At 63.5% G+C, this 53,994-nt stretch carries 57 protein-coding genes, 2 tRNA genes and 1 pseudogene (1 of these 60 running past the window's edge); 37 read left to right on the top strand and 23 right to left on the bottom strand.

Going from position 1 to position 53,994, the window contains the following annotated elements; translation table 11 throughout:
• Positions 1-102 precede the first annotated feature (102 nt).
• Positions 103-633 carry a hypothetical protein gene (locus V1280_RS12805; protein WP_334523921.1) on the top strand — a complete coding sequence of 177 codons (531 nt, stop codon included), beginning with the start codon at positions 103-105 and terminating at the stop codon, positions 631-633.
• Here V1280_RS12805 and V1280_RS12800 read toward each other — a convergent pair.
• The 3 genes from V1280_RS12800 to V1280_RS12790 are packed head-to-tail and all read right to left on the bottom strand — an operon-like array spanning position 595 to position 3,182.
• A complete protein-coding gene (locus V1280_RS12800) occupies positions 595-987 on the bottom strand; it encodes a carboxymuconolactone decarboxylase family protein (protein ID WP_028142897.1) in 393 nt (130 codons plus the stop codon). The genes V1280_RS12805 and V1280_RS12800 overlap by 39 nt on opposite strands.
• 20 nt (positions 988-1,007) lie before the next feature.
• Complete coding sequence (gene pcaD, locus V1280_RS12795; protein WP_334523916.1) at positions 1,008-1,790, bottom strand: 3-oxoadipate enol-lactonase; 783 nt, start codon at positions 1,788-1,790, stop codon at positions 1,008-1,010.
• Between the two features lie 36 nt (positions 1,791-1,826).
• A complete protein-coding gene (locus V1280_RS12790; RefSeq protein WP_334523913.1) occupies positions 1,827-3,182 on the bottom strand; it encodes a 3-carboxy-cis,cis-muconate cycloisomerase in 1,356 nt (451 codons plus the stop codon).
• A 171-nt stretch (positions 3,183-3,353) separates the two neighbouring features.
• On the opposite strand from V1280_RS12790, the gene V1280_RS12785 reads away from it, so the two are divergent.
• From V1280_RS12785 to V1280_RS12745, 9 genes are all read left to right on the top strand, one after another.
• A complete protein-coding gene (locus V1280_RS12785; RefSeq protein WP_334523910.1) occupies positions 3,354-3,800 on the top strand; it encodes an SRPBCC family protein in 447 nt (148 codons plus the stop codon).
• A 138-nt stretch (positions 3,801-3,938) separates the two neighbouring features.
• Positions 3,939-4,424, top strand: a complete 486-nt coding sequence (locus V1280_RS12780) for a (2Fe-2S)-binding protein (protein WP_237865742.1) — start codon at positions 3,939-3,941, stop codon at positions 4,422-4,424.
• Between the two features lie 33 nt (positions 4,425-4,457).
• Positions 4,458-5,264, top strand: a complete 807-nt coding sequence (locus V1280_RS12775; RefSeq protein ID WP_334523902.1) for an FAD binding domain-containing protein — start codon at positions 4,458-4,460, stop codon at positions 5,262-5,264.
• Positions 5,265-5,325: 61 nt separating this feature from the next.
• Entirely contained in the window at positions 5,326-6,231 is a 906-nt protein-coding gene (locus V1280_RS12770; protein ID WP_148751516.1) for an AAA family ATPase, read from the top strand.
• 124 nt (positions 6,232-6,355) lie between these two features.
• Complete coding sequence (locus tag V1280_RS12765; RefSeq protein WP_334523897.1) at positions 6,356-7,558, top strand: vWA domain-containing protein; 1,203 nt, start codon at positions 6,356-6,358, stop codon at positions 7,556-7,558.
• A gap of 12 nt (positions 7,559-7,570) precedes the next feature.
• On the top strand, positions 7,571-7,894 hold the full coding sequence (locus V1280_RS12760; RefSeq protein WP_008564652.1) for an XdhC family protein: 324 nt from the start codon (positions 7,571-7,573) through the stop codon (positions 7,892-7,894).
• Between the two features lie 2 nt (positions 7,895-7,896).
• Positions 7,897-8,598, top strand: a complete 702-nt coding sequence (locus V1280_RS12755) for an XdhC family protein (protein WP_334523894.1) — start codon at positions 7,897-7,899, stop codon at positions 8,596-8,598.
• Positions 8,595-10,199 (top strand): molybdopterin-binding/glycosyltransferase family 2 protein, encoded by a 1,605-nt coding sequence (locus tag V1280_RS12750; protein ID WP_334523891.1) that lies wholly within the window; start codon positions 8,595-8,597, stop codon positions 10,197-10,199. Before V1280_RS12755 ends, V1280_RS12750 begins: the two co-directional genes overlap by 4 nt.
• A 213-nt stretch (positions 10,200-10,412) precedes the next feature.
• Positions 10,413-10,802, top strand: a complete 390-nt coding sequence (locus V1280_RS12745; protein WP_334523888.1) for a DUF4189 domain-containing protein — start codon at positions 10,413-10,415, stop codon at positions 10,800-10,802.
• Between the two features lie 16 nt (positions 10,803-10,818).
• Here the strand turns inward: V1280_RS12745 and V1280_RS12740 are convergent, their stop codons facing one another.
• On the bottom strand, positions 10,819-12,654 hold the full coding sequence (locus V1280_RS12740; protein ID WP_334523885.1) for a CYTH and CHAD domain-containing protein: 1,836 nt from the start codon (positions 12,652-12,654) through the stop codon (positions 10,819-10,821).
• 201 nt (positions 12,655-12,855) lie between these two features.
• Between V1280_RS12740 and V1280_RS12735 the strand changes: the two genes are divergently transcribed.
• A complete protein-coding gene (locus V1280_RS12735; protein ID WP_334523882.1) occupies positions 12,856-13,266 on the top strand; it encodes a DUF2000 family protein in 411 nt (136 codons plus the stop codon).
• Positions 13,267-13,325: 59 nt separating this feature from the next.
• On the opposite strand, the gene V1280_RS12730 is transcribed toward V1280_RS12735, so the two are convergent.
• The 3 genes from V1280_RS12730 to V1280_RS12720 are packed head-to-tail and all read right to left on the bottom strand — an operon-like array spanning position 13,326 to position 14,547.
• Positions 13,326-13,739: a GFA family protein gene (locus V1280_RS12730; RefSeq protein ID WP_334523879.1), complete on the bottom strand. Its 414-nt coding sequence runs from the start codon at positions 13,737-13,739 to the stop codon at positions 13,326-13,328.
• A gap of 11 nt (positions 13,740-13,750) precedes the next feature.
• Positions 13,751-14,215 (bottom strand): SRPBCC family protein, encoded by a 465-nt coding sequence (locus V1280_RS12725; RefSeq protein WP_334523876.1) that lies wholly within the window; start codon positions 14,213-14,215, stop codon positions 13,751-13,753.
• Positions 14,212-14,547, bottom strand: a complete 336-nt coding sequence (locus tag V1280_RS12720; RefSeq protein WP_334523873.1) for an ArsR/SmtB family transcription factor — start codon at positions 14,545-14,547, stop codon at positions 14,212-14,214. Before V1280_RS12720 ends, V1280_RS12725 begins: the two co-directional genes overlap by 4 nt.
• Positions 14,548-14,653: 106 nt before the next feature.
• Here V1280_RS12720 and V1280_RS12715 point away from each other — a divergent pair, with 106 nt between their 5' ends.
• From V1280_RS12715 to V1280_RS12670, 10 genes are all read left to right on the top strand, one after another.
• Complete coding sequence (locus V1280_RS12715) at positions 14,654-15,340, top strand: TetR/AcrR family transcriptional regulator (RefSeq protein WP_334523870.1); 687 nt, start codon at positions 14,654-14,656, stop codon at positions 15,338-15,340.
• Positions 15,337-16,125 carry an HlyD family secretion protein gene (locus tag V1280_RS12710; protein WP_334523867.1) on the top strand — a complete coding sequence of 263 codons (789 nt, stop codon included), beginning with the start codon at positions 15,337-15,339 and terminating at the stop codon, positions 16,123-16,125. Before V1280_RS12715 ends, V1280_RS12710 begins: the two co-directional genes overlap by 4 nt.
• Positions 16,122-17,054, top strand: coding sequence for an ABC transporter ATP-binding protein (locus tag V1280_RS12705; RefSeq protein ID WP_334523864.1), 933 nt, complete (start codon positions 16,122-16,124; stop codon positions 17,052-17,054). The genes V1280_RS12710 and V1280_RS12705 overlap by 4 nt, the downstream gene beginning before the upstream one ends.
• Positions 17,051-18,214, top strand: coding sequence for an ABC transporter permease (locus V1280_RS12700; protein ID WP_334523861.1), 1,164 nt, complete (start codon positions 17,051-17,053; stop codon positions 18,212-18,214). Before V1280_RS12705 ends, V1280_RS12700 begins: the two co-directional genes overlap by 4 nt.
• Positions 18,215-18,244: 30 nt before the next feature.
• Positions 18,245-19,552, top strand: a complete 1,308-nt coding sequence (locus V1280_RS12695; RefSeq protein ID WP_334523858.1) for an adenylate/guanylate cyclase domain-containing protein — start codon at positions 18,245-18,247, stop codon at positions 19,550-19,552.
• 116 nt (positions 19,553-19,668) lie between these two features.
• Positions 19,669-19,869, top strand: coding sequence for a hypothetical protein (locus V1280_RS12690; RefSeq protein WP_334523856.1), 201 nt, complete (start codon positions 19,669-19,671; stop codon positions 19,867-19,869).
• Between the two features lie 126 nt (positions 19,870-19,995).
• On the top strand, positions 19,996-20,727 hold the full coding sequence (locus V1280_RS12685; RefSeq protein ID WP_334523853.1) for a GntR family transcriptional regulator: 732 nt from the start codon (positions 19,996-19,998) through the stop codon (positions 20,725-20,727).
• 48 nt (positions 20,728-20,775) lie between these two features.
• Positions 20,776-22,020, top strand: a complete 1,245-nt coding sequence (locus V1280_RS12680) for an MFS transporter (RefSeq protein ID WP_334523850.1) — start codon at positions 20,776-20,778, stop codon at positions 22,018-22,020.
• A gap of 22 nt (positions 22,021-22,042) precedes the next feature.
• A complete protein-coding gene (locus tag V1280_RS12675) occupies positions 22,043-22,936 on the top strand; it encodes an amidohydrolase family protein (protein ID WP_334523847.1) in 894 nt (297 codons plus the stop codon).
• A gap of 122 nt (positions 22,937-23,058) precedes the next feature.
• Positions 23,059-23,973 carry a PhzF family phenazine biosynthesis protein gene (locus V1280_RS12670; RefSeq protein WP_334523844.1) on the top strand — a complete coding sequence of 305 codons (915 nt, stop codon included), beginning with the start codon at positions 23,059-23,061 and terminating at the stop codon, positions 23,971-23,973.
• Positions 23,974-24,087: 114 nt separating this feature from the next.
• On the opposite strand, the gene V1280_RS12665 is transcribed toward V1280_RS12670, so the two are convergent.
• The gene (locus V1280_RS12665) at positions 24,088-24,549 is read right to left on the bottom strand and encodes a DUF488 domain-containing protein (protein WP_334523841.1); all 462 of its coding nucleotides are present in this window, start codon (positions 24,547-24,549) and stop codon (positions 24,088-24,090) included.
• Between the two features lie 9 nt (positions 24,550-24,558).
• Positions 24,559-25,380: a DUF72 domain-containing protein gene (locus V1280_RS12660; RefSeq protein ID WP_334523838.1), complete on the bottom strand. Its 822-nt coding sequence runs from the start codon at positions 25,378-25,380 to the stop codon at positions 24,559-24,561.
• Between the two features lie 118 nt (positions 25,381-25,498).
• Between V1280_RS12660 and V1280_RS12655 the strand changes: the two genes are divergently transcribed.
• From V1280_RS12655 to V1280_RS12640, 4 genes are all read left to right on the top strand, one after another.
• Complete coding sequence (locus V1280_RS12655; protein WP_334523835.1) at positions 25,499-25,879, top strand: hypothetical protein; 381 nt, start codon at positions 25,499-25,501, stop codon at positions 25,877-25,879.
• 154 nt (positions 25,880-26,033) lie between these two features.
• The gene (locus tag V1280_RS12650; protein WP_334523832.1) at positions 26,034-26,234 is read left to right on the top strand and encodes a hypothetical protein; all 201 of its coding nucleotides are present in this window, start codon (positions 26,034-26,036) and stop codon (positions 26,232-26,234) included.
• A gap of 240 nt (positions 26,235-26,474) precedes the next feature.
• Positions 26,475-27,602 (top strand): glycosyltransferase family 2 protein, encoded by a 1,128-nt coding sequence (locus tag V1280_RS12645; protein WP_334523829.1) that lies wholly within the window; start codon positions 26,475-26,477, stop codon positions 27,600-27,602.
• A 27-nt stretch (positions 27,603-27,629) separates the two neighbouring features.
• Complete coding sequence (locus V1280_RS12640) at positions 27,630-29,135, top strand: glycosyltransferase family 39 protein (RefSeq protein WP_334523826.1); 1,506 nt, start codon at positions 27,630-27,632, stop codon at positions 29,133-29,135.
• A 72-nt stretch (positions 29,136-29,207) separates the two neighbouring features.
• Here the strand turns inward: V1280_RS12640 and V1280_RS12635 are convergent, their stop codons facing one another.
• Positions 29,208-30,236: an NAD-dependent epimerase/dehydratase family protein gene (locus V1280_RS12635; RefSeq protein ID WP_334523823.1), complete on the bottom strand. Its 1,029-nt coding sequence runs from the start codon at positions 30,234-30,236 to the stop codon at positions 29,208-29,210.
• Between the two features lie 74 nt (positions 30,237-30,310).
• On the bottom strand, positions 30,311-31,465 hold the full coding sequence (locus V1280_RS12630; RefSeq protein ID WP_334523820.1) for a DegT/DnrJ/EryC1/StrS family aminotransferase: 1,155 nt from the start codon (positions 31,463-31,465) through the stop codon (positions 30,311-30,313).
• A gap of 180 nt (positions 31,466-31,645) precedes the next feature.
• On the opposite strand from V1280_RS12630, the gene V1280_RS12625 reads away from it, so the two are divergent.
• Both V1280_RS12625 and V1280_RS12620 read left to right on the top strand, forming a co-directional pair.
• The gene (locus V1280_RS12625) at positions 31,646-32,425 is read left to right on the top strand and encodes a glycosyltransferase family 25 protein (protein WP_334523817.1); all 780 of its coding nucleotides are present in this window, start codon (positions 31,646-31,648) and stop codon (positions 32,423-32,425) included.
• Between the two features lie 153 nt (positions 32,426-32,578).
• A complete protein-coding gene (locus V1280_RS12620; protein WP_334523815.1) occupies positions 32,579-33,286 on the top strand; it encodes a WbqC family protein in 708 nt (235 codons plus the stop codon).
• Positions 33,287-33,449: 163 nt separating this feature from the next.
• Here V1280_RS12620 and V1280_RS12615 read toward each other — a convergent pair whose 3' ends face one another.
• From V1280_RS12615 to V1280_RS12600, 4 genes are all read right to left on the bottom strand, one after another.
• Positions 33,450-34,217 (bottom strand): class I SAM-dependent methyltransferase, encoded by a 768-nt coding sequence (locus V1280_RS12615; protein ID WP_334523813.1) that lies wholly within the window; start codon positions 34,215-34,217, stop codon positions 33,450-33,452.
• A 109-nt stretch (positions 34,218-34,326) separates the two neighbouring features.
• Positions 34,327-35,007: a metallophosphoesterase family protein gene (locus tag V1280_RS12610; RefSeq protein ID WP_334523810.1), complete on the bottom strand. Its 681-nt coding sequence runs from the start codon at positions 35,005-35,007 to the stop codon at positions 34,327-34,329.
• Complete coding sequence (locus V1280_RS12605; RefSeq protein ID WP_334523807.1) at positions 34,985-36,802, bottom strand: NAD-dependent epimerase/dehydratase family protein; 1,818 nt, start codon at positions 36,800-36,802, stop codon at positions 34,985-34,987. Before V1280_RS12605 ends, V1280_RS12610 begins: the two co-directional genes overlap by 23 nt.
• Entirely contained in the window at positions 36,799-37,524 is a 726-nt protein-coding gene (locus tag V1280_RS12600; RefSeq protein WP_334523804.1) for a class I SAM-dependent methyltransferase, read from the bottom strand. The genes V1280_RS12605 and V1280_RS12600 overlap by 4 nt, the downstream gene beginning before the upstream one ends.
• A 223-nt stretch (positions 37,525-37,747) precedes the next feature.
• Here V1280_RS12600 and V1280_RS12595 point away from each other — a divergent pair, with 223 nt between their 5' ends.
• Positions 37,748-39,745: a glycosyltransferase gene (locus V1280_RS12595; RefSeq protein ID WP_334523801.1), complete on the top strand. Its 1,998-nt coding sequence runs from the start codon at positions 37,748-37,750 to the stop codon at positions 39,743-39,745.
• A gap of 19 nt (positions 39,746-39,764) precedes the next feature.
• Here the strand turns inward: V1280_RS12595 and V1280_RS12590 are convergent, their stop codons facing one another.
• Both V1280_RS12590 and V1280_RS12585 read right to left on the bottom strand, forming a co-directional pair.
• On the bottom strand, positions 39,765-41,651 hold the full coding sequence (locus V1280_RS12590; protein ID WP_334523798.1) for a CHASE2 domain-containing protein: 1,887 nt from the start codon (positions 41,649-41,651) through the stop codon (positions 39,765-39,767).
• 107 nt (positions 41,652-41,758) lie between these two features.
• Positions 41,759-42,286 (bottom strand): FecR domain-containing protein, encoded by a 528-nt coding sequence (locus V1280_RS12585; RefSeq protein WP_334523795.1) that lies wholly within the window; start codon positions 42,284-42,286, stop codon positions 41,759-41,761.
• Positions 42,287-42,931: 645 nt separating this feature from the next.
• Here V1280_RS12585 and V1280_RS12580 point away from each other — a divergent pair.
• The gene (locus V1280_RS12580) at positions 42,932-44,008 is read left to right on the top strand and encodes a DUF2778 domain-containing protein (protein ID WP_334523792.1); all 1,077 of its coding nucleotides are present in this window, start codon (positions 42,932-42,934) and stop codon (positions 44,006-44,008) included.
• 74 nt (positions 44,009-44,082) lie between these two features.
• Here V1280_RS12580 and V1280_RS12575 read toward each other — a convergent pair whose 3' ends face one another.
• The 3 genes from V1280_RS12575 to V1280_RS12565 form a co-directional block, all read right to left on the bottom strand.
• Positions 44,083-44,907, bottom strand: a complete 825-nt coding sequence (locus V1280_RS12575) for an SDR family NAD(P)-dependent oxidoreductase (RefSeq protein WP_334523789.1) — start codon at positions 44,905-44,907, stop codon at positions 44,083-44,085.
• A gap of 76 nt (positions 44,908-44,983) precedes the next feature.
• The gene (locus V1280_RS12570) at positions 44,984-45,622 is read right to left on the bottom strand and encodes a glutathione binding-like protein (protein WP_334523786.1); all 639 of its coding nucleotides are present in this window, start codon (positions 45,620-45,622) and stop codon (positions 44,984-44,986) included.
• 12 nt (positions 45,623-45,634) lie between these two features.
• Positions 45,635-46,228: a cysteine hydrolase family protein gene (locus V1280_RS12565; RefSeq protein ID WP_334523784.1), complete on the bottom strand. Its 594-nt coding sequence runs from the start codon at positions 46,226-46,228 to the stop codon at positions 45,635-45,637.
• 128 nt (positions 46,229-46,356) lie between these two features.
• Between V1280_RS12565 and V1280_RS12560 the strand changes: the two genes are divergently transcribed.
• The 5 genes from V1280_RS12560 to lepB all read left to right on the top strand — a co-directional run bounded on the left by V1280_RS12560 (position 46,357) and on the right by lepB (position 49,936).
• Complete coding sequence (locus V1280_RS12560; protein WP_334538283.1) at positions 46,357-47,190, top strand: LysR family transcriptional regulator; 834 nt, start codon at positions 46,357-46,359, stop codon at positions 47,188-47,190.
• A 192-nt stretch (positions 47,191-47,382) separates the two neighbouring features.
• Positions 47,383-47,454: transfer RNA gene (locus V1280_RS12555), tRNA-Ser, on the top strand.
• A 4-nt stretch (positions 47,455-47,458) separates the two neighbouring features.
• Positions 47,459-47,523, top strand: a tRNA-Asn gene (locus V1280_RS12550).
• A gap of 335 nt (positions 47,524-47,858) precedes the next feature.
• Positions 47,859-49,022 carry a slipin family protein gene (locus V1280_RS12545; protein WP_334523782.1) on the top strand — a complete coding sequence of 388 codons (1,164 nt, stop codon included), beginning with the start codon at positions 47,859-47,861 and terminating at the stop codon, positions 49,020-49,022.
• A 164-nt stretch (positions 49,023-49,186) separates the two neighbouring features.
• Positions 49,187-49,936: a signal peptidase I gene (gene lepB, locus V1280_RS12540; protein WP_334523780.1), complete on the top strand. Its 750-nt coding sequence runs from the start codon at positions 49,187-49,189 to the stop codon at positions 49,934-49,936.
• Positions 49,937-50,007: 71 nt separating this feature from the next.
• On the opposite strand, the pseudogene V1280_RS12535 reads toward lepB, so the two are convergent.
• From V1280_RS12535 to V1280_RS12525, 3 genes and pseudogenes are all read right to left on the bottom strand, one after another.
• Positions 50,008-50,294, bottom strand: a pseudogene (locus tag V1280_RS12535) (GIY-YIG nuclease family protein).
• 157 nt (positions 50,295-50,451) lie between these two features.
• Positions 50,452-52,092: a chaperonin GroEL gene (gene groL, locus V1280_RS12530; protein ID WP_334523778.1), complete on the bottom strand. Its 1,641-nt coding sequence runs from the start codon at positions 52,090-52,092 to the stop codon at positions 50,452-50,454.
• A 44-nt stretch (positions 52,093-52,136) separates the two neighbouring features.
• Positions 52,137-52,451: a co-chaperone GroES gene (locus V1280_RS12525; RefSeq protein ID WP_027518760.1), complete on the bottom strand. Its 315-nt coding sequence runs from the start codon at positions 52,449-52,451 to the stop codon at positions 52,137-52,139.
• Between the two features lie 387 nt (positions 52,452-52,838).
• Between V1280_RS12525 and V1280_RS12520 the strand changes: the two genes are divergently transcribed.
• From V1280_RS12520 to V1280_RS12510, 3 genes are all read left to right on the top strand, one after another.
• Positions 52,839-53,126, top strand: a complete 288-nt coding sequence (locus V1280_RS12520; protein ID WP_334523769.1) for an usg protein — start codon at positions 52,839-52,841, stop codon at positions 53,124-53,126.
• Between the two features lie 166 nt (positions 53,127-53,292).
• Positions 53,293-53,832 (top strand): cupin domain-containing protein, encoded by a 540-nt coding sequence (locus tag V1280_RS12515; RefSeq protein ID WP_334523766.1) that lies wholly within the window; start codon positions 53,293-53,295, stop codon positions 53,830-53,832.
• 121 nt (positions 53,833-53,953) lie between these two features.
• Positions 53,954-53,994 carry the start of a rhomboid family intramembrane serine protease gene (locus V1280_RS12510; protein WP_334523763.1) on the top strand. Its footprint extends 1,339 nt past the window's final position, so the window shows 41 of its 1,380 coding nt (coding positions 1-41); it begins with the start codon at positions 53,954-53,956; the stop codon falls past the right edge of the window.

The following is a 53,994-nucleotide window of genomic DNA, read 5'->3' as shown; positions in this document are numbered from 1 at the left end:
TAAGGTAAACAAAGGGTTTAAATTGCCGCCACAGTCCGATGCGAGTTAGCTCCCGGCAAAGCCTTCCCTCGAAGGCGGGTAGCAGGCGAAGCGGGAAGCGGCATGTTCAGGAATTGGCGGATCGGCTCGGTCAACGGCGCGCTGGTGGCGGCTTATTTCATTCCGGCCTGGACGATGGTCGCCTTCAACATCATGGTGGCGCCGGTGCACGGCCTCTATGAGCGGCCGAGCGTTGCCGTGGCGCTGTTCCTCAGCGACCAGCTTCAGATGTCCGGCCTGAGCACGGTGCGCGCCGCCTGGCTGCTGGCGCTCGGGCGGCTGACCGTGGTGGCGTTCTTCGCGATCTATCTTGCGCTGCTCGCCATTCCGCGCACCCGCAAGAGCGGGGCCAGCGACGAGGCGCTCGGCATTGCGCTCGCGATCGGCAGCCTGATCTCGTTTGCGAGCATGGTGATGGCCTCGAAGGTCGGCGAGATGGCCGCGCTTCGGCTGCACGCCACCGAGCTTCTGCTGCTGCTCGGTGCCGCGGTCGTGCTGGTGATCGAGCGGCCGGCGGCTGCGCCGAAGACCGTCGACGTCGCAGACACAGCGCCGCTAGGTCTTGAGCAGGCCGAGCTCCTGCACAATCGCTGAGGCTTCCTTGACGGCGTGGTTCGCCGCCGGAACGCCGCAATAGATCGCCTGCTGCAGCAAGATTTCCTTGATGTCGTCGGGGGTGAAGCCGCCCTCGGCAAGCGCCGCGCGCACGTGCAAGCGGAATTCGTCCCATTGCCCAAGCGCGACCATGGTGCCGATCACCAGAACCCGCCGCGTGCGCTCGTCGAAATGCGGCCGCGTCCAGATCTCGCCCCAGGCGTAGCGGGTGATCATGTCCTGGAAGTCGGTGTTGAAGGCGTTGCGGTTGGCGATCGACTTGTCGACCCAGGCATTGCCCAGCACTTTTCGGCGCACGTTCATGCCGGCATCGCGGCGCTTCTGATCGTCCATGTTGTTTCTCCGGATAGCGACTAGCGCTGCGTCAGGAATCCCACCACCGCGTCGGTAAACGCGTGCGGCTGCTCGACATTGGAAATGTGGGCGGCGTCGATGATGGTCATGCTCGCGCCGGGAATATTCGAGCGGATCAGCTCGCCCGCGGAGATCGGGGTTGCCTGGTCGTGGCGGCCGGCGATCACCAGCGTCGGGCTCTTGATGTCAGGCAGCAGCGCGCGCTGGTCGAGGGTCGACAGCGCCTCGCAGCAGGCCAGATAGCCCTCGACCGGGGTCGCGAGCAGCATCGCCTTCATCCTGGCGGTGATGTCAGGCTCGCGCTCGCGGAAATCCTGGGTGAGCCAGCCGGCGATCACGGCGTCGGCGACCGCGGCGATGCCGCCCTTCTTCACCGCGTCGATGCGCTCCAGCCATCTGGTCGGCTCGGCGTAATAGCAGGAGGTGTTGGCGAGGATGAGCTTGCCGAAGCGCTCCGGCGCATTCGCGCCCAGCCATTGCCCGACCATTCCGCCCATTGACAGGCCGCACCAATGCACCTTCTCGATGTTGAGATCGTCGAGGATCGCAAGCACGTCGCGGCCGAAACGTTCCATCGTATAGGGCGCGGGGGCTACGCTTGACTTACCGTGGCCGCGGCGGTCGTAGCGGATGACGCGGAACACCTGCGTCAGCGCCTTCATCTGCGGCTCCCACATCTGCAGCGTACAGCCGAGCGAGTTGGAGAGCATCAAGGTCGGTCCGCCGTCGCGGCCCTCGACGGAGACGTTGATCAGGCAACCGTCGGCATCGATCATGGGCATGCGGCGTCTCCGTTTTATGTCCGCTCCAAGGCTGCTCTATTCGCGGTCGAGGCTGTCGAGCAGCCGGTCAATCAAGGCCTGCGACGCCCCCTGATAGGCCATCGGCTCAAATAATGCCGCTATTTTCTCGGGCGTCAGATGCGCAGTGACCTGCGAATCGGCGGCGAGAATTTCGCGCAGATGTTTCTTCTCGGCAACCGCGCGCTTGCTGGCGGCCTCGATCAGATGGTGGGCGTCGCTCTTGCCGATCTTGTCGGCCAGCGCAAAGGTGACGGCTTCCGCCATGATCAGCCCGTGCGTCGCATCGAGATTGCTGCGCATGCGCGCGGCATCGACGTCCAGCCCTTCGGCGATGTCGACGATGGCCGCAAGTGCGCCCGAGGTGACCAGCATCAATTGGGGCAGCGTCGGCCATTCCGCGTGCCAGGGGCCGGCGCTGCGCTCGTGGTCCTGCACCTGGGCCGCAAAAATCGTCGCGGCGAGTTGCGGCGCCATGGTCGCGCAGCCAAGCGCGCTTGCGGCCGCGACCGGGTTGCGCTTGTGCGGCATGGTCGAGGACCCGCCGCGGCCCTCGCCGGCGGGCTCGAAGGCTTCACCGACATCGGTCTGCATCATCAGCGAGACGTCGCGCGCGATCTTGCCGCAGGTGCCGGCGAGAATCGCGAAGCTTGAGGCGGCCTCCGCGATGCGGTCGCGATGGGTATGCCAGGGCGCTTCGGGCAGCGGCAGGTTCAGCTCCTGCGCCAGCCGTTCGGCGACCGCGAGCCCGTTGTCGCCGAGAGCTGCGAGCGTGCCGGCGGCGCCGCCGAATTGGAGCGCAAGGCCCTCGCGGCGGAGCCGCCGCAGGCGGCCGCGGGCGCGGGCGAGGCTCGAGGCATATTCGGCAGCCTTCAGCCCGAACGGCATCGGCAGCGCGTGCTGAAGCCAGGTTCGTGCCACCATCGCGGTGTTGCGATGGGCGCGGGCAAGTGTCGCAAAGCCCTTGATGGCGCGGCTGAGATCGGCGTCCAGCGCATCGATTGCCGCGCGAAGCGTGAGCATGGTCGCGGTGTCGATGACGTCCTGGCTGGTCGCGCCCCAATGCACGTAACGCGCAGCCTCGCTGTCGGCCTTGCCGACATTGGCGGTCAGCGCCTTGACCAGGGGGATCGCGAGATTGCCCGACCGGGTCGCGGCCTCGGCCAGCACAGCCATGTCGAAGGTGTCGGCCTTGCAGGCAGCTTCGATCGGGCCCACTGCGGATGCGGGAATCACACCCGCGGCGGCCTCGGCCCGGGCCAGGGTTGCCTCGAAATCGAGCATGTTTTGCAGGGTGGACCGGTCGTCGCAGACGGCGCGCATGGCAGCGCTCGACAGCATCGGCGCAAGCAGGGGGGAGAGGGCTGTGCTCATGTTGCGCCGGACCTAATCACCATGCTCCGGCTCTGCCAATCCCTGACCGACCGCACAAGGCATTTTGCAGGTGCGAATATGCATTGCACGTGACCGGGGGCTGCCCTTTCCTTTGCGGCCTCCGTGCGTTACTTGAGCATCCCCACCTTTTGCGATCCCGGGAGGCACCCCATGGCCATGACAATGAACGGCGAAGTCCAGCTTGCGGCGCCGCGCGAGGCCGTGTGGGAGAAGCTCAATGACCCCGCGGTGCTGAAGGCCTGCATCCCCGGCTGCGAGGAGCTGGAGAAGACCGACGACGGCGGTTTTCGCGCAACGGCGAAAATGAAGGTCGGCCCGGTCTCGGCGCGCTTCAAGGGCAAGGTGACGCTGAGCGATCTCGACCCGCCGAACGGCTACAAGATCTCGGGCGAAGGCGAGGGTGGCGTGGCCGGCTTTGCCAAGGGTGGCGCCGTGGTGAAGCTTGCGGAGAAGGACGGCGGCACGCTGCTGTCCTACGAGGTCGAGGCGCAGATCGGCGGCAAGTTGGCGCAGCTCGGGCAGCGGCTGATCAACGGCACCGCCAAGAAGCTCGCTGATGAGTTTTTCGCGAATTTCGCCAAGGCGGTACAGGCCTGAACGTCCTCGCTTTCGTCATGGCACCTTGCGCCCGGGGCAATATTGCCCCCGGCCATAATGGCCCATATGATGGGTTGGAATAATTATAAAAAAGAACCGCTTCGACGGGACCCGTCGGGGCGCTGATAGAGAGTGCTTATGGCAAAAATCTCCCTTATCGTGAACGGCAATCCTGTTACCGGCAATGTCGACCCGCGTACGCTCCTCGTGCAGTTCCTGCGCGAGAATCTGCGGCTGACCGGCACCCATGTCGGCTGCGACACCTCGCAGTGCGGCGCCTGCGTCGTGCATCTCGACGGCAAGGCCGTGAAATCCTGCACCACCCTGGCCGTGATGGCTGATGGCCACGAGGTCAAGACCATCGAGGGGCTGGCGGCCGATGGCGCGCCGCTGCATCCGATGCAGGAGGCCTTCCGTGAGCACCATGGCCTGCAGTGCGGCTTCTGCACGCCCGGCATGATCATGACCGCGATCGACATCGTGCATCGCAAGGGCAATGAGCTCGACGACCACACCATCCGCGAGGAGCTGGAAGGCAATCTCTGCCGTTGCACCGGCTACCAGAACATCGTCGCCTCGATCGCCGCCGGCGCGAAGGCGATGGCGAAATCCGATCTCGCGTAACCCGCGCACGCATCCCGCGATCAGGACATCCCCATGTACGAATTCAAATACCATCGCCCCGGGACCGTGCGGCAGGCTGCCAACCTCCTGGTGAAGAACGAAGACGCCAAGCTGGTCGCAGGCGGTCACACGCTGATTCCCGTCATGAAGCAGCGGCTCGCAAGCCCCCCGCATCTGGTCGACCTCTCCCATATCGAGGGGCTCAACATGATCGAGATGAAGGGCCGTTCGTTGGTGATCGGCGCCACCGCCAAGCATGCCGAGGTCGCGACCTCGGCCATCGTCGGCGAGGCGATCCCGGCACTGGCCAATCTCGCCAGCCAGATCGGTGATCCCGCCGTGCGCCACCGCGGCACTATCGGCGGCTCGCTCGCCAACAACGATCCGACCGCGGATTATCCGGCCGCAGTCCTCGCACTCGGCGCGACCATCGTCACCAACAAGCGCCGCCTCAAGGCCGAGGAGTATTTCCAGGGCCTGTTCACGACTGCGCTGGAAGCCGACGAGATCATCACCAAGGTGATGTTCCCGCTGCCGAAGAAGGCGGCCTACATCAAGTTCCGCAACCAGGCCTCGCGCTATGCGCTGGTCGGCGTGTTCGTGGCACGGCGCCCGTCGGACGTGCGGGTTGCCGTGACCGGTGCGGGCTCGGACGGCGTGTTCCGCGTCGAGGCCTTCGAGGAAGCGCTGAAGAAGCGGTTCGCGTCGAAAGTGCTCGATGGCATCGAGGTGCCGGCGGAAGGGCTGAACAGCGACATCCACGGCAGCGCCGAATACCGCGCGCATCTCATCGGCGTGCTGACGCGGCGCGCCCTCGATGCCGCCAATGCCAAGGAATGATGGGCCTCATCAACTGGCCCAATACTTGCCCCGTTGAGGGCGCAAACGAGACTGGCCTTTCATGACTTCAGCGACCTTGCCGGCATCGGTCGATGCGATGCTCGAACTTTTGACCTCGCGCGGCTATCTCGCCGAGCGGTCGCTGGCGACGGTGACGTATCTCTCGCTGCGTATGGGGCGGCCGCTGTTTCTCGAAGGCGAGGCCGGCGTCGGCAAGACCGAGATCGCAAAGGTGCTGTCGGCGGCGCTGGGGCGGAAGCTGATCCGCCTGCAGTGCTACGAGGGCCTCGACGTCTCCTCCGCGGTCTATGAGTGGAACAGCGCCGCGCAGATGATCGCGATCCGGATGGCGGAAGCGGCCGGCGATACCGACCGCGATCAGCTCTCGAGCGACATCTTTGCCGACCGCTACATGATCAAGCGGCCGCTGCTTCAGGCGCTGGAGCCCGACGTCGCCGGCCCGCCGGTGTTGCTGATCGACGAGCTCGACCGCGCCGACGAGGCGTTCGAAGCCTATCTTCTGGAAATCCTCAGCGACTTCCAGGTGACGATCCCCGAATTCGGCACCGTGAAGGCGCCGCATCCGCCGATCGTCATCATCACCTCCAATCGCACCCGCGAGATTCACGACGCCCTGAAGCGGCGCTGTCTCTATCACTGGGTCGATTATCCCGCCGCCGACCGCGAGCTCGCGATCGTCAAGTCGCGCGTGCCCGGCATCTCGGCTAAGCTGTCGCAGCAGGTCGTGCGCTTCGTGCAGGCGCTGCGCAACCAGGACTTCTACAAGTCGCCTGGTGTCGCCGAGACCATCGACTGGGCCACCGCTCTGTCCGAGCTCGATGCCCGGTCGCTGACCCCGCAAGTGGTCGGTGACACGCTGGGCGCGCTGCTCAAGTATCAGGACGACATCACCCGCATGCAGGGCGACACCCTGCAGAAGGTGCTGAAGGAAGCGACGAGCGATTAGCTCGTCATTCCGGGGCGCGCGTAGCGCGAACCCGGAATCCATTGTGCAGCGGTGACGGCGGATGAATGGATTCCGGGTTCGATGCTGCGCATCGCCCCGGAATGACTAGAAGATTGATACGACCATGGCCATCAACCACCTCGCGCCTGAGCAGACCGAACAGTTCGCCGACAATATCGTCGGCTTTGCGCGTGCGCTGCGTGCGACCGGCATGCCGGTCGGGCCGGGCGCGGTGATCGATGCCATGAACGCGCTTCAGGTGATCGACATCGGCAGTCGCGCCGACGTCTTCACGACGCTGGAATCGATCTTCGTCATGCGCCACGAGCATGCGCTGATCTTCAAGCAGGCCTTCAACCTGTTCTTCCGCGCCTCGGAAGAGTGGAAGCACATGCTGGATTCGGTGCCGCTGCCGGATGGCGCCAAGAAGAAGCCGCCGGCCGCCTCGCGTCGAGTGCAGGAAGCGATGTCGCAGCCGCGGATGACGGAGACGCCGCAGCACCAGGAGCAGGATCTGCGCCTGTCGGTCTCCGACAAGGAAATCCTTCAGAAGAAGGATTTTGCGCAGATGAGCGCAGCCGAGATTGCCGAGGCGCTTCGTGCCATCCAGATGATGCGGCTGCCGCAGGCGGAGCTGCTGACGCGCCGGCATCAACCCGATCCGCGCGGCCTGCGGCTCGACATGCGCCGCACGCTGCGCGCGTCCTTGCGTACCGGCGGCGACATCATCGACATCCATCGCCTCGGGCGGATCGAGAAGCCGGCCCCGATTGTGGCGCTGCTCGATATCTCGGGATCGATGAGCGAGTACACCCGCCTGTTCCTGCATTTCCTCCACGCCGTCGGGGATGCGCGAAAACGCGTCTCGGTGTTCCTGTTCGGCACGCGGCTTACCAATGTGACACGCGCGCTACGCCAGCGCGACCCCGACGAGGCGCTGGCGAGCTGCTCGGCGGCGGTCGAGGACTGGGCCGGCGGCACGCGGATTGCGACCTCGCTGCACAACTTCAACAAATTGTGGGCGCGGCGGGTGCTGAGTCAGGGCGCCATCGTGCTGCTGATTTCCGACGGGCTGGAGCGGGAGGCCGATTCCAAGCTCGCCTTCGAGATGGACCGCCTGCACCGCTCCTGCCGGAGGCTGATCTGGCTGAACCCGCTTCTGCGGTTCGGCGGCTTCGAGGCCAAGGCCCAGGGTATCAAAATGATGCTCCCGCACGTTGACGAATTTCGTCCCGTGCATAATTTGAGCTCTATCCAGGAGCTGATCACCACGCTGTCCCGGCCGCTGCCGCCGCATCACCGCAGCCTGATCCGCCCCGCAGCCTGAGAGGCAAAGCCTATGCTCGATCGCGACGAGGATATTCTGAAGGCGGCGGAGGACTGGCAGAAGGCCGGCCGTGGCGTCGCGCTGGCAACCGTGGTCGAGACCTGGGGCTCGGCCCCGCGCCCGGCAGGCTCGAGCCTCGTCATCAACGACGAGGGTACGTTCCTGGGCTCGGTCTCCGGCGGTTGCGTCGAGGGCGCCGTGGTCACCGAGGCCATGGACGTGATCGAGAGCGGCAAGCCCAAAATGCTGGAGTTCGGCGTCGCCGACGAGACCGCCTGGAATGTCGGTCTGTCCTGCGGCGGCACCATCCGCGTCTTCGTCGAGAAGGTCGGCTAGCCGTGAAGCTCGCAATCCTGCACGAACTCAATGCCGAGCGCGCCGCGCGCCGGCCGGTCATTCTGGTGACCGACACCGAGAGCGGCGAGCAGCGCCTGGTGAAGGCTGCGGATTTCGCCAAGGATCCGCTACGCGCCGAGCTCGACAAGCAGCTGCGCATGGGCAAGAGCGCCAACGTCGAGGCCGGCGGCAAGAAGCTGTTCTTCAACGTCTACGCGCCGACCGCAAAGCTCGTCATCATCGGCGCGGTCCATATCAGCCAGGCGCTCGCGCCGCTGGCACGCTCGCTCGGCTATGACGTCACCGTGGTTGACCCGCGCACGGCGTTTGCGAGCGCCGAGCGCTTCCCCGATATTCCCCTGGTCGCGGAGTGGCCGGACACGGCGCTGCCGCCGCTCAATGTCGACGCCTACACCGCCTTCGTCGCAGTGACGCACGATCCGAAGATCGACGATCCCGCGCTGCTGCACGCCTTCGAGCGCAACTGCTTCTATATCGGCGCGCTCGGTTCGCGGAAGACGCATGCCAAGCGCGGCGACCGGCTGCGGGCGCAGGGCGCCAGGCACACCGACATTGCGCGCATTCACGCGCCCATTGGGCTTGCGATCGGCGCGGTCTCGCCGTCCGAAATCGCGGTGTCGATCATGGCCGAGATCACGGCGGTGCTTCGGCTACCGCCAAAAGAAAAAGAAGAAGCGGCATGAAATTCGGCCCGGCGAGCCCCAAGGATGCGATCGGCGGGGTGACCGTCCACACCCTGCGCCAGGGTCCGCTGGTGCTGAAGAAAGGCACGACGATCGGGCCCGCCGAGGTCGAGGCGCTGACGCGCGCCGGGATCAAGGACGTCGTGGTGGTGCGGATGGAGGAGGGCGACGTCTCCGAGGACGTCGCGGCTGCCAGCATTGCGCTTGCGATCGGCGGCGAGGGCATTCATGTCGAGCGCGCCTTCACCGGCCGCGCCAATCTGTTTGCCGCCCGCCCGGGTCTGCTGGTGATCGACCGTGCCGCGGTTGACCGCATCAACAATATCGACGAGGCCATCACCTTTGCCACGCTCGCCGCCTACAAGCCGGTGGTCGAAGGCGAGATGGTCGGTACCGTCAAGATCATCCCATTCGGCGTTGAAGGCAATTTGCGCGATGCCGCGGTGAAGGCCGCCGGCAAGGACGTGCTGAAAATCGCGCCCTACGTGATCAAGCGCGTCGGCGTGGTCTCGACGCTGCTGCCGGGGCTGTCGTCCAAGGTGGTCGACAAGACGCTGCGCGTCACCGCCGAGCGCCTCGCGCCGGCCGGCGCCAGCATCATCGCGGAGCGTCGCGTGCAGCATGACGAGCGCGCGCTGTCGGCGGCGATCAGGGAATTGCTCGCCCTCGGCGCCGAGCTCGTGATCGTGTTCGGCGCCTCGGCGATTGCCGACCGCCGCGATGTCATCCCGGCGGCCGTGACCGAGATCGGCGGCGAGATCGAGCATTTCGGCATGCCGGTTGATCCCGGCAATCTGCTGCTGATCGCGCGCGCCGGCAGCGTGCCGGTGCTGGGTGCGCCGGGCTGCGCGCGTTCGCCGGTCGAGAACGGTTTTGACTGGGTGCTGATGCGGCTGCTCGCCGGCATCAAGGTGACGCGCGCGGAGTTGATGGGCATGGGCGTCGGCGGCCTCCTGATGGAGATCGTCACGCGGCCGCAGCCGCGCGCCAAGCCGGAGATCGAGGGCAACAGCCAGGTCGCGGCCATCGTGCTCGCGGCCGGACGCTCCACCCGCATGGGCGGACCGAACAAGCTGCTCGCCGATCTCGACGGCAAGAAGCTGGTGCGGATCGCGACCGAGCAGGCGCTGGCCTCCAAGGCCTCCGAGGTGATCGTCGTCACCGGCCATCAGACCGAGCTGGTCGAGCAGGCGCTCAAGGGTCTGAAGGTGCGTTTCGTCAAGAATCCGGATTTCGCAGGCGGCATCGCGAGCTCGGTCAAGGCCGGCATCGCGGCCGTCTCCGAGGCGAGCGATGGCGCCGTGGTTTGCCTCGGTGACATGCCGCTGATCGATGCCGGCCTGATCGACCGTCTCATCGACGGCTTTGCGCCGGATCGCGGCAATCTCATCGTCGTGCCCGTCAGCGACGGCCGCCGCGGCAATCCCGTGCTGTGGGCGCGCCGCTTCTTCAAGGAGCTGATGACGCTCGACGGCGACATCGGTGCCCGGCACCTGATCGCGAGGCATACGGAAGCAGTCGCCGAAGTAACCGTCGACGGCGAGGGCGCCTTCCTCGACATCGACACGCCGCAGGCGCTGGAAGCAGCAAGACGCGGATGACGGTGCCGTAGTTGACGGTGCCGTAGGGTGGGCAAAGGCGCATCGCGCCGTGCCCACCAATTTTCGATAGTCGGTGATAGATGGTGCGCACGCTTCGCTTTGCCCACCCTACGGCACCTCCTAATCCTTCCGATTTCAACCCCTCGTTCACCATCTGGAAACGGTCCCGCGCTTAGAGTCCTCTCCACCTGCCTTGGGGGGAGGGGCTTTTCCATGGTTTCGAACGTCGTCGCGCCCCGCTGCGCGATGTTTTTCTTTGCGCTGTCGGTTTGTGTCGCCGGCGCCCGTCATATGACCGAGGCCCATGCGGCCGGCGCGTTTGCCGTCGGCAAGTGCGGCGCCTACGGCCAGGCCTATGATTATGGTGCCGAGCACGAAGCCCGCGCTGCGGCGCAGAGGCAGTGCAAGGGCGATTGCACGACCGTGACGATGAAGCGCGCCTGTGCGGCGATGTCGGTCGACATGGCCAACCCCTGCGGCGCCTATGGCTATGCCGTGAAGCCGAAGATCTCGGCCACGCTTAATGCCGCGACGCGCGAATGCTACAAATTTGGCGGCAAGGAATGCGTGATCCGCGCCTGGGCCTGCGACGCCAAAGGCTAAGCGCAGCCATCAAGGGCTAGCGCAGCCATCCCGCGTTGGTCTGCACCAGTTTTGCCGGTTGCTCCGGCGCATCCACCGACCAGGGCGCCTTGGCCCCGGTGAATTCCGACCAGGCTTTGAGCAGGCGCGCTTCGATGCCGACCATGGCATGGGCCTGCCAGCCGGCGATCGCCGCCGCCGCCATGCCGCTGCCGGTCGAGCCCGCATCGACATCAGCGAGCAGCGACGTCGTCGTCGCCATGTCGTTGTAGACACCGAGCTCCTGCTGGAGGTCGGCGAGCCTGCGCGAGAAGCGCCGCGCCGATTTGCGTTGCCCGCAGAGCGGGAGCAGGAAGTCGGCGACGTAGCGCAGCTTCTTCGCGGCGAGACGGACGCGGTGCCGCTCCTCCGTCGGCAGCGATTTGAAGCGACGGCCGCGTTTCAGCACCTTCGCGTGCTGCGCCGACAGGATGTTTCGTGCAAAATGGATCGCCGGCTCCGCCAGTTGCGCCAGACCTTCGGGAGCAACATCGCTGCGCCAGCCGCGTGCTTCGATCCAGGCGCCGAGCCCGATCACGAAATACTGACAGCGTCGGTCGGCGAGGGCGAGGCGGGCCTTGTCGTAGCAGGTCGCGCGACGTTCGTCGGCGAGATCACCCAGCGTGTCGAATCCGGCAACCGATGGGCAGCCATCGGCGACAGTCCGCAACGTCTCCTGCCGAAACACGTCCCAGTCACGCGCGCCGGAGAGACTCGCCGCAAGCCACTTCGCCTCGGCGCGCATCAGCTCGAGCTTGTTCAGCGACACCACCGACCGCATCAGGTCGAGTGCGGATCGCAGGCGCCGTAGCGCGACACGAAGCTGATGCATCCCCTCGGGATCGCGGCCATCCTCGGCCGCCGGCAACGACTGCAGCAGATGCAACAGACAGGAGCGCAGGATCTCGGAAAAGGCCTCGTCGAGTGACGTGGAGGAATCGAGACGAAGCTTTGGCGGCTTCGGTGCCCGCGGCGGCGTATCGGCCGCGAGGTCAAAGCCGCGCGCTGATTTGGTCCGGATCGAAGGTTTCACCGAACCATGCTCGGCGAGCCGCAACGCGAGCTCCCAGATGGCGGACGGGCTGCCGCTCTTGAGCTCCAGTTCGATCTCGCTCACCGGCAGCGAGCGATTGCCGGATGTCAGATGTCCCTGATCGAAGGCGACCTCGATGGTGCCGGACGGCAAGTCGACGAGGCGCTGATGCCGGTGAATGTCGCTGCTGAAGACGGCTTCGATCGCGTGACGTTCGAGATCGGTGCGCAGCTTGTCTGAAACCAGCGGCAGGGCCAGTGCGATATCCGGCGCCATCGACGGGACGGTTGCCTCCCACTCGCCACGGCGCAGCGGATCGTTGCCGGATTCCGCTTTCACCGTTTGCGTGAATCGCGCGCCGCTTTGGCGAACCCTGAAGCTGAACCCGTCGCGCCGGAGCGCGCGCTTGGGCGTGTCATAATACACAGCCTTGAGATGCTTGCGCGTGCCCTTGTTGCGCGCATTCGTCGCGATGATCGGCGCATCGTTGAAAGCCGCCAGACGATCGGAAGCCACGAGCAGCTTGAGTTCGATTTCGGTCGCGCGCGGCACGGCATCGCGAGAAGGCGGGGTTTCCGGCGCAGTCGCCTCTGCACGAGCTTCATCGGCGGGGAGGCCAGCTTGCAAAGACTCGTCGTGCGAAGATGCGTTGTCAGGATACGTGGAACCGGGCGCCTCACCAGCGGCGGGAACGACGAAGCCGCTAGATTTCTTCCCGTCCTCGGGGATCGGATGTCCGTTGGCCTTCGCAAGCCGTTGTACGGGTTCGAGGGCTCGCTTGATGGCGCCGGTTTCGGACATGCACGCTTTATGACAGTTCGGTGACAGAGCGCCGACATATACCCGAGTTGACTCGCGAGGAGAAGCGCAGCCCGTCGCATCTCCATTGAAAATTTACGCGCTGTGATCGATGGGTCAATCCGGGTTACGTTCATGTCCGCCGCCAATTGCGCGGGGAATCTTCTTTCTTTCCCGACGCTTGGATGTGAGTTGGGAGAAATCATGCAGTTCGACACCAAGATCGCCGTTGTCATTCGCAACGATCTCCAGGTCTGGCAGAAGCTCAACGTCGCATCGTTCCTGACGAGCGGCGTCGCCGCCGCCTTTCCGGAATGCATCGGCGATGCCTATGAGGACGGCTCGGCGACGAAATATCTTGCGCTGATCGGCCAGCCGATCCTGATCTATGGTGCCGATGGTCCGGCCTTGTCGCGTGCACTCGATCGTGCACTCACGCGCGACGTCACGACGGCGGTCTACACCGAGGACATGTTCAAGACCACGCATGATGCCGCCAATCGCGAGGTGGTGAAGGCGGTTGTGCGCACTGACCTCAATCTCGTCGGCATCGCGATGCGCGCCGATCGCAAGGTGATCGACAAGATCGTCGACGGGTTGAAGTTTCATAGTTGAAAGAGGTGCTGATTGTTTTCACCTCTCCCGCAAGCGGGAGAGGGAGCGCACCAAGCATCTTAACTGGGCGGCATCGTCTCGAATTTGGTCAGGCTGGAATCGAGATGATCCCAGTGGTACGCGCGCGCCGCGTAAGTGACGACTTGCGGCTTGTAGCGGGCGGGCTCGTCGAGGCTCGCGGCGCGGATGGTGAAGATGTTGGGCATCGCTTTGAAGGTCATGTAGACGGCGACGCCGCACTCGGGGCAGAAGGCGCGCGTCTTCACGTTGCCGCTGTCGCCGACCATGTCCCATGTCTTGGCGTCGCCCGTCACCGTGACGCCGGCGCGCGCGAAGGTGGCATAGGAGCCGTGACCGGTGCCGCTTTCACGCTGGCAGTCCCGGCACTGGCAATGGTTGGCGAACAGAGGCTCGCCGGCGATCGAATAGCGGATCGCGCCGCAGGCGCAGCCGCCGGTAAAGGGCTTGTCCATGGTGATAACTCCTAACTCTCTTCGCCGCTGATCTCGTCGAGCTGCCGGACGACCTTCTTCCAGCCGCCGCTCATGATGGTGTAGGCACTCTCGTTCCTGGGCAGCACGAAGCCCGCATGAATCAGCTGGATCCGCGTGCCGGCTTCGACCGGGGTGAGGGACCACGTCACGACAGTGTCGAGCGGCGCGCCGTAACCAATGTTGCGCTCATCGCCGCCCTTCCAGGCGTAGACGAGGCGTCGGTTCGGTATGACCTCCAGAACGCGGCAATGGATGACGCCGTCCCAGTTGCCACCCGGCTTGGTCTGGTACGTGAAAGTATTGCCGACGACGGCCTCGAAACCGGTCGGTGGCATCAGCCAGCGCTCAATCAACTGGGCGCTGGTCAGCGCTTTCCAGATCGTCTCGGGCGCGTGAGGGAAGACATCGTCCAGCACGATGTCTTGGGTCTCGGCTTTCAACGCGGCTGCACTCACGGGTCGATCTCCTTCAAGAGGTCACGCAGGTTCTCGAAGCGCTCGCGCCAGAAGACGCCGTAATGATCCATCCAGGTGACCAGCGGTTTGAGGCCTTGGGGCGCGGCGCGGTAATAGACGTTGCGGCCCTCGGCGCGCTCGGCGACGAGGCCCGCCTGCTTCAATGATTTCAGATGCTGCGAGATCGCGCCCTGCGTCACGCCGCTGCCGCGCGTCAGCTCGGCGACGCTGATCTCCGTGCTCTCGAACACGCGCTCGAACACCGCACGGCGGGTCGGATCGGCGAGGGCGCGCATCACGGCGGTGACGGGATTGGGGGCGGTTTCGATCATGTCGATTAATTAGCAATGGCTAATTCATTAGTCAATGCTAATTCGTATCCACGAGGCGATCTAAGTCGCAATTGACTATGACTGACTAGTCAGTCATAAATTGAGAATGACAAAGACGCCCACCAAAGCGGCTGCGGCCAAGGCAGCAACTCACAAGCCTGAAGCCGGCGTGGAAGCCGCTGCTCCGGCATCAAGCCGCGCCACGCGCGCGGCCGAGCGGCGCGCGGCGATCGTGGAGGCGGCGATGGAGGAGTTCATTGCGCGCGGCTTTGCCGCGACGCGGCTCGATGACATTGCCAAGCGCGCCGGCGTCGCCAAGGGCACGATCTACCTGCATTTCAAGGACAAGGAATCGATGTTCGAGGAGCTGGTGCGCACTGTGATCGTGCCGGTGGTGGCGCGGCTCAATACATTGCCGCCGCTGACGGGCTCGGTGCGCGATCTGATCGAAGCCTTTGCGAGCAATTTCCTGAAAGAGGTGATCGGCACAAAGCGCGGAGATCTCGTGCGCCTGATCGTGGCCGAGGGGCCGCGCTTTCCGGCCGTCGCCGATTTCTACTACCGCGAGGTCGTCTCGCGCGGGATGGCCGGCATGCGCGCGCTGATCGAGCTCGCCATCGCCCGCGGCGAAATCCGTGAGAAGGACCTCGCGCGCTATCCGCAGATCCTGGTCGCGCCGGCGATGATCGCGGTGATCTGGCAGAGCCTGTTTGCGCGGCACGCGCCGCTCGACGCGCAGGACATGCTGCGCGTCCATCTCGATTTGATCTTTGGCGAACGGAGGACGACATGAGGTCGTCGCACGCGCTTTTTTCATTCGCATTGGCCGCCGTGCTCGCAACAGGCCTTGCCGGCTGCAACGAGAAACGCGATCCCGGCTTCCAGGGCTGGGTCGAGGCCGACATGATCTATGTCAGCCCGGACGAGGCCGGCCGAGTCACCAAGCTGGATATCCGTGAAGGCGATGCGGTGAAGGTCGGCGACACCCTTTATGACGTCGACGACGATCTTCAGCTCGCCGATCTCAACCAGAACAAGGCGACGCTGGCCAATGCGCAGCAGGTCTTCGATCGTGCGGATTCCCTGCGCAAGACCGGCTCCGGCACGCAGGCGGCGCTCGATTCCGCGGTCTCGGATTTGCGGGTTGCGCAGGCGCGGGTGGTGACCTCGCAAACCCGTCTGGCGCGACGCAAGGGTTTTGCGCCGGTCGCCGGCACCATCCAGCAGATCTATTTCCGCGAGGGCGAGATGGTGGCGGCGCAGCGGCCGGTGCTCTCGATCATGCCGCCCGGCAACATGAAGCTGCGCTTCTTCGTGCCGGAAACGGAGTTGCCGAAACTTTCAATCGGTGACGAGGTGCGGATCGCTTGCGACAATTGCGCCGCCGATCTCACCGCAAAGATCTACTTCATCGCGACCAACGCCGAATACACCCCGCCGGTGATCTACAGCCTCGATGAGCGCAACAAGCTCGTCTACCTGATCCAGGCGCGGCCGTCGCGGCCGGATGCCTTGCGCGTCGGTCAGCCCATCAGTGTCTATCTCAACCCCAAAACCCCGGTGGCGGACAAGCGATGAACGCCGGCAGTGACATCGCGATCGACGTCAGGGGCCTCACAAAATCGTTCGGCGGCCGTGAGGTCGTGCACGATCTGTCGATGCAGGTGAAGCGCGGCTCGATCTACGGCTTTCTCGGGCCGAACGGCTCAGGCAAGACCACGACCATCCGCATCCTCTGCGGCCTGCTGACGCCCGACAGCGGCGAGGGCACCTGCCTCGGCTACGACATCCTGAAGGACGCGGAAAAGATCAAGCGCCAGGTCGGCTACATGACGCAGCGCTTCAGTCTCTATCAAGACCTGTCCGTGCGCGAGAATCTCGAATTCGTCGCGCGGCTCTATGGCATGCGCGATGCGCGGGGTGCAGCGCGCGACATGATCAAGCGGCTCGGGCTCTCGGGCCGCGAGGAGCAGCTCGCCGGCGAGCTCTCCGGCGGCTGGAAGCAACGGCTTGCGTTAGGGGCCTGCACGCTGCCCAGTCCAAAGCTGTTGCTGCTCGACGAGCCGACCGCCGGTGTCGATCCCAAGGCGCGGCGCGATTTCTGGAACGAGATCCATGCGCTCGCGGCCGAAGGGCTCACCGTGCTGGTTTCGACGCATTACATGGACGAGGCCGAGCGCTGCCACGAGATCGCTTACATCGCCTACGGCCATTTGCTGACGCACGGCACGGTGGAGGAGGTGATCGCGGGATCTGCGCTCACGACCTACACCGTAACGGGCGAGGATTTGAACGACCTCACGGCCGCGCTCACCGGCAAACCCGGAATCGACATGGTCGCACCGTTCGGCACATCGCTGCATGTTTCGGGGCGCGACGTTGCCGCGTTAGAGGCCAGCATCGCGCCGTGGCGCGACAAGAGCGATCTGCATTGGCACAAATCGGCGCCCTCGCTGGAAGACGTCTTCATCGAGCTGATGGGCCGCTCAAAGGATAATTTCCAATGAGCACCGTCGATCATCCGGCTCCCGCGCACGAAATCCGCGAGCGCTTTGGCTTCTGGAAGCGCTCCTATGCGATGCTGATCAAGGAGTTCATCCAGCTCAAGCGCGACCGGGTGTCGTTCGCAATGATCGTGATGCTGCCGGTGATGCAGCTTCTGCTGTTCGGCTATGCCATCAACACCACGCCGCACAATCTGCCGAGCGCGGTGCTGCTCCAGGAGGATTCCGATCTTGCCCGCTCGGTCCTGAAGGCGCTGGAGAACACGGCCTATTACCGCTTCATCTACGAGGTGCACGACGTCGACGAATTCGACAACCTCCTCAAATCCGGCAAGGTGCTGTTCGGCGTCGAGATCCCGCGCGGCTTCGAGCGGGCGGTGCGGCGCGGCGACAAGCCGGCGCTGCTGGTCGCTGCCGATGCCACCGATCCCGTTGCGGCGAGTGCCGCGCTCGGCTCGCTCGGCATGATCGTGCAGACTGCGCTGGCGCACGATCTCTATATCGGCAATCCCCCGGAAATGCCGTTCGAGATCCGCGCGCACGCCCGCTACAATCCGGCCGCGAACTCCAGCCTCAACATCGTGCCGGGCCTGGTCGGCACCATCCTCACCATGACCATGCTGATCTTCACCGCGCTCTCGGTGACGCGCGAGGTCGAGCGCGGCACCATGGAGGCCCTGTTGTCGATGCCGATCAAGCCGGTCGAGGTGATGTTCGGCAAGATCATCCCTTACGTGCTGGTCGGATTCGTCCAGGCCTTCCTGATCATCGGCATCGGCGTGTTCCTGTTCGGCGTGCCCGTGCTCGGCAATCTGTTCCTGCTGGCGCTGCTGTCGACGCTGTTCATCACCACCAATCTGTCGATCGGCTACACGATCTCGACGCTGGTGCAGAACCAGCTCCAGGCCATGCAGATGTCGATGATGTTCTTCCTGCCGAGCATCCTGCTGTCCGGCTTCATGTTCCCGTTCGCGGGCATGCCGGCCTGGGCGCAATATGTCGGCGAAGGCCTGCCGCTGACGCATTACATCCGCATCGTCCGCGCCATCATGCTGAAGGGCGCCTCCATGCCGAATCTGCGTTTCGACGCGGCCGCGCTCGCCGTCCTGATGCTGGTCGCCATGACCATCGCGGTGACGCGCTTCCGCCGCACGCTGGATTGAGGCAGACTGCCCCGGAATCGAGGGGGTGGAATGGTCAGCTTGGTCAGCGGAAAAGTCCGGCAGAAAGCCGTCTTGTCGGAGGAGTTCGAGCGGGAGCTGACGCGCGAAGTGCTGCGCACCGAGCTGCTCCGTGTGCGGGCACTGATCATCACTGGCTGCGTGATGATCTTGTTCCTCACCTCAACCTACCTGATCGACCCTGCCATCGTGAACCGGATCTGGCGCGGGACGGGAGGCCTCGTCCGCGAATACACCCTCTTGGCGGGCTTCATCCTCTTCGAGGTCTGGGTCCACAGCCAGATCAGGCGAAACCTCGAGCTCGATCGCGACTTGCCGGTGATCCGGCGTTATATCGGCGCACTCATCGAAACATCGCTGCCGACGATCATCCTGATCCTGCAAATTCGCAGCATGGGCGCGAGCCAGGCGCTCGGTTTCGTGTTGCCGCTGGCCTATTTCATCTTCATCATTCTTTCGACGCTCCGGCTCGATTTCTGGCTGTCGACCTTCACCGGATTTGTGGCCGCGGCCGAACTCCTGGCCGTCGCGCTGTATTACAATTCGGCGAACGACGCCGGCGAACCGCTGAACTACTTTCACGCGGTACGCAGTACTATCATCCTGATCTGCGGCGTGCTCGCGGGCGCTGTCGGCGCGCGGTTGCGACGGCAATTTGCTGCGAGCATTGCGGCCACCACCGCGCGCGACCGGGTGACCAATTTGTTCGGCCAGCACGTCTCGCCGCAGGTGGTGGAGCGGCTGATGGCGGAGGGGACGAGTGCGGCCGGCGACCTCCGCCGCGTCGCCGTGATGTTCGTCGATTTCCGCGGCTTCACCGCCGGCGCGCAGTCGCGAACCCCGCAGGAGGTCGTCGACCGGCTCGACGGCGCCTTCGCGGTGCTGGTCGACATTCTCGACCGCCAGGGCGGCATTGTGAACAAGTTTTTGGGTGACGGCTTTCTCGCGCTGTTCGGTGCGCCGCTGGAGGCGTCCGATGCAGCGCATCGCGCGGTCGCCGCCGGCCGCGAGATGCTGACCGCGATGGACCACATCAATGCGCAGACGAGCTGGCCGCTGCGTATCGGCATCGGCATCCATTTTGGCGAGGTCGTCGCCGGCAATATCGGCTCGCCCCGGCGCAAGGAATACACCGTGATCGGCAACACCGTGAACTTCGCCTCGCGGCTGGAGGCGCTCAACAAAGAGTTCGGCTCGCAGCTCCTGATCTCCGCGTCCGTGCGCGAGGCGCTCGGCGACGACGGCGAGGATGCGGTTGCGCTCGGCGAGGTCACGGTGCGCGGTTACGAGCAGCCGGTCGCGGTATTTCAATTGGGGTGAGGGGCGCTGCTCGCGTTTGTTTGAACGTGCGGCTGAAATATCTCACGGGGCATTCCGCTCTTGCACTCAGGACGTCGAAAAACCTTCGTCGTCCGTTTGTCACGCGGAGAAAATCCATGACCCGACTGACCTTCATCTCGGCCGCCCTGATCGCCGCTTCCGTCTATCAAACCCAGGCTGCAGCCGCACGCGACAACGCTTCCGTGCGCCGCGCCGCAACCCACGCGACGGCCGATTGCGTCAGGGCTCCCGCAGTGGGCGCCTATGCCACGGCGCCCTACAAGGAGCCGCCCTGCATGCCCAAGACCATGAACTGACGATTGCGAAGGCGAGGCTGGGTTGGCGAAGTCCGCAACCCGGCCTCGCGCTCGCTGCGGCTCTCCGGCTGTGCGGTATCTCAGTAGTGCTTGACTCCCTTCTCATCTAGTCATCTATATGACTATATGAATTCAGCTCCGCGCGACGACCGCCTGCCACGCTACCAGCGCCTGCGCGACGACCTCGCCGCGCGGATCAACCGCAACGAATGGCGGCCGGGTGAGCCAATTCCGTCGGAGGCCGAGCTTGGCGCCCATTACGGCGTCGCCATCGGCACCGTGCGCAAGGCAATCGACCAGCTCGTCGCGGACACCGTGCTGGAGCGGCAGCAGGGCCGCGGCACCTTCGTGCGCCGCGCGCGCTTCAACTCCTCGCTGTTCCGCTTCTTCCGCTTCCAGTCCGAAAACGGCGAGCGCCGGGTACCGAAGAGCCGCATCATCCGGCGCAAGAGCGTGCCGGCGACATCCGCCGTCGCGTCCGCGTTGCGTATTCCGCTCGGCGAGCCCGTCATCAGCCTGTCGCGCCTGCGGCTGATCGACGACGTGCCGCTGCTCGCCGAAGAGATCTGGCTCCAGCAATCGCGTTTCGCAAAGATCCTCGAGATCGACACGGCCGAGTTCGGCGACCTGCTGTATCCGCTCTACGAGGAGCGGTGCGGCGAGGTCGTGGTCTCCGCCGAGGAAATCTTGACGGTCGAGACCGCCAACGAGATGCAGGCTCGGCTGCTGCGCCTCGAGGCCCACGCGCCTCTGATCGTGATCGAGCGCCTCGCGCTCGATCTGGAGCGACGGCCGATCGAATGGCGCCGCTCGCGGGGGCCGGCGGACCGGTTCCGCTACCACGCCGAGATCCGGTGACCGCGGCTTTCAACGACATCAAGCAATAAACAATTCAAGGGGGAAACAATGTCAAACTGGTACAGCGAATGCTCGCCGCTTGAGAAGCGGACGTTCTGGGCAAGCTTTGGCGGCTGGGCGCTGGATGCGCTCGACGTCCAGATGTTCGGCCTCGCCATCCCCGCACTGATCGCGGCCTTCGGCATCAGCAAGGCCGATGCCGGCCTGCTCGGCTCGGTCACGCTGTTCTTCGGCGCGTTCGGCGGCTGGCTCGGCGGCGCGCTCGGTGATCGCTATGGCCGCGTCAAGGCGCTTCAGATCACGGTGCTGACCTTTGCGCTCGCGACCTTCGCCTGCGCATTCGCAATGAGCTACACCCAGCTCCTGGTGCTCAAGGCCATCCAGGGCCTCGGCTTCGGCGCGGAATGGGCCGTTGGCGCGGTGCTGATGGCCGAGATCATCCGTCCCGAGCATCGCGGCAAGGCGCTTGGTTCGGTGCAGAGCGCCTGGGCAATCGGATGGGGTGCGGCGGTGCTGTTGTCGGCGCTGGTGTTCACCTATGCGCCGGCGGACGTCGCCTGGCGCATCCTGTTTGCGATCGGGCTGTTGCCGGCACTGCTCATCATCTACATCCGGCGGGGACTGAAAGAACCGGTGCGTGCCGTGGCAGCCGACGCCAAGGCGCCGTTCTTCGCCACGCTCTCCGGCATCTTCCAGCGCGACGTGCTGCGCTCGACCATGGTCGGCGGCCTGTTCGGCATCGGCGCCCATGGCGGCTATGCCGCGCTGACGACGTTCCTGCCGACTTATCTGCGCGAGGTGCGGCACCTGTCGGTGCTTGGCTCCAGCTTCTATCTTGCGGTCATCATCGTCGCGTTCTTCTGCGGCTGCGTCGCAAGCGGCATCATCAGCGACCGCATCGGCCGCAGGGCCAATGTCGCACTGTTCGCGAGCGCCTGCATCGCCACCGTGCTGATCTACATCTTTGCGCCGCTGACCGATGGCGAGATGCTGGTGCTCGGCTTTCCGCTCGGCTTCTTCTCGGCCGGTATTCCCGCCAGCATGGCGGCGCTGTTCAGCGAGCTTTATCCCGCGGGCGTGCGTGGCACCGGCGTCGGCTTCTGCTACAATTTCGGCCGCGTCGTCTCCGCTGCGTTTCCCTTCCTGGTCGGCTTCCTCAGTGATCACATCGGTCTCGGGCCCGCGATCGGCATCGATGCGGCCTTCGCTTATTCGCTGGTTCTGATCGCGGTGCTGCTCCTGCCCGAAACCCGCGGCAAGGTGTTCGAGCAGACCGTGGCAACGCACGCCTGACGAAGTATGAGGAGTAACGACCATGACATTACCTCAGCGCGGCCTGACGCGCCGCCAGTTTGGTGCGGGCCTCGCATCGCTCGCCACAATGGTCGCGACCACAGCCAGGAGTGAGGCGGCCTTGCCTGTTATCGACACCCACGCCCATGTCTTTCATCGCGAGCTCAAGCTCGCGCCGGGCCGGCGTTATGCGCCCGATTACGACGCGCCGCTGTCGCTTTATCTCGAGCAGCTCGACCACAACGGCATGACCAATGGCGTGCTGGTGCAGCCGAGCTTCCTCGGCACCGACAATTCCTATCTGGTCGACTGCCTGAAGCAGACCAACGGCCGCCTGCGCGGCATTGCCGTCGTCGATCCAGCTGTCTCTGCGGACGAGCTGCGCACGCTCGACAAAGCCGGCATCGTCGGCATCCGCCTCAATCTCGTCGGCCAGCCCTTGCCCGATCTCGCGGCGAGCGAATGGAAGGGATTGCTCGCGAGCGTGAAGGCGATGGGCTGGCAGGTCGAGATCCAGCGCAACGCCTCCGATCTCGCTGTGCTCGCGCCGCAGCTGCTCGATCTCGGCGTCACCGTCGTGCTCGATCACTACGCGCTGCCTGATCCGAAACTTGGCGTCGCCGATCCCGGCTTTCAGTCCGTGCTGAAGTTAGGGGCGACGAAGAACGTCTGGGTCAAGATCTCGGCGCCGTACCGCAACGGTGCTGCGGGCGAGAGTTTTGCCAAGGAGGCCTATCCGCTGCTCCGCAGTGCCTACGGCCTCGATCGTCTGCTGTGGGGCAGCGACTGGCCGCACACGCAGTTCGAAGCGACTCAAACGTACGCGAAGAACCGAAAATTCCGCGACACGCTGATCGTCGATGAGCGCGAGCGCGCGCAAGTGCTGGCATCGCCGCGACCTCTGTTTCGCTTCTGATCTCTCTTCCGCGATTGCTCCGATTGCTCCGAATTTTGGGGCATGACGGGCGATGTTGAGTGGCTTGTAGAGTGCTGCGCGAGGCGGCCGGTTTGTTGCCGCCATTTGCGTGAGGATTTTACATGCAGCGCCGCTACATCACCGTCGACGTGTTCACCGACCGCGCCTTCGGCGGCAACCAGCTCGCCGTGGTGCTCGACGCGGGCGGACTCTCCACGCAGCAGATGCAGGCGATCGCGACCGAGTTCAACTATTCCGAGACGACCTTCGTGCTACCGCCGCGCGACAAGGCCAACGACGCCGAGGTGCGCATCTTCACGCCTGTGAGGGAGATGCCGTTCGCCGGCCATCCGAATGTCGGTACCTCCTTCGTGCTGGCGAGCCTCGCGAAAGAGCCGAAGCCGCGATTGCTGTTCGAGGAGATCGCCGGGTTGGTCCCGGTCGATATCGTGCGGGAGCAAGGAAGGGTGATCAGCACCGAGCTCACCGCGCCGCAGCCGCTGTCGCGACTGGCGGAGGTTTCCGCCGCCGACGTTGCGGCCTGCATCTCGCTGACGGCTGATGACATCAGGACCGATCACCACGCGCCGCAGGTCGTCGGCGTCGGAACGCCGTTCCTGGTGGCGGAGCTGCATTCGCGCGATGCGCTCAAGCGGGCGCGGCCCGACGCGGCTGCGTTCGGCAGGATATTGCCGCGCGACGATGCCCGCTCGGTGTGGTTCTATACGCGCGACGTGCCCGCATCAGAGGCGCCCTGCGAGCGGCAGGCGCGCATGTTCATGCGCGGCGCCGGCGGTCTCGCCGAGGATCCCGCCACTGGCAGCGCCACGGTCGCGGCCGCCGCGCTGTTCGCCGATCTCGATCCCACGCGCGACGGCGAGTTGAAGCTCACGGTCGGCCAGGGTTTCGACATGGGCCGGCCGAGCCTGTTGCTGACGCGCGTGCGCAAGCGGGACGGCAAGATCGTATCAGCGCATGTCGGTGGCAGTTGCGTACAGATGATGGAGGGGACGTTCAAGCTGGCGGGGGAGGGGTGAGGTGTCATTCCGGGGCGCGCGTAGCGCGAGCCCGGAATCTATCGGGCCGCAGTGACGGTGGAGGAATGGATTCCGGGTTCGCGCCAAGAGGCGCGCCCCGGAATGACAGTGTAGCTACACCTGCCGCCCCGCAAGATTCCTCACTGCCACCCCGTCGCGCTCCTCGATGATCTCCGCGATCATCTGGCGGTGGCAATGGGTGTGGTCGCGCTCGTAGCAGAGCAGGCAGACCGGGCCGGCCTTCTTCACCAGCGCCGAGAGCTCGTCCATCGCTTCCCTGGCCTCAGGCGCCTTCAAGTGCTTTGAGAAGATCTTTTCCAGCACGTCGTATTGTCCGCTGCGCGCGGCGAGGCGGCCTTCCTTGGGCGTGCCCAGCGCTGCGAGGTGGACATAGGCGATGCCGCGCTCATCCAAGCCTGCGGCAAGCTGCTTCTTGGAAAAGCCCGGCCGCCGCGACGACGTCACCGCGCGCACGTCGACCACGAGCTTGACGCCGGCCTGCTCCAGCTCGTCCAGCACGGCCTTGGGCGGCGTCTGCTCATAGCCGATGGTGAAGAGCTTTTTCGCCCTCGCCATGAATGATCCTCAGCTCACCCGCGCGATCAGTTCCATGGCGCCGTGCGGCGCGCGCACCTTGCCCTCGTGAATGACGTAGGCGAACACGTCGCGCGGATCTTTCTTGGGCTTCGCCTTGTCGACCTTCGGAAGGTCGTCGGGTTCGCCGCCGTCGGCCCAGGCCTGGAAGCGGTCGGCCCAGGCGTCTAGCTGCTTCGGCGGATAGCAGGTCTTGATCTCGTCATTGCCCTTCTGGAGCCGGGCATAGACGAAATCCCCGGCGACATCGGCGATCGCCGGATATTTGCCGTGCTCGGCGAACACCACAGGCGTCGCGAACTCGCGGATCAGCGCGATGAAGTCGGGCGCGCAGAAACTGTCGTGGCGCACCTCCACCACGTGGCGCAGTGCGCGGCCCTCGAGCTTGCGCGGCAGCAGCTCCAGAAACTTGCCGAAATCGGCGCCGTCGAATTTCTTGGTCGGCGCGAACTGCCAGAGCACGGGGCCGAGATGGTCGCCGAGTTCCAGCACCCCGGAATCATAGAACCGCTTGATGGAATCGCCGGCCTCGGCGAGCACGCGGCGGTTGGTGGCGAAACGTGGCCCCTTCACTGAGAACACGAAACCCTCCGGCACTTCGGCTGCCCATTTGCGAAAGCTCTCCGGCTTCTGCGAGCCGTAATAGGTGCCGTTGATCTCGATCGAGGTCAGCTTCGAGGCCGCGTAGGACAGCTCCTTCGCCTGCGTCAGCTTCTCCGGATAGAACACGCCGCGCCAGGGCTCGAAGGTCCAGCCGCCGATGCCGATGAAGATGTTGCCGGATTTTTTGGTCGCGGTTTTTGCTTTGGCCACGGGGGATCTCGCATCGACGGGAAGGGGAGGCCTGCATCCTAGTCAAACCAGAAGTGATTGGCCAGTTGCGGTGTCCCGTCTAAGCTGACAGAGAAATCTGCGCAAAAAGGAGAACAAGATGCGGATGCTGATGCTGGGAGCGGCGCTCGTCATGATGACATCTGCTGCCACGACATCTGCGGCCATGGCGGATGACGACGACGCGAAGGGTGCGCAGAAGCTCGCCATGCAGGGCCGCGACGATTACTGGCATTGCCTGGCACGGGAATATTCGCGCGACAGCAATCAGGGACTATCGGAACGGGATTTTGGAAAGTCGGTTTCGGGGGCCTGCCCATCGGAGCGGCAATATTACCGGGTGGCGCTGCTCGACTATCTGACCTCACAGTATCCGACCATCGAATCCGGCGCCCATCTCGCGACCGCGAACAGGGCGGTGGAGGCGGCGCAGAAGGACATCGTGACTGCCTTCGTCAAGCACCGGCCGCCAGCAAAGTAGGGAGTGGCGAATGGCCAATAGCGAATAGGGCAGGAAAGCCAGCCTTCGTCATTCGCTACTCGCCATTCGCTATTCGCCCCTCCGCGGAGGGCCCTTCCGGCCGCGCGTTCATCCGTGGTAATACTGGGCTGATCTGGAGCAGGGGCGGGTTCGCATGTCGTCTGAGTCGGTAGGTGGCATCTTTGGCGCGATCGTCGCGGCGGTCGTGCTTGCGGTTGCCGTCGTCTTCGGGCCGATCGGGCAGTACGGCAAGCCGCCGAAGCCGGCCAAGGTCGAGCCGGCCGCCGTGGCGCCGGCAGCCCCAGTGGCGCCGGCGCCGCGGGGCCCGGTGATCCGGGAAGTCCCGAACCAGTAATGGCCGAAAAAGAGCTCCTGGCCCCCCTTGCGAAGCGGCCGTGTCGTCCCCATTTGGTTGATAACGGCAACGTTGAGTAACAATCTCCGTTGCTGAGACGACCTTGGAATAGCTTGGGCTCGCGCCGGATGTACGCGCGGTCCGCCATTCCGGGGTCGTTGGCATTTTAGGGCCCGTTTGGGCCGTTCCCCCAGACCCCCGGCTTGGCATCGCAGGACGCGACGGTTATACGCTGCCGTCATGAATGAAGCGATCAGACCGGGCGTCCACAGCCAGGCCCAAGAGGGGCCGGAACTGTCGATCATCGTCCCGACCTTCAACGAGCGCGACAACGTCACGGTGCTTTACCGGCGGCTGGAGGCGACGCTCGTCAACGTCGCCTGGGAAGTCGTGTTCGTTGACGACAATTCGCCCGACGGCACCTCAGAGGTAGTGCGGGCGCTGGCGCAGCAGGACAGCCGTGTGCGCTGCATCCGCCGCGTCGGCCGCCGCGGCCTGTCGGGCGCCTGCATCGAGGGCATCCTGGCCTCCAGCGCGCCTTACGCCGCCGTGATCGACGCCGACCTCCAGCACGACGAGACGCAGTTGCCGAAGATGCTGTTGCTGCTCGCAAGCGACCAGGCCGACCTCGTGGTCGGCAGCCGCTACATCGAGGGCTACAAGAGCGAAGGTTTCAACAAGCAGCGCGCCGGCGCCAGTGCGCTGGCGACCGAGGTTGCGAAGAAGATGCTCCGGGTCGAGATCGCCGATCCCATGAGCGGCTTCTTCATGGTCCGCCGCGACCGTTTCGAGCAATTGGCGCCAAAGCTGTCGGTGCACGGCTTCAAGATCCTGCTCGATCTCGTCGCAAGCGCGCAGGGCAATTTGCGCGCGGTCGAGATTCCCTACACGTTCGGCGCCCGCCAGCATGGCGAGAGCAAGCTCGATTCCATGGTCGCGCTCGACTTCCTCGGCCTGGTGCTGGCGAAGCTGACCAACGACATCGTCTCGCTGCGCTTCATCCTGTTCGCGATGGTGGGTGGTATCGGCCTCGTGGTGCATCTCACCACGCTGTTCATCGCGCTCCAGCTGATCAAGGTACCGTTCGCGGAGGCGCAGGCCGCCGGCGCCATCGTCGCCATGACCACCAATTTCATCCTCAACAACTTCCTCACCTATCGCGACCAGCGGCTGAAGGGCTTTGGGATCCTGCGCGGCCTGATCATGTTCTACATCGTCTGCAGCGTCGGCCTGCTCGCCAATGTCGGCGTCGCCTTCTCGGTCTACGACCAGGAGCCGATCTGGTGGCTGGCCGGCCTCGCCGGCGCGCTGATGGGCGTGGTGTGGAATTACGCGATGTCCGGACTGTTCGTCTGGCGCAAGAAATAGCGCGTCAAGGCTTGCAAGGAAGCTTGTATGGGCGGGGCTGACGCGCGGATCGTCCGCAATACGGCGCTGGTGATCCTTGCGCTGGTCGCATTGCGGCTGGTCGCGGCCGCGTTCACGCCGATCACCTTCGACGAAGCATATTACTGGATGTGGTCGAAGAACCTGGCGGGCGGTTACTACGACCACCCGCCGATGGTGGCTTATGTCATCCGTGCCGGCACAATGATCGCCGGCGATACCGAGCTCGGCGTCCGTCTGGTCTCGATCCTGCTCGCGCTGCCGATGAGCTATGCGATCTATCGCTCGGCCGCGATCCTGTTCGGCGGCGCCCGCGTGGCGGCGACCAGCGCCATCCTGCTCAACGTGACGATGATGGCCTCGGTCGGCACGCTGATCGTGACGCCGGATGCGCCGTTGCTGGTCGCCTCCAGCTTCGTGCTGTTCTTCCTCGCAAAAGTGCTGGAGACCGGTCGCGGTGCCTGGTGGCTTGCGGTCGGCGCCGCGGTCGGCGCGGCGCTGCTGTCGAAATACACCGCGATGTTCTTTGGCGCCGCGATCCTGATCTGGCTCGCGGCGGTGCCAAAACTGCGGCGCTGGTTTCTCTCGCCATGGCCCTACCTCGGCGGCCTCGTTGCGCTTGCGCTGTTCTCGCCGGTGATCCTCTGGAATGCGGATCATCACTGGGTCTCGTTCGCAAAGCAGCTCGGGCGCGCCAGGATCGAGGATTTTCGCCCGGTCTTCATTGCCGAGCTGATCCCGACCCAGATTGTGTTTGCGACCCCGCTGGTCTTTATCCTCGGTGCGATGGGGCTGCATGCGCTGACCTGGCGCCGGGCAGGCGCGCTCGCCTCGCGCGTGCTGATCGAGACGCTGTTCTGGACCATCGTCGCCTATTTCGTCTGGCATTCGTTGCACGCCCGCGTCGAGGCCAACTGGTTTGCGCCGGTCTATCCGCCCTTCGTCGTCGCGGCCGCCGCCGCGGCCAACCTCGTGCAGTGGAAGCCGCGTGCGCGACGCCTGGTGGATTTCTGCCTGCGCTGGGCCGCGCCCACCGGCATCGTGATGTTTGCCGCGCTGATCCTGCAGGCCAATACGGGTTGGCTATCCGGCTATCGCCGCGATGCGACGGTGCGCAGCGTCGGCGTCGGCTGGCGCGAGCTCGCCTCCGGTATCGAGGCGGCACGCGTCCGCGCAGGTGCGACCTGCGTGCTCACGCCGGATTACGGCACGACGGGCTGGCTGGCCTTCTATCTGCCGCGCGGCACCTGCGTGGTGCAGCAGAACCAGCGCATCCGCTGGGTCAACATGCCCGAGCCCGATCCAAAGCTGCTCGCCGGCAAGCTGATCTATGTCGACGAGCTGCGTCCCGACGGCCATCCCGCTCTCAACGACCTCTTTACGCAAGTGAGCCGTGTCGCCGAGCTGCAGCGCAAGCGTGGGCCGCTGGTCGTCGAAACCTACGGCGTCGATCTGCTCGAGGGCGCCAGGGGCGACGTGCTCGACCGTTCGCCGCCGCCTGAACTCACGCCCTGACCGGAGCGGCACCTTACGCCGCGAGCTGCGGGGCCGGCCAAAATCCCGTCATTCAGCAGCGGGGAGTTTCGATCACAGGATCTTGCCGTTGATCGACAACTCCTTGATCCTCTTTTCCCAGTCAATCAGGGCGCGGTACCAGCCCAGTGTGTGGGTCGTGGGATCGTCACCACTCACGACGCCTCGCTCCAAAGCCTGCTTTATCTCCACGATACCTTCGTGCACGCGGGAGGATGGATCGAATTTCAGGCGCTGAATGATCTTGGCAAAGGACAAATTGTAAGTTCGCTTGTCCGTCGCATCCGGGATCGTGTGGGTGACGATGTTCGGAATGATGTCCTTGACGAAGTTTGCGAGCTGCTTGATCTGATAGTTGAGATCGTCGCCGCCGACGTTGAAAGTTTCCCCGGACACGACTGACGCGTCGCTCTCGATGCCCATCATCAGGGCGCGGCAGACGTCGCGAACGTGGATGAACGGCCGCCACTGCTCGCCGCCTCCCATGACGTAGATGACTCGCTCTTTCCAGGCGCGCAGTGTCATGACGTTGATGGCGAGGTCGAAGCGCATGCGCGGAGCCAGGCCGAACACGGTGCTGTTGCGCAGGATGACCGTTTCGAACGTGTCGCTTTGCAGCTTACGCAGTTCGTCCTCGACGTGAAGCTTGCTTTCGGCATACAGCGTCTGTGGGCGGCAGACTGCGTGTTCGTTGAGCGCCACTTCCTGGCCGTGGCCGTAGACCGATGCCGAGCTCGAATAGACATAGCGGCGAACGCCAGCCTCCTTGGCCGCGCGGGCCAGACGAACGCCCCCCTGATGGTTGATCGAGACCGTGAGTTCGGGGTCGATTTCGGCGGAGGCGTCGTTGCTCAGCCCGGCCAGATCGATGACAGCGTCCATGCCCTCGAATTGCGTGGGGTCCACGGTGCGGATGTCGTCGACGAGCAGCTTGATATTCGGGTGGGAAGTCGCCTGCGTGAATCGATCCTTGCCAAAAAAACCTCGATCGAGCGCAACCACCGAATATCCGTTTTGGGCCAGCATCTGGCACAGGGGAATACCGATATAGCCTCCGGCTCCAGTGACGAGAACTTTCTGCATTTGTTCGACTTCTGTGTCCTTGGGGTCATCGCATGAGATGCGATCTTTTCCTGCAACGAAGACTTGCTTCCGTTTTACGCGGATTGGCGCACGCACTCGATGGCGGCTACGATGAGATCGCATTCCTCGTCGGTCATGTCGTTGTAGACCGGGAGCGCAATGACGCTGCAAGCGATCCTTTCCGTCACGGCCAATTTCACCGCTTTATGCGCGGCGTAAGCCGTCATGTGATGGCAGGGCGGGCTGTAATACTTCCGGACGAACACGTTGTGCTTATCGAGCGCCGAGGCCAGGGCCTCCCGGTCGAGTCCGAATTCCGCGGCATCAACGACGACCGGCAGGTATAGCCAGTTGGATTGTACGCCTGCGGGCTCGTGGCCGACCTGCAAGCCGGGAATCCGGGAAAGGCCGATCCGCATGCGCTCGACAGCGCGGCGGCGCGTTGCAATGGCCTGCTCGAACGTCTTGAGTTGCTCGAGACCGATGATGGCCGATATCTCCAGCATCTTCCCGTTCAAGCCTGCCTCGTGACAGTCGGCACCATCGACTTGCCCGAAGTTGCGCATTGCTTTGACGCGCGCGAGAAGTCCTGCGTCGTGGCTGCAGACGCAGCCGCCTTCCATCGTCGAGAAGGCCTTGGTGGCGTGAAAGCTGAACATCTGCGCATCTGCGAAGCCGCCCACCAGTTGGCCATTGACGCGCGTGCCGAACGAGGGCGCGCTGTCGACAAGGAATTTCAGCTTGTGGCGCTCGGCGATGCGGGCAAGCGCGGCGTAATCGCTGGCGACCCCGTAAGCGTCGACAGCGAGGATGGCGACGGTACGGTCCGTGATCCTGCGCTCCACGTCGTTCGGGTCTAGGCGCATGGTCTGGTCATCGAGGATGTCCGCAAACACCGGTTCGGCGCCGGCCCATCTGACAGCATGCGGCGTGGCGCTGAACGTGAATGACGGCACGATCACTTCGCCGCCCGCGATTCCCGCAGCCCGCAGCATGGCCATCATGCCGATCTGGCCGTTGCAGAAAACGAGTGTCGGGACGCCAAGATAGTCGCTCAGGCGCGCCTCGAACTCGACGACCCAACGCGAATTGTTGGTGACCTGGCCGGTTTCCAGCGCCTTCTCGAAAGCGGTTAAGAACTGCTCCGTTCTTGGAAACCTCGGGCGTACGATATGGAGCGGACTCTGGGCCTGGGGCTTCGGAAGTTCGGGCGGGAGCGCGTCACTCATCTCGAGTCCTGGTTATCGATAAGGTCCGTGACTGATTATCGATACAGAGCGAAACTTGCGTGGAGCATTCCTGTGCAGCGGGAGTCCGTGATTGACATGCGTTTTGGACTAGCCGCGACTGTAGCGAATCATATTTGAGTAAGTCTCACCGCTATTCATTCGCAACGGTGCTTTTCGCATATGAAGAACTTCGTCATTAATCTCGATCGCTGTCCGGAAAAATATCAACGCTTTCTGGAGCGGAACGCAGGTTGCGGAATCGCTTTCGAGCGTTTCTCTGCGACCAACGGGCTGGAGTTGACGGATCAGGAAGTGATGGCAATGCGACTTGTCGCCCCCGGTTCGATGTTCACCAGGGGAGCCGTTGGCGGTGCCGCTTCGCTATGGCGGATACTGAATTGGATCGCCGGGCAGAATGAACCCGCCCTTGTGTTCGAGGATGATTGTACACTCCGTCACGACATCATCGCGCGCCTGCAGGCGCTTCTTCCGTCCCTTGAAAACTGGGATCTTCTGGTGCTCGGCTGCAATACGGATTCCGTACTCGATCTCGAGCTGGCACCGGGCATGAAGTCGATGATGATCTTCAGGCCGCAGCGCCCCAATGACCAGAGCGAGGCGGCTTTCCAGCGCGCGAATTCCCATGTTGCCGCGCTCCGGCTCAACACCTGCTTTGGTCCTGCTGGAAACCTGATATCTCCGGCAGGAGCGAAGCGCCTCCTGGAGCTGTGTTACCCGATGGACAACCGGCCGGTCCAAATCGAGGCACTTAACAATCGCGTGCTGCCGACGATCGGTCTGGATGGGATGGGCAATAGCGTCTATCGCTTCATGCAGGCGTATGCTTGCTTCGCACCACTCGTGGTGCCGCGCAATGACAACTCGACTTCGACGACGTTCACTCACGACGCGCGCGCCTGGGGCCTGGCCCAGGCGAACCCGATGGGCGTGGGGAGCTGACGAAAGCAAATTGAGAGCCGCTCGTCATCGCCCGAGATCATTTCGCGCGACCCGGCCGGGTGCTTGGTCTGCCGATATACTCCGATATGGATCGGGTCGTCTTGAGCGAAGTTTGCGAATGAATGTCTTCACAGTAGCAGGGCGTCACACACGATGAAACTCGCGATCATGCAGCCGTATTTTCTGCCCTACATCGGCTACTATCAGCTGATTGGTGCTGTCGATCTTTTCATTGTTTACGACAACATCAAATATACGAAGAAGGGTTGGATCAACCGCAATCGGATGCTGCTCAACGGAACGGACGCGATGTTTTCGCTTCCTTTGAAGAAGGATTCGGATACCCTGGATATTCGCGACCGGGAGTTGGCGGCCGATTTCGACCGTGAAAAACTGCTCAATCGATGGCAGGGGGCCTATCGAACCGCGCCCTTCTTCGACGAGACCTTTCCGCTTCTGGAAAAGATCGTCGCCTTTGAGGACTCCAATCTATTCCGTTATCTCTTCAATTCGTTGCGGATGACCAGCGAGCATCTGGGTTTGAAGACCACCTTCAAGATCTCGTCCGAGGTTCCCATCGACCATTCGCTAAAGTTTCAAGACAAAGTGCTGGCCTTGTGCGAAGCGGAGGGTACGCAAAGATATATCAACGCGATCGGTGGCCTGGAGCTCTACGATTCCGCTGCTTTCAGCGCTCGCGGAATCGATTTCAGGGCGCTTCGGGCCAGACCGTTTCCCTATGAACAATTCGGTCAGCCGCATGTGCCATATCTTTCGATCGTGGACCTGCTGATGTTCAATTCAGTTTCGAAGCTGAGCCAAATCATAGCGGAGAACTATGATCTGGTTGACGGGGCGTAGATTCCCTGAGCTGCCGTATTCGTTTTCCCGCTATGGAAGATGGCGCCCGATCCCGGGCCCGCGGCGTCACTCGATCATGACGCGCGCTTGTTTCACCGACTTCCGATTCCCGGCAGCGCTCGCGCCGCGTCCGTCCCGAAGAACTCCCACATCAATTGACGAGCTACTCGAACACGACGTAACTCTGCTGCGGTGAGATCGTACTGCGGCAGATGCGATATCCTTCGGTGCCCCATGCCTCGCGCAATGCCAGGGTTTCTCCGGGATTTTCGGCCAGCACCAGCTCATCAAACCCGACGATGCTGTTCTTCGCCAGATAAGGGCGAATGAGCTCGAGGCATTTCTTCGTCGGCTCGTAGAGATCGAGGTCGAAATACGCCAGCGCGATGATCGTCTCGGGGTGCTTTTCCAGATATCTGGGGAGAGTTTCCGTGACATCGCCCTTGACGAGCTCGAACTTGCGGATGTGGCTGCGCGGCGCAAGTCTTTCCTGCGCCGACAGGATCTCGGCAAGCACGTCCTCGTAATTCGGCGTGACGCTGAGCCCGCCGACTTTCAAGGCGTCGAAATCACCGTCTTGCGGTGCCACCGACGGGAAGCCCTCGAAGGTGTCGAAGCCGACAACCTTGCGGCTCATGTTGTAGGGCTCGTAGATGTGACGCATCGTCGTGAACAGCGCCATGTTTTGTCCCCAGCGCACGCCAAACTCCATGATGACGCCATGCGTGTGCAGCGCCTTCGAATAAAGATCATGCATGAAGAGAATACGCGCCAGCGATGGGCGATTCAGGAACAGGCCGAGATTCGCGTGAAATTCACGCGGAGGCAGCGGCGATGCCTTCATCAGTTCCTGCAACCGGCTATAGGCAGCCACTTCGTCCAGGGCGGCATAGGTGAAGTTCTGCGCGTCTTGCGGATCGTTTGATGTCATAATCTGCGTCCGAAATACAGAGCCAATTGAATGTGAAGTTTCATCTTGATTCGAAGGAAACGCAACGCGAGTTGCGGATCAACGGATGCCTCGTGGCCGCGAGAGGATCTCAATCCGCGAGCCGCCTGAGATTTCTCGCGCCGGTCTTCAGTCCGCCATAGTAGTAGTCGTGGAAACCCGCGGCCTCCATCAGGTCGAATACCCTTTGCATGTTGTACTCGACACGATGCACCGCAAAGCTCTCGCCGTCGAAAGTCGCAAACGCAGCCCGTGGATCGCCGTCGCGCGGCTGCCCGACGGATCCCGGATTGCAATAGGTCTTGTCGGCGAAGCGGTGGATGCTTTGCACGTGGGTATGGCCGCTGACGAAGTTGGCGCCGGAGAGGCGCGCGAAATAGTCCTCGTTGGGGTCGGTGAGGTACTCATCGATCGGATCGCCCCATCCGGCGTGAACGACCTGGACATTCCCGATGTGCATTTGCAGGCGAAACGCCCTCAGCCAGTTCACGTTCTCGGACGTGATCATCTTCCGCTGATAGACCAGACACTCGTTCACGCTCTTGGATCTGGTGCAGAAACCGCCGAAGCCCAGGTACCAGTCATGGTTGCCGATAACGCTTTGGATGCCGCGCCGTTTCAATTCGTCGCAGCATTCGTTCACCTGGGAATAATAGCCGACCACGTCGCCCACACAGAAGATCTCGGCGACGCGCATGCGATCGAGCTCGGCGAGGACCGCCTTCAGCGCCTCGAAATTTCCGTGGATGTCAGAGATGAACGCTATCGTCATAGAAGATGAAATCCTCGGTATAGCGGACGGCTCTGCCGCGCTTGATATCCGGTTGGACCGGCATCCGTTTCTCGATGGCCATGTCGACCGCCATCAAGGCTTCGTTGTAGCCAAAGGCGGCGCGGATCGACGTGGATGACGAAATCCTCGGATTGATCTCGAGCAGCTTCAGGCCGCGGTCCGTCTTGCGAAACTGAAAATTGGTCGGCCCGATCGGAGAAAACGCCCTGCACAGATCCTGGATGGCCTCGGAAAAATCGGCCTGATTGACGACCTCGGCCTTCTCTGTGAACCCATCCTTGGAGAGCTTTCGCCGAAGCGCCATGAAGGCCGAATAGCCCCCACGGCCATCGCAAAACGCGGACACCGTGAACTCCTCATCGTCGCGCCCGATGACGGGCTGCCCCATCAATGTCGTCTTTGTCGCGGGAGCAATTTTGGCAAACTGCTCGGCAGTCTCGACCACCACGATACCCTTGGAGCCAAAGCCCCGGCGTGGCTTGAGCAAGAAGGGGAGGCCGCATTTCTCGCTGAGGAAATCGAAGTCCATCTCCAGATAGCTCGGGATCGCATAAGGCAACTTCAGTTCCAGCTGCCGTTCATAGAACGCCCATTTGTCGGAGCATCTGGAGATCAGCTCGAGCGAATTGAGGGCGACCTTGGTTCCGGTCGCCTCAATTTCGGCGACGTGATCCGCCCATTTGTACATGTCGGCATCGATGCCGGGGAACGCCACGTCGACGTGATGCTCGCGCAGCAGCGCGAGAAGGCGATCGAGGTAGTCCGCCGCGTCCGTCCGGGGCACGACTTCAAAAACGTCGCAAAATCCCTGCGCGACCGAGTCGGTATAGATCGAGGTGCCGATGAGCGTCATCGATCGCTTCGACATCCTCAGGGAGCGCAAGATTCCGTAACCGACGATGCCGCTGGCGCCGGAGACCAATATCGTCGTCACGACGCCAACCTTCGGTGAGCCGCTTCCATCTGCATAGCCTTGCGCCATGGATATGCGGGGAGAATAATCAATCAGCCGGAACAGCGTCTCGTCGCAAGCAAAACCGTTGCTTGGGATGTCGGGCTTGTCGCGCAGGAGGCGGACCTTGCTTTTGCTGTCAAACGCGGAAATGGCCGCCGCCGCGATTTGAGAATAGGTGACGTTGTCGGGGTTGACGCAGCGATAGACGCCTTCGAGCTTCGTCGTCATGACGGCCGAGATGATGTTTGCCATGTCCTGGGCATGGATGAAGTTTCTCACAGCGTCATTCGAACCGAAGAAGTCGATGTCTTCATTCCTCTGGGCCTTGTCCATGATGGTGTACAGGAATGGCTGATGTTTGCGAAACTGCTCGCCCACACCATAGATCCGAGAAGGCTTCAGCACCGCGATCGGCAGCCGAAGCTCTCGGCCGCAGAATTGTGCGACGTCCTCGGAATGCCTCTTTGAAAGCGAGTAGGCGCCGAAGAAAGGAGAGTCGTTGTCGAGATCCGCAAAGATGCTGGAGATGTGCACGAAATGTTTTGTGTTGGCCTTTGAGCTGGCATAACAGAGCCTCATCAGGCCAAGCACGTTGACTTCCATTGCTTGCAGGGTGTCGGAAAAGTCCTTGCCGCCAAAAGCTGCGGCCATGTTCACGACGCAGTCGATCCCGCCAGGGATTTGAATGTCGTGCGAACGGAGGTCCAGCTCGGCATCGCAGCCCTTGCGGCCAGCCGTCAACACGTCGCACCGGTTGCGAAGGACTGGGATCATCGCCTGTGCCAGCGAAGAGGTTCCCCCGACGATCAACACTCTCATGGGTGCGCCTGGTGGTCCGGCGTGAGCTGAGCGAGAAGTCCGCAGGAGAGTTCCGGATAGTCGACGCCCATCTCGCACAAGGCCTGAATGATCTTGGTGTCGAGATTCAACGACAGGAGCTGACTCGTCGCGAAGGGCTTGAGATAGATGCCTTCCATCTTCTCGATCTTGTAGCCGGCATCGTTCACCAGCTTGGTGAGCGAATTAACTGTAAAATACCGCTGATGCCCCAGGACCTGGTCGTTCTCCGAAAGAGCCTGCATGTCGGGCAGCATTCCCGCAAGATTCCCGAGCCTTCGGTTCATGACCTCGGCATTGGGGACCGCCACAAACAGTTTGCCGGCGGGCGCGAGAAATTTCCTGAAGCGGTTCAGGATCAAAAGCGGGTCGTCGACATGCTCGAGGATGAACCCCATGACGATAAGGTCGAATCTTTCGTCCGTGTCGAACTCCTCGAAGTAGGTTTCGACGAGTTCGCTTTTGTTGCCCGGAAATCTGAGCTTGAAGTGTTCGATGACCGCGGGCGATCCTTCAAGAACCACATGGCGGCCGGGTCCGCCTGAAAAGATTTCGGTGGCAAATCCGTGCCCCAGCCCGAGATCCAGGACGGCGCGCGGACCCTTGACGACACCCGCGATGCGCTTCGGGTACCAGGTCAGCGCAATCTCGTTGTCGAAATCGTAGATGTTCTTGCCTTCATAGGCGGCGACGTGGACATCCAATCGACCGTTCATGGGTTCTCTCTTCCCAAACTCGATGCGCCATCGGACGCCTGGTCCGCAGGCATATCAATCGCTCCCTTGATTCGCCACGCGCCGGCGTGGTGAGGCGAAGGCAGTGTCAAGCTTCACGCAAGCTGCAAGCGGGATAGTGAGAAGCGGCAACCTTCCTGCAGTCTCGGGATTCGGGTTGCTGCCCGCTCTCCTTTGATCCGGAAGGTCCCCGATGAATTATCACGACGGCACTCTCGCAAGAGCAGACGAGATTTCGACAGGGCCGTCTTCGTTGACGCGGGATGAGTACTACCAGATCTGCCTTCGACACCTGAAGACAGGCGAGCTCGAACAGGCCGAAGCCCGTTGCCGGGAAGGGCTGGCCTCGGACGCGAACCATGCCGGGCTGCTTCACCTGATGGCCGGTGTGTCTCTGCTCAACGGGAATTACGATGCCGCCCTCGAGTGGGCCGGTCGCGCCCTCACCAATGAGATGAAGGCGACTTATCTCGCAACGTTCGGGACGGCTCTGCAAGGCAAGGGGCTCCAGGCAGAGGCGCTGGAGGCGTTTCAGCGCGCGGTGGCGCTCGACCCCGTTGACCCCTCAATCTGGGAGAATTTTGGCAACGCATTGAACAGGGCGGGGCATGCCAACCAGGCGAGCCTTTGCTTTCTGATCGCGCGCGCGTATCAGAAATTGCCGTTCCTTGCGGAGTGCTGTTCTGCCCCTCGCAGCGGCTGGAATGCTCTGACCAGGCAGTTCAATCCGCATCTTCGGAGCCACCCGGGATTGCAAGAAGCCCGCGATCCCATTCACTGCTTCTGGTCGAACGCGCCGCTGAGCGAGATGTCGCGGCTCTCGCTTCAGTCGATGGTCCGCCAGGGCCATCCGGTCAAGCTGTACACTTACGACAATATCGACGCCATGCAGGCACGTGTGCCGCCCGGCGTCTTGGTGGTCGACGCGGCAAACCTCGTGCCGGGTGCGATCTACCAGCATGCCGTTCTGAACAGCGAGATCCGCTACTTCAGCGACATCTTCCGCTATGCCGTCCTTCATGAATTCGGCGGCTGGTGGCTCGATACGGACATCGTGCTGGTGAAGCCCCTGGATTTTGGCAGGGAGCACGTGTTTTCGACGCAATGGTCGGGAGTCGAGGACGGGCATGTGTGCACCGGCGACGCGATGCGCGCACCCAAGGGCTCGCCTCACATGGCCAATCTGTATGCGCTGTCCCTGCAGCGGCTCTTCAGCGAAAAGCGCGTCGAATACGGCGCGGTAGGGCCGCTGTTGCTCAGCGAATATCTGCTGGCAGGTGACGAGGAACTCCAATCCTCGATTCTGCCGCCGACCACCTTCAACGCGATCGACTGGCGTGAAGTGGACTTGTTTGCCGCCGAGGGCCGGGCGGGCTTCGATCTCTTGAGCGATCCCCGTGTGACGGGTGTCCATCTCTGGGGAAAAATGTGGGCCGAGAGGGGGCTGCGCTTCGATGCGGTCCCGGAGCAGAGCGTGGCAAGTTATCTCAAGAAGCTGGTGCTCGAGCCGAACTGGTTGACGCAGCTTGCGGCGAAATACGACTCCGACAAGGGCGCAATCTGCAAGGGCCATCTAGCCCATCACTATACGCGAATCTATCACGAGCTGTTCCGATCGAAGGCGCTCGAGCCCATTCGCATCCTGGAAATCGGTCTGTGCCGAGGGCGGGTCGAAGGCTGGACCCAGGATCAGGTGCCGTCGCTGCAGATGTGGCTGGACTACTTCCCGAATGCCGAGGTCATCGGCGCCGACATCGAGGACTTCAGCTGGTTCTCCCATCCGCGGGTCAGGATCCATCGCGTCGATCAGGGCGACCGGACCATGCTGGCGGAGCTCGCAAGCAAAGAGAACGCGCTGGACATCGTCATCGACGACGGCTCTCACGCCTCGGTGCACCAGCATCTGACGCTCGGCGTGCTGTTTCCCTCGCTGAAGCCGGGCGGCTTTTTCGTGATCGAGGATCTCGATTGGCAGCCGCCGGAGATTCCGTCCAATGGCGCGCCCCTGGTCAAGGATGTGCTCAACGCCATGAAGGTGAGCGGCTCGTTCACCTCCAACGTCATGACCGAGGCCGAAGCGAAGCTGATCTCGGACGAAGTCGACGAGATCCTCCTCAACGACAGTTTCCGCGAGTTGATGTCGCGCGGCAAGCTGGGCGGCCTTGGCGTACTGAAGCGCAAGGCGCAATAGCCGGAAGCGAGCTCGGGCCTCAGTCGATCATCTCGACCTTGGCTGCGGCTTGGCTCGGCCTGTTCTGGTCGCGCCAGAACCACACGGTGACGACGCCGGAGCGGCCTCGGATCTGCGTCAGCAGGGGGCCCGACAGGACACCGTCGGGCGCTCCGTGAAAGTCGGCCGCATCGAGCAGTGCTTCGGTCAATGCGAGCCGCGCATCGTTTTGCGCGGCGACCTCCATCAGCCGGCTCGCGAGATTGACGGTGTCGCCGTTTGCCGTGATGTGCTGGTGGCTCTCGCCGAGGCGGGAGGCGACGATCGGGCCGAAATGCGCTCCGATCTTGAACCCGAGCCGGTCGCCGATCACAGGCGGCAGTGACGCCATCCAGCGCTCGACGCCGCGATGCAGGTCGATCGCGCATTTCAGCGCGCGCGCCGCGTCATCCGGCATCGCGCTCGGCAGGCCGAACAGGATCATGGCGCCGTCACCGAGAAAGCTGGTGATCATGCCGCCGCAATCGACCGCGGCCCGGTCGATCAGCGCGTGGAATGCTTGCAGGATGTCCTGGAGTTCGTCCGGATCGATCTGCTGGCTCAGTGCGGTGAAATCGGAGAGATCGATGAACACGATGGCCGCATCCTGCCGGACGGGCTTCGCCAGGAAATTGGGATCGCGTGCCAGCCACTCCTGCACGGCCGGCGCCTGGAATTGCGCCAGCGATCGGCTCTTGGCGGCGAGATATTGCGTGCGGCGGCCTCCTGCCCACAATTGCACGCCGACCAACACCGCAACCGGTGGCACCACGGCCGCGAGCGTGGTCGCGGCATCGAGCCAGATTCCGTGCGTGAACGCGAACAGATTGAGCCCGGCCCAGGCGACCATCACCGCGGCTGCCACGATGACGCCGAGTGCGCTCCGTCGCCAGGCGAGCAAGCCCACCAGCAGCATCGGCAGCAGGATCGCGATGAGCGCATCGACGATGTGAACCTTGCGGTCGCGCACGATGCTGTCGCCGGCGACGAGATGTGTGATCGCGGTCGAGATCACCTCGACACCGGGCATCAGGGAATCGAACGGCGTCGGAAAGAAGTCGCCGCCGCCGGCAACGGCGGCGCCGATCACGACGATCCGGTTCTCGATCGCGTTGCGGTCGAGCGTGCCGTCGAAAATGCTCTGTGCGCTCACCGTGCGGATGGTGCGGCGCGGGCCGTAATAGGTGATCGGCAGCGCAAAGTCGGAGTCCGTCGGCACGGTGAGATCGCCGAGCATGAGATGGTCGGGTGCGATCGTCAGCGGCTTGTCGAGTGCACGGCTTGCGACCCGCAGCGGAAACGACAGTTCGACCTTGTCGTCTGTCCGGAACAGCATCGGCACCGAGAGCGGCGAGCCGGATTGTCCGGTCGCGACGTTGACGATACCGACATCGGCGTGATCGGCGAACATCGGCAATGGCAGCAGGAAGCGCTCGGCCTGGGGCAGGGCGGCGAGCGGCCCGGCGCTGGCCGGCGCCACGGTTTCGCTCGCGCTCGGGAAGATCGCCGCGGCGGCGAGCACCATGGGACCGGTGGCGAGCGTGTGGGCCAGTGTGGCGTCGCCGATCGCCGCGCTGCGGTCGATCAGCAGCAGGTCGATCGCGACGACCTTCGGCTTGAACTGCACGATGGTGTCGACCACGCGGGCGAGATCGGCGCGCGGCAGCGGATAGGTGCCGCCGCGTTTCACCACGGTGTCATCGATGGCGACAATGGTGACGAGATCGGGCGGAGCCTGCACGCCGCGGACCTGCGTTCGCCAATCCGTCAGCGTCGCCTCGAGCCGATCGAGAAAGCGCAGATGACCGTTGGCGTGGCCAGCATAGATGCCCGCGCCCCACAGCGCGGTGAGGACAAGTGCCAGCAGGGTTTGAACGCGTCTCTTCATACCGTCGTACTGCATTCTTCTTTTTGTTGTCGGGGCCTGCCCGAGCAGGTCGTGACGACCGAGTTTGATTGGCCGAGTCTTATTGACCGAGCCTTATTGGCCAAGGCTTACTGACCGAGTCTTGCCATCAGCGCGTCGACGCGCGGCTGACCCCATGTCTTGACGGTCAGCGGACCGGTCGCTTCCACGTCGACGCCTTCGCCGGCTCCCAGCACGACGCCGCGTCCACGCGCCGCCCTGCGGGTCACGCCGACCCGGCCGTTGGCGACGAACACGGAGGTCTTGGCCTCGGCGACATCGACCGCCCATTTGGTGCCGCGCACGGCGGCGATCGCTTGCGGCGTCAGCACCCTGAAGGGATTGCCGCCGGGCTTCTTGGGCACCTCGACCAGCAGCGCCTTGCTGCTCAACTCCACGGAGTCAATATGTCCGTCGCGGTTAGCGTCGTTTAGTTCAAATCGGGCGCCGTTTTCGGCAACGATCGTGATGCCGTTGTCGCAGCGCCAGGTCTGCGTCCCTGCGGCCGATGGTGATGGCGTGCAGCCCGCATTGGCGGCAGGCTGTGCAGTTGCGGATCCGATCAACATAAATAACCACGCCAGGGCGCAAAACCCGGCGCGCGACAACCCACTCATGCCAGCCTCCGTATTGCGTGCTCGGCACAGTTCAAGGCGATGTTGATACGGTACCGTATCACGTGCAGAGGCTGCTGAAAAGTGCCGGGTTGATTAGCTATTTTTGCGCTGCGGCAATTTCCAGACCGGCGCGATCAACTTTCAGTCATGGCGCCGTGCCGCGTGAGCACTCTGTGCGCGATGTGTGATGTGTGTGCTGCCGCCGTTCTGCTGGCATCTGCAGTTGCGTGCACCAGCCTCGCGCAACGCTTCCCCGCTATCTTCCGGATATTGATGACCACGAAAACGACTTGGTTGGTGCGTCTAGAGATGCGGCTGGAGAGGTCCGCTGACCGCGCCGAACAGGCCGAGAATTATAGTTAACAGTTTCGCCTAAGTCCGTAGTTCTGCGGGCTTTTTCTCGAAATGGCACAGCGTTAACGACCTGCCCTACATCCGCCAGAACTTAATCCGCATTTAACTAAAAGTCGCCTTAATGACGCTCCGACCCTCTGCGAAATGCTGGTTCCGGAACGTGACCAGCGGCACTTCGAAGGGGGACTGAGTGACACCGTCCTGGACGCAAGGCGAATGAGTACGAGTATCGCTGCGCAAAGTTACGCGGCACGGAAGCCCAAAAATTTTCATCGGAAGTCTTCCCGGAAAATGACCACCCAAAACGTGCTTGGCGCGGCCGTGATCGGCTGCGTCGTGCTTGCCGGCTGGACCGTCTACAACAACATCTTCGCCGCCAGCGTCTATCCGACGGTCGGCAGCTCTGGCTACGACGAGCCCGTGGTCAAGCGTGCGCCCAGGGTCGCGCTGCGCGAGGCGGGCGAGGCCATCCGGGAGACCTTTGCGCTGCTGCCCGACCGGCTGCAGGTGGCTGCACCGATTTCGCGCGAGATGTTCAACGAGCGCTTTGCCGCGGCGGCGACGCAGGGCGTCGAGTCCAACGCGGCGAGCGCTGCGCCCGCGACGAAGGTTGCGGACGCCAGGGACGTGGCGAAGCCGACCGTCGTCGCCAAGGTCGCGGAAGTCTTGAAGAGCCCGGCCAAGGTCGTCGAGAAGATCGCGGACGCGGCGAAGACCAAGCGTGCCGAGGCCCCGGTGCAGCTCGCCTCAGCCGATCCGGCCGAGATCGTGCCGGCGCCCGAAGCCAAGCCAAAGTCCTTTGCCGATCGCGCCAAGGCCGCGGTGATGTCGATCACCGGTCCGCGCCAGTCGATGGTTGAAAAGCTCTGGGGCAAGCGCGAGCCGTCCGGCGGCTTGCTCGCTTATGCCTCGGCCGATGCCAGCGTGACCTCGGCCATCGCGCCGAAGGAGCAGAACCCGATGCTCGGCGGTTCGGCACCCTATGGGCGCGACACCGCGGTCTATGACATCACCGCCAAGACTGTGTATCTGCCCGACGGCACCAAGCTTGAGGCGCATTCCGGCCTCGGCTCCAATCTCGACGATCCGCGTTCGTCCCGCGTTCGCATGCGCGGCGTGACCCCGCCGCACATCTACGATCTGAAGCCACGCGAAGCGCTGTTCCACGGCGTGCCGGCGCTGCGGCTGACCCCGGTCGGCGGCGAGAGCGCGATCTACGGCCGCGATGGCCTGCTCGCCCACACCTTCATGCTCGGGCCGAACGGCGACTCCAATGGCTGCGTGTCGTTCAAGGACTATTACGCGTTCCTCGACGCCTACCGCAACAAGGGCATCCGCAAGCTCGCGGTGCTGGCGCGGGTCGACTGATCTCAACCAATTCCAGACGATGCAAAAGGGCCGCTCGCAGCGGCCCTTTTCTTTTTCAGCGTCGCGCGTGCTCTTCAGCCGGGCCAGCACTGCCCGCCGCCGTCGATCCGCAGCACCTGGCCGGAGACGAACGCGCCCATGGGACCTGCGAAGAACTCGACGACGCGCGCGACCTCGTCGACGGTCGCGATGCGGTCGAGCGTGCCGGTCTCGACCATCCGGTTCGGGTCCACCGCACGGGTGCCGAGGAAGCGGCCGGTGCGGGTATCGCCGGGGGCGATGCAATTGACGGCGATGTCGTAGGGGCGGAGCTGGTCGGCCAGGCATCGCGTGTAGTGGGTTACGCCGGCCTTCGACACCGCGTAGATCGAACCATTGGTGCGCCCCTTGAAAGCGGCGACCGAGCCGAGCGTGACGATGCGGCCGGTTCGCCGCTCCATCATGCCCTTCGCGACCGCCTGGCAGGTCAGGATGGTCGAGAGCAGATTGCGCTCCAGCACCGCGCGCACATCCGCCTCCTTGATGTTCACCGCGTCGTTCGGATCGGGCTTGCCGCCCGCGGCTGCGATATCGCCGCCGGCATTGTGCACGAGAATGTCGATTGGGCCGAGCACGGCTTCCGTCTCGGCAACCACGCGCGCGATGTCGTCGCCCTTCGTGAGATCGCCGAGCACGCGCTGACTGCGGACGCCGAATTGCCGGCCGATCTCTGCGGCCACTGCGGTCAGCGTCGTGTCCTCGCCATATTCCGCCGGCCCGTTCTCGCGCATGCCGTGGATGGCGACATCGGCGCCGAGCGCGGCGAGCCTCTCTGCAAAGGCGCGGCCCAGCCCGCGCCCCGCGCCGGTCACCAGCGCGACCTTGCCTGCCAATATCTTCGTAGCGTCATGCGATGTCATGATCTTGTTCCCGTCGTGAAAATTTAGTCGGTCACAAGATCTAACCCATTCGCCAGCGCCTGCACCAGTGACCCTGTCACGCCGCGCTTGCGGCCATGGTCTTGCGCAGCGCCATCTCGGTCGCGATCGCTTCTCTCACTGTGGGCCGCGCCTGCATGCGTTCGAGATAGGCCACAAGCGACGGCCATTGCGCGACGTCGACAGTTGCGGCACGGAGCAGCAGCAAAGCCCAGGTGAGATGCGCATCCGCAACGGTGAAGCGTTGACCCACGAGGAATTCACGGTCTGCAAGATGCGCCGCTGGCACCGACAATGTCTGCCCGATCCTCGCGCGCGGCTTGGCCAGCGAGGCGTCGTCCTTGTACCAGAAGGTCGGAAACAGGAAGGCCTTGTGGATCTCGGTACCGATGAAGCTCAGCCATTCCTGGAGTCGGTAGCGATCTGCTTCGCCCGGCCGCGGTGCAAGACCGCGCTCGGGGTTCAGGTCGGCGATGTATTGCAGCACCGCCGCGCTTTCCGTCAGCCGCTCGCCGTTCTCCAGCACCAGGACCGGCACCGCGCCCTTCGGCGAGATGCCGCGAAAATCACCGTCGTCGCCCGCGACCTTTTTGGTCTCGAGATGCACCAGGTGATAGTGCGCATCGAGGCCTGCTTCCATCAATGCGATGCGGCTCGCAAGCGAGCAGGCCATCGGCGAGAAATACAGCTGCAGCATCGCGTTGCTCCGTTACTTCAGCGCATCGCCGCGCGCGATGATCGCGAAGCGGTCGGATAGCTCGGCGAGTGCGACCTCGTGGATGGTCCGGGCGTCCAACGTGCCGCCGCGGCCGTCGGGCAGGTCGCGCGTGGCGCAGGCGTCGGCGTCGATCGTCGTGCGAAAGCCGAGGTCGAGCGCGGCGCGCGCCGTGGAGGAGACGCACATATGCGTCATGAAGCCGGCCAGCACGATGTTCTTCCTGTCGGTCGCGGCAAGGCGCGCCTGCAAATCGGTGCCGGCAAACGCATTGGGCAACTCCTTCTCGATCACCAGCTCGCCGGCACGGGGCGTGAGTTCAGCGACGATGGCGCCGCGGTCGGCGCCGCGATCGAACAGGCTGCCGGCCCTGCCGCGATGGGCGATATGGATGATCGCGGCCCCGCTCTCGCGCGCCCGTGCCAGGAGCGCAGCCGCCCGCGCGATCGCTGGCTTGGCGTCGGGCAAGGCGAGCGGGCCCGCGAGATATTCGTTCTGGATGTCGATCAGCACCAGCGCGGCGTCGCCAAGACGCGGCGGATTGAGGTCGGCACCGGCGAGCTGCAGCAGGGTCTTTGCGGTCGTCATGGTCTGGACATCTCCGGGGCTAAAAGCTCGACAAACATAGCCCCGGGAGTGCCTGCCGATATGCAGGGATATTGCAGCGGGTGGCTGCGATATTGCAGGGTGCTTTCGGCCAGTATAACCTCGGGCAAATGAACTGGGACGATCTGCGCATCATCGCTGCCGTCAGGGACGAGGGCACCTACGCGGGTGCCAGCGCGCGGCTGCGCATCGACGAGACGACGGTCGGGCGCAGGCTATCGCGCATCGAGCGTGCGCTCGGTTTGCGTTTGTTCGAGGCCGCCGACGGCGTCCGCAGGCCGACGCGGAGTTGCGATGCGGTGCTGGCGCATGTCGAGGCGATGGCGGCGCATGCCGCCGAGATCGGTCGCGTCGGCGCGAGCCTGGCAGGTCCGGTGGGGCGCCTGCGCATCGCCTCCACCAACACGGTCGCCGAGGAGGTGCTGTCGCCGCGCGCGAGCGACTTCCTGCGCGCCAATCCCGGCCTGACGCTGCAATTCCTCACCTCGAGCGAGAACGTCAAGTTCTCGCGCTGGGAGGCCGATCTCGCCATCCGGCTGCGCAAGCCCGACAAGGGCGACTTCGCAATCTCCAGGCTCGGTGACATCAAGCTCTATTATTTCGAGCCTGTTACGACCGAGGGCGAGCCGATGCTGTGCGCCTATCCGGACGAACTCGGTGCCATTCCCGAGATGCAATTCCTGCGCACGAAGCAAGCCCGCGCGCGCTGCGTCACCGACAACGTCCGCGTCATCCGCAACCTGATCCGCGCGCATCAGGCCGCCGGCGTGTTGCCGGAGTATGTTTGCGCGGATCTGCTCGGCGATCGCCGGCTGCGCGCCACGCTGCTGCCGAAACGGCGCGACGTCTGGCTGCTCGTGCAGAACCACCTCAAGCGCGACGCCGCAACGCGCGTGACGATCGACTGGGTGAGGACGTGTTTCCAGGGCATGTCGCGCAGTTGAGGCGTTGCTGCGGTGTGACGATCGCGTCACAGCGAAAGCCGCGCGACGAAATATCTTGGCTTTCCCTCTTGCAACCCGAACGTGCTTCGTCTATTAGCCCGCTCCTTCGCTAGGCCATGTGTCCGGGCTCTCCGAGATCCCGGCTGGCGCGGGCCGGTCTCCGGTTTCGTGTTCCGCCGAATGAAGGCAAACGCAGGACGTAGCTCATGGAGAGCGTCGGGGTGAAACCCGAAGGCATCGGTTCGATTCCGGTCTCTTGCACCACGAAGGATAGCTCAGTTGGTAGAGCAGGTGACTGTTAATCATCGTGTCGCGGGTTCGATTCCCGCTCCAGCGCTCCGTTTCAGCCTGAAAAGCTGATACCTCTGAAGGGGACCGGACGCGCGCTTCAGTCGCGGTCCGGCCGTTTTGCCGCAAGGCTTTCCGTCCGAACCTGGACACTGTGAGACCGGCTTCGCGCCGCGGTGGACACCGCTTGCGCTGATGCCGGGTGGCTCCGCTCGGCCGCGCGACTTTTGTCGCGCGATCGCGCGCGTGCGCCCGTCATCGCGCAAGCTCAAGCCACGGCCCGCCGATTTCTTGGGAAGCGTCGTCCGCGTCCTCACGTCCTTTGCAAACGAAACCTGCCGCATGGCCCACGGGCCGGCGGCAAATGATGGAGACGTGTCGTGACTTCCGAGAAGACCTGGCATTGGCTGACGACGATTGTCACCGTGAAGGACGGTGAGCGCGCGCTGCTGACGCGAAACGGCCAGCTCGAGCGTGTGGTCGCGCCTGGGCGGCATCGCCTGTTCGATCTGCGCAACGAGCTGACGGCCACCGTGTACAACGTCGTGGGGACCGAATTCCCCCCGGATCGCTACGCGGTGCTGAAGGCCGCGCGGCCCGATCTCGCCGCCGAGCTGCTCGAGGCGGTCGAGACCAGGGCGGACGAGGTCGCCATCGTCAGCCTCGACGGCCGGCCCGTGCATCTGATGACGCCCTGGCAGGTGCGCGTCTACTGGAAGGTCGCGACCCGCATCGATGTCGAGCGCATCGATGTGTCCGCTGATTCCCGGGTCGGCGCGCGACATCTGACCATGATCGAGCGCAACCGTTCGACCGTGACGTCGGAGACGGTGGTCGAGAACCATGAAGCGGGTCTGCTCTACGTCGAGGGCCGGCTCGTCGAGCGGCTCGCGCCCGGCCGGCACGCCTTCTGGACCGTCGGCCGCAAGATCGAGGTGAAGCGCCTCGACCTGCGGCCCCAGGCGGTCGAGATCACCGCGCAGGAGATGCTGACCAAGGATCGCATCGCACTGCGGGTGACGCTGACGGCGTTCCGCCGGGTGGTCGATCCCGAGCGCACGGTTGCGACCGTGCCCGACGTGGATGCGTGGCTGTACCGGTTGGTGCAGTTCGCAATCCGCGAGGCGGTCGCGGGCCGGACGCTGGACGAGGTGCTGTCGGCGAAGGCGGCGCTCGATGCGGAGCTGCGTGACTATGTGCGTGCACGCGTCGCGGAGTCCGGCGTGGAGGTGACCGAGCTCGGCGTCAAGGATGTGATCCTGCCCGGCGAGATCCGGGAGCTGGTGAACAAGGTGGTGGAAGCGGAGCGGGTCGCGAAGGCGAACCTGATCCGCCGGCAGGAGGAGACCGCGGCGACGCGGTCGCTCCTGAACACCGCCCGCCTGATGGAGGAGAACCCCCTGCTGCTGCGGCTCAAGGAGCTGGAGTCGCTGGAGCGGCTGGTCGAGAAGGTCGGCCGCATCGATCTCCACGCCGGCAACGGCGAGGGCCTCGATGCTCTCCTGACCCGGCTCGTGCGTCTGAAGGCGCCCGAGAGCGCGTGAAACGGAAGGGTCGCCTACGGGCGGCCCTTCATCCATCTGTCGCAATGCGCTTGCGTTGAACATGTGACGGTGCCGCCGCGACCAACTTCATCGAGCGCATTGGCATTGCGCGTGCCATCGCTTGCGCTAGTCTCCGTACACAACTTCATCGGGCAAGACAGGCGATGACCACTCTTGAAAACACCATCCGGCCGCGGGCCAGATCCCGGGAATGGAAGGCGATCGTCGTCCTGATCCTGCTCGTGCCCATCCTGTGGTCGCCACCCTTCCTGTTTCGCATCTTCCTGTATCAGCCGTTCAACATTCCGTCGGGCTCGATGATGCCGACGCTGGTGGTCGGCGACTACGTCTTTGCCGCAAAATACGCCTATGGGTACGACCGCTATTCGTTCCCCTTCGCGCCGTCGTGGATCTCCGGCCGTTTCTTCGCCGCAGACCCCCACTACGGCGACATCGTGGTGTTTCGCAACCCGAAGGATACTTCGGTCGACTACGTCAAGCGCGTGGTGGGCTTGCCCGGCGACCGCATCCAGATGCGACAGGGGCAACTCGTCCTCAACGACAAGCCGGTGATACGCGTCGCGCTCAAGGATCTGGCCGGCGGCGGGGCGGCCTGCGGGCTGGAGGCCGGTGCGAAAATCAAGCGCTGGCGCGAGGTGCTGCCGAACGACGCGAACTACGTCACCTACGACTGCATCGACAACGGCTATTACGACAACACCAATGTTGTCACGGTGCCGCCGGGCCATGTCTTCGTGCTCGGCGATAACCGCGACAACTCGACCGACAGCCGTGCGATGAGTGCGATGGGATTCGTGCCGATGGACAATCTGGTCGGCAAGGTGACGCGGATCTTCTGGTCGCTCGATTCCAGAGGCGAGCTGCGCCCGGATCGGATGGGGAAGGTGGGGTAGGGGGCGGCCTCTCTCTTCTCGTCATTCCGGGGCGCGCGAAGCGCGAGCCCGGAATCCATTGATCCGCAAGGTCAGACCGTAATTTCTGGATACAAATCGGTCCACTGCGGATTTTGCTTCTCAATGAGCCGGATCTTCCAATCGCGGCGCCATTTTTGAGTTCTTTCTCGCGGGTAATCGCGGTCACCGGATCATCGTAGATCTCGTACCAGACCAATTTGTCGACGGAATATTTCTTGCTGAAGCCTCGAACAGCCTTCGTCTTATGCTCATGGACCCGACGAACGATGTCGTTCGTCACGCCGAGATAGAGCGTGCCGTACTTTTTGCTGGCGAGGAGGTAGACGTAATAGGCCATGCGCAAGTCGTAAAATGGATTCCGGGCTCGGCGCTTTGCGCCGCCCCGGAATGACGGAGTATCCGGTTATACTACCTTTGCGTGCATGCGCGAGCAACAAAAACCCCGGCATCGCTGCCGGGGTTTCGCATTTCGTGTCTTGCCTGAATGGCTGGACTTAGAAGTCCATGCCGCCCATGCCGCCGCCCGGGGGCATCGCCGGACCGGCGCCGCCCTTCTTGGGCAGCTCGGCGACCATGGCTTCCGTGGTGATCAGGAGGGCCGCAACCGAGGCTGCGTTCTGGATCGCGGTACGGACCACCTTGGTCGGGTCGATGATGCCCTTCTTGACGAGGTCGCCGTATTCACCGGTCTGGGAGTCGAAGCCGAACGCGTAGGCCTTGTTCTCCAGGACCTTGCCGACGATCACCGAGCCGTCTTCACCGGCGTTGATCGCGATCTGGCGAGCGGGCGCGGAGAGCGCCTTGCGCACGATCTCGACGCCGGTCTTCTGGTCGTCGTTCTTAGTGCGCAGGCCCTTGAGCTGCTCGGAAGCACGGAGCAGGGCGACGCCGCCGCCCGGGACGATGCCTTCCTCGACAGCCGCGCGGGTCGCATGCATCGCGTCATCAACGCGATCCTTGCGCTCCTTCACCTCGACCTCGGTCGCGCCGCCGACGCGGATCACCGCGACGCCGCCAGCGAGCTTGGCAAGACGCTCCTGGAGCTTCTCACGGTCGTAGTCCGAGGTGGTTTCCTCGATCTGCGCCTTGATCTGGGCCACGCGCGCCTCGATGTCGGCCTTCTTGCCGGCGCCGTTGACGATCGTGGTGTTCTCCTTGTCGATCATCACCTTCTTGGCGCGACCGAGCATGTTGAGCGTGACGTTCTCGAGCTTGATGCCGAGATCTTCCGAGATCGCCTGGCCGCCGGTCAGGATCGCGATGTCCTGCAGCATGGCCTTGCGGCGATCGCCGAAGCCCGGAGCCTTGACGGCCGCGACCTTCAGACCACCGCGCAGACGGTTCACGACAAGCGTGGCCAAAGCCTCGCCTTCGACGTCCTCGGCGACGATGACCAGCGGCTTGCCGGTCTGCACCACGGCCTCGAGCAGCGGGAGCAGCTCGTTCAGCGAGGAGAGCTTCTTCTCGTTGATGAGGATGTAGGCGTCGTCCATCTCAACGCGCATCTTGTCGGCGTTGGTGACGAAGTAGGGCGAGATGTAGCCGCGGTCGAACTGCATGCCCTCGACGACGTCGAGCTCGGTCTCGAGCGACTTGGCTTCCTCGACGGTGATGACACCCTCGTTGCCGACCTTCTTCATCGCGTCGGAGAGGAACTTGCCGATCTCCGCGTCGCCGTTGGCGGAGATGGTGCCGACCTGGGCGATTTCCTCGTTCGAGGTGACCTTCTTGGAGTTCTTGACGAGGTCAGCGACCACGGCTTCCACGGCCAGATCGATACCACGCTTCAGGTCCATCGGGTTCATGCCGGCGGCAACCGACTTGGCGCCTTCACGAACGATCGCAGCCGCGAGAACGGTTGCGGTGGTGGTGCCGTCTCCGGCCGCGTCAGCGGACTTGGAGGCGACTTCGCGCACCATCTGCGCGCCCATGTTCTCGAACTTGTCGTCGAGCTCGATCTCCTTGGCGACGGTGACGCCGTCCTTGGTGATGCGGGGAGCGCCGAACGACTTGTCGAGGACGACGTTGCGACCCTTGGGGCCGAGCGTGACCTTCACCGCGTTGGCGAGAATGTCGACGCCGCGCAGCATCTTGTCGCGCGCATCTACGCCGAATTTGACTTCTTTAGCTGACATCTGGATTTTTCCTTAGGTGTTTAGCTGGGAGAGAGAGGTGGCTCTCAGGCCGCCTTCTTCTTGGAAGCGGGGACGTCGAGGACGCCCATGATGTCGCTTTCCTTCATGATCAGCAGATCGACGTTGTCGATCTTGACCTCGGTGCCGGACCACTTGCCGAACAGCACGCGGTCGCCGACCTTCAGGTCGATCGGGATCAGCTTGCCGGCTTCGTCGCGGCCACCCGGGCCGACGGCGACGATTTCGCCCTGGGAGGGCTTTTCCTTGGCCGTGTCGGGGATGATGATGCCGCCGGCGGTCTTCTCTTCTGCGTCGATGCGCTTGACCACGACGCGGTCGTGAAGCGGACGGAATTTCATGCAGCTCTCCTAAGCATTTGCACGAGTTGATGATTTTTGGGCGTTAGCAGTCCGTGCCAGCGAGTGCTAGCACAGGCGAGGCTGAAATAGGACAGGAATTTTGCGGGGGCAAGGGCTTCTAGCAGAAAAATCGGCACTCTGAAGGCCTGTCTGCCAGAATCCTTTACCATCGTTAACCGGTCTTAGGGACGTCTTGGGGGCCGTATTAGCACGGAGCCGTCTCTGCTGCTAAAGCATTGAATTTCAACAACTTGTTAAACTTTTGGGCTTGAGATGGATTGTCAGTTTGCGTCACATTTCTCTCATGTGAGCGCATCTCCACCGGGTGGCTCGTAACGGGTACCGGATCAAGCCACCCCTGAATGCGCTCCTGCAAAGGAGGTTGGCATGGGATTGCGGGTTGGTGCCGTTTCCGAGGATTTCCGGAAACAGCTGCTGGGCTACGGGCTGACGACGGCCCAAATTCTCTACCGGATGCCGGATCACCCGTCGCTGCTTCAGACCTATGTCTGGCAGAACTACGACATGTTTCCGAAATTCCCGGCGTTGAAGGATTTCCTGGCGTTCTGGACGGAGAGGCTCGACGGCCCGCTGCATTCGGTGACGGTGGCGCATTCCAAGCTGATCAAGCCGGCCGAGCTGCGCGCTGTGGATGGCGTGTTCCGGCTGAATTGATCAGAGCGCCGGTCTCGTAGGGTGGGCAAAGGCGCGCGCACTTCGCGCGCCGTGCCCACCATCTCTCCGCGCTTCATTTGCAATGGTGGGCACGCTTCGCCTTGCCCACCCTACGAGACCTGTTTCCGTGCTAGCCTTTCCCTCATAACAACAGGGGAGGCCGCCCATGGCCAAGAAAACAAAATCGCGCAGCGCAGCCCAGACCGCGGTGAAGAAGCGGAGCGGCGCCAAGCCCGCAGCGCGATCGTCGGCGCGCAAGGCCGTGAAGTCGAAGGCGCGCACGACAACAGCAAAGTCGTCCGTCAAGAAACCCGCACGCCCGAAGCAGCGCATCGCCATCAGCCATCACCGCGAGGAAGATTTCAAAGCCGACGGCCTGCGCGCCTACGCGAAGTATCGTGATCTCGGCATCGCCGCCGCCAGTCACGGCCTCGCGCAGGCCCACGTGATCCGCCTGCAAGGCCCCTGCGATCCGGCCGAAGTGTCAAAACTGCACTTCCACGCCGTCGACTTCCAGATGGTCTACGTGCTCAAGGGCTGGGTGAAGACCTACATGGACGGGCAGGGCGAGACCCTGATGAAAGAAGGCAGTGCCTGGACCCAGCCGCCGAAGATCAAGCACATGATTCTGGATTATTCGGACGACGTGGAGTTGCTGGAAGTGATCCTGCCGGCGGAGTTCAAGACGGTGGAGTTGAAGGCGTAGACGCTCTCGCGTTTTTGTAAGGACGCTCAGTCTCTCCTTCGTCATTGCGAGGAGCTCTTGCGACGAAGCAATCCAGACTGTCTCCGCGGACGCACTTCTGGATTGCTTCGCTGCGCTCGCAATGACGGCGGAGAGATTTGCGGGACACGCGATCACTAAAAA

Origin of the sequence: Bradyrhizobium sp. AZCC 2230 (assembly GCF_036924495.1) — a bacterium.
GTDB classification, from domain to species: Bacteria; Pseudomonadota; Alphaproteobacteria; order Rhizobiales; family Xanthobacteraceae; genus Bradyrhizobium; species Bradyrhizobium rifense.
Note: the sequence above shows the minus strand (reverse complement) of the source record. Positions and strands in the feature narration are given on the sequence as shown.

Bases quoted from the DNA above. Each gene is read 5' to 3' on its own strand.
- V1280_RS12740 (WP_334523885.1), bottom strand. From the start codon at position 12,654: ATGTCCGAAACCGGCGCCATCAAGCGAGCCCTCGAACCCGTACAACGG.
- V1280_RS12730 (WP_334523879.1), bottom strand. From the start codon at position 13,739: ATGGACAAGCCCTTTACCGGCGGCTGCGCCTGCGGCGCGATCCGCTAT.
- groL (WP_334523778.1), bottom strand. From the start codon at position 52,092: ATGTCAGCTAAAGAAGTCAAATTCGGCGTAGATGCGCGCGACAAGATG.
- V1280_RS12560 (WP_334538283.1), top strand. From the start codon at position 46,357: ATGAACTGGGACGATCTGCGCATCATCGCTGCCGTCAGGGACGAGGGC.
- V1280_RS12635 (WP_334523823.1), bottom strand. From the start codon at position 30,236: ATGCAGAAAGTTCTCGTCACTGGAGCCGGAGGCTATATCGGTATTCCC.
- V1280_RS12525 (WP_027518760.1), bottom strand. From the start codon at position 52,451: ATGAAATTCCGTCCGCTTCACGACCGCGTCGTGGTCAAGCGCATCGAC.
- V1280_RS12680 (WP_334523850.1), top strand. From the start codon at position 20,776: ATGTCAAACTGGTACAGCGAATGCTCGCCGCTTGAGAAGCGGACGTTC.
- V1280_RS12665 (WP_334523841.1), bottom strand. From the start codon at position 24,549: ATGGCGAGGGCGAAAAAGCTCTTCACCATCGGCTATGAGCAGACGCCG.
- V1280_RS12625 (WP_334523817.1), top strand. From the start codon at position 31,646: ATGAAGAACTTCGTCATTAATCTCGATCGCTGTCCGGAAAAATATCAA.
- V1280_RS12615 (WP_334523813.1), bottom strand. From the start codon at position 34,217: ATGACATCAAACGATCCGCAAGACGCGCAGAACTTCACCTATGCCGCC.
- V1280_RS12770 (WP_148751516.1), top strand. From the start codon at position 5,326: ATGACTTCAGCGACCTTGCCGGCATCGGTCGATGCGATGCTCGAACTT.
- V1280_RS12760 (WP_008564652.1), top strand. From the start codon at position 7,571: ATGCTCGATCGCGACGAGGATATTCTGAAGGCGGCGGAGGACTGGCAG.
- pcaD (WP_334523916.1), bottom strand. From the start codon at position 1,790: ATGCCCATGATCGATGCCGACGGTTGCCTGATCAACGTCTCCGTCGAG.
- V1280_RS12685 (WP_334523853.1), top strand. From the start codon at position 19,996: ATGAATTCAGCTCCGCGCGACGACCGCCTGCCACGCTACCAGCGCCTG.
- V1280_RS12690 (WP_334523856.1), top strand. From the start codon at position 19,669: ATGACCCGACTGACCTTCATCTCGGCCGCCCTGATCGCCGCTTCCGTC.
- V1280_RS12585 (WP_334523795.1), bottom strand. From the start codon at position 42,286: ATGAGTGGGTTGTCGCGCGCCGGGTTTTGCGCCCTGGCGTGGTTATTT.
- V1280_RS12655 (WP_334523835.1), top strand. From the start codon at position 25,499: ATGCGGATGCTGATGCTGGGAGCGGCGCTCGTCATGATGACATCTGCT.
- V1280_RS12515 (WP_334523766.1), top strand. From the start codon at position 53,293: ATGGCCAAGAAAACAAAATCGCGCAGCGCAGCCCAGACCGCGGTGAAG.
- V1280_RS12580 (WP_334523792.1), top strand. From the start codon at position 42,932: ATGACCACCCAAAACGTGCTTGGCGCGGCCGTGATCGGCTGCGTCGTG.
- V1280_RS12695 (WP_334523858.1), top strand. From the start codon at position 18,245: ATGGTCAGCTTGGTCAGCGGAAAAGTCCGGCAGAAAGCCGTCTTGTCG.
- V1280_RS12670 (WP_334523844.1), top strand. From the start codon at position 23,059: ATGCAGCGCCGCTACATCACCGTCGACGTGTTCACCGACCGCGCCTTC.
- lepB (WP_334523780.1), top strand. From the start codon at position 49,187: ATGACCACTCTTGAAAACACCATCCGGCCGCGGGCCAGATCCCGGGAA.
- V1280_RS12570 (WP_334523786.1), bottom strand. From the start codon at position 45,622: ATGCTGCAGCTGTATTTCTCGCCGATGGCCTGCTCGCTTGCGAGCCGC.
- V1280_RS12675 (WP_334523847.1), top strand. From the start codon at position 22,043: ATGACATTACCTCAGCGCGGCCTGACGCGCCGCCAGTTTGGTGCGGGC.
- V1280_RS12720 (WP_334523873.1), bottom strand. From the start codon at position 14,547: ATGATCGAAACCGCCCCCAATCCCGTCACCGCCGTGATGCGCGCCCTC.
- V1280_RS12745 (WP_334523888.1), top strand. From the start codon at position 10,413: ATGGTTTCGAACGTCGTCGCGCCCCGCTGCGCGATGTTTTTCTTTGCG.
- V1280_RS12590 (WP_334523798.1), bottom strand. From the start codon at position 41,651: ATGAAGAGACGCGTTCAAACCCTGCTGGCACTTGTCCTCACCGCGCTG.
- V1280_RS12800 (WP_028142897.1), bottom strand. From the start codon at position 987: ATGGACGATCAGAAGCGCCGCGATGCCGGCATGAACGTGCGCCGAAAA.
- V1280_RS12610 (WP_334523810.1), bottom strand. From the start codon at position 35,007: ATGACGATAGCGTTCATCTCTGACATCCACGGAAATTTCGAGGCGCTG.
- V1280_RS12750 (WP_334523891.1), top strand. From the start codon at position 8,595: ATGAAATTCGGCCCGGCGAGCCCCAAGGATGCGATCGGCGGGGTGACC.
- V1280_RS12575 (WP_334523789.1), bottom strand. From the start codon at position 44,907: ATGACATCGCATGACGCTACGAAGATATTGGCAGGCAAGGTCGCGCTG.
- V1280_RS12715 (WP_334523870.1), top strand. From the start codon at position 14,654: ATGACAAAGACGCCCACCAAAGCGGCTGCGGCCAAGGCAGCAACTCAC.
- V1280_RS12620 (WP_334523815.1), top strand. From the start codon at position 32,579: ATGAAACTCGCGATCATGCAGCCGTATTTTCTGCCCTACATCGGCTAC.
- V1280_RS12780 (WP_237865742.1), top strand. From the start codon at position 3,939: ATGGCAAAAATCTCCCTTATCGTGAACGGCAATCCTGTTACCGGCAAT.
- V1280_RS12790 (WP_334523913.1), bottom strand. From the start codon at position 3,182: ATGAGCACAGCCCTCTCCCCCCTGCTTGCGCCGATGCTGTCGAGCGCT.
- V1280_RS12565 (WP_334523784.1), bottom strand. From the start codon at position 46,228: ATGACGACCGCAAAGACCCTGCTGCAGCTCGCCGGTGCCGACCTCAAT.
- V1280_RS12705 (WP_334523864.1), top strand. From the start codon at position 16,122: ATGAACGCCGGCAGTGACATCGCGATCGACGTCAGGGGCCTCACAAAA.
- V1280_RS12645 (WP_334523829.1), top strand. From the start codon at position 26,475: ATGAATGAAGCGATCAGACCGGGCGTCCACAGCCAGGCCCAAGAGGGG.
- V1280_RS12710 (WP_334523867.1), top strand. From the start codon at position 15,337: ATGAGGTCGTCGCACGCGCTTTTTTCATTCGCATTGGCCGCCGTGCTC.
- V1280_RS12775 (WP_334523902.1), top strand. From the start codon at position 4,458: ATGTACGAATTCAAATACCATCGCCCCGGGACCGTGCGGCAGGCTGCC.
- V1280_RS12765 (WP_334523897.1), top strand. From the start codon at position 6,356: ATGGCCATCAACCACCTCGCGCCTGAGCAGACCGAACAGTTCGCCGAC.
- V1280_RS12605 (WP_334523807.1), bottom strand. From the start codon at position 36,802: ATGAGAGTGTTGATCGTCGGGGGAACCTCTTCGCTGGCACAGGCGATG.
- V1280_RS12700 (WP_334523861.1), top strand. From the start codon at position 17,051: ATGAGCACCGTCGATCATCCGGCTCCCGCGCACGAAATCCGCGAGCGC.
- V1280_RS12735 (WP_334523882.1), top strand. From the start codon at position 12,856: ATGCAGTTCGACACCAAGATCGCCGTTGTCATTCGCAACGATCTCCAG.
- V1280_RS12805 (WP_334523921.1), top strand. From the start codon at position 103: ATGTTCAGGAATTGGCGGATCGGCTCGGTCAACGGCGCGCTGGTGGCG.
- V1280_RS12595 (WP_334523801.1), top strand. From the start codon at position 37,748: ATGAATTATCACGACGGCACTCTCGCAAGAGCAGACGAGATTTCGACA.
- V1280_RS12520 (WP_334523769.1), top strand. From the start codon at position 52,839: ATGGGATTGCGGGTTGGTGCCGTTTCCGAGGATTTCCGGAAACAGCTG.
- V1280_RS12785 (WP_334523910.1), top strand. From the start codon at position 3,354: ATGGCCATGACAATGAACGGCGAAGTCCAGCTTGCGGCGCCGCGCGAG.
- V1280_RS12650 (WP_334523832.1), top strand. From the start codon at position 26,034: ATGTCGTCTGAGTCGGTAGGTGGCATCTTTGGCGCGATCGTCGCGGCG.
- V1280_RS12630 (WP_334523820.1), bottom strand. From the start codon at position 31,465: ATGAGTGACGCGCTCCCGCCCGAACTTCCGAAGCCCCAGGCCCAGAGT.
- V1280_RS12640 (WP_334523826.1), top strand. From the start codon at position 27,630: ATGGGCGGGGCTGACGCGCGGATCGTCCGCAATACGGCGCTGGTGATC.